The 44,978-nt window shown below is 62.2% G+C and carries 46 protein-coding genes and 3 pseudogenes (1 of these 49 only partly in view); 22 read left to right on the top strand and 27 right to left on the bottom strand.

Annotation, left to right across the window (positions count from 1 at the left end):
• Positions 1–466: 466 nt before the first annotated feature.
• From GJV37_RS29000 to GJV37_RS28990, 3 genes are all read left to right on the top strand, one after another.
• The gene (locus tag GJV37_RS29000) at positions 467–2,071 is read left to right on the top strand and encodes an ATP-dependent nuclease (RefSeq protein WP_193453240.1); all 1,605 of its coding nucleotides are present in this window, start codon (positions 467–469) and stop codon (positions 2,069–2,071) included.
• Positions 2,064–3,131: a UvrD-helicase domain-containing protein gene (locus GJV37_RS28995; RefSeq protein ID WP_193453239.1), complete on the top strand. Its 1,068-nt coding sequence runs from the start codon at positions 2,064–2,066 to the stop codon at positions 3,129–3,131. Before GJV37_RS29000 ends, GJV37_RS28995 begins: the two co-directional genes overlap by 8 nt.
• A gap of 115 nt (positions 3,132–3,246) precedes the next feature.
• On the top strand, positions 3,247–4,050 hold the full coding sequence (locus tag GJV37_RS28990; protein WP_193453238.1) for a hypothetical protein: 804 nt from the start codon (positions 3,247–3,249) through the stop codon (positions 4,048–4,050).
• A gap of 81 nt (positions 4,051–4,131) precedes the next feature.
• Here the strand turns inward: GJV37_RS28990 and GJV37_RS28985 are convergent, their stop codons facing one another.
• The 4 genes from GJV37_RS28985 to GJV37_RS28970 form a co-directional block, all read right to left on the bottom strand.
• The gene (locus GJV37_RS28985) at positions 4,132–4,569 is read right to left on the bottom strand and encodes an NAD(P)H-dependent oxidoreductase (protein WP_193453237.1); all 438 of its coding nucleotides are present in this window, start codon (positions 4,567–4,569) and stop codon (positions 4,132–4,134) included.
• A gap of 446 nt (positions 4,570–5,015) precedes the next feature.
• Entirely contained in the window at positions 5,016–5,813 is a 798-nt protein-coding gene (locus GJV37_RS28980) for a carboxymuconolactone decarboxylase family protein (RefSeq protein ID WP_193453236.1), read from the bottom strand.
• 38 nt (positions 5,814–5,851) lie between these two features.
• Entirely contained in the window at positions 5,852–6,838 is a 987-nt protein-coding gene (locus GJV37_RS28975; RefSeq protein WP_223121874.1) for an aldo/keto reductase, read from the bottom strand.
• A 235-nt stretch (positions 6,839–7,073) separates the two neighbouring features.
• A complete protein-coding gene (locus GJV37_RS28970) occupies positions 7,074–8,060 on the bottom strand; it encodes an aldo/keto reductase (RefSeq protein ID WP_193453234.1) in 987 nt (328 codons plus the stop codon).
• A gap of 268 nt (positions 8,061–8,328) precedes the next feature.
• Here GJV37_RS28970 and GJV37_RS28965 point away from each other — a divergent pair, with 268 nt between their 5' ends.
• The 3 genes and pseudogenes from GJV37_RS28965 to GJV37_RS28955 all read left to right on the top strand — a co-directional run bounded on the left by GJV37_RS28965 (position 8,329) and on the right by GJV37_RS28955 (position 10,570).
• The gene (locus tag GJV37_RS28965; RefSeq protein ID WP_193453233.1) at positions 8,329–9,237 is read left to right on the top strand and encodes a LysR family transcriptional regulator; all 909 of its coding nucleotides are present in this window, start codon (positions 8,329–8,331) and stop codon (positions 9,235–9,237) included.
• Positions 9,238–9,330: 93 nt separating this feature from the next.
• On the top strand, positions 9,331–9,789 hold the full coding sequence (locus GJV37_RS28960; protein ID WP_223121872.1) for a putative quinol monooxygenase: 459 nt from the start codon (positions 9,331–9,333) through the stop codon (positions 9,787–9,789).
• 160 nt (positions 9,790–9,949) lie between these two features.
• A pseudogene (locus tag GJV37_RS28955) lies at positions 9,950–10,570 on the top strand (tyrosine-type recombinase/integrase).
• 79 nt (positions 10,571–10,649) lie between these two features.
• Here GJV37_RS28955 and GJV37_RS28950 read toward each other — a convergent pair.
• The 4 genes from GJV37_RS28950 to GJV37_RS28935 all read right to left on the bottom strand — a co-directional run bounded on the left by GJV37_RS28950 (position 10,650) and on the right by GJV37_RS28935 (position 17,141).
• Entirely contained in the window at positions 10,650–11,174 is a 525-nt protein-coding gene (locus tag GJV37_RS28950) for a GNAT family N-acetyltransferase (protein WP_193453232.1), read from the bottom strand.
• A 159-nt stretch (positions 11,175–11,333) separates the two neighbouring features.
• Positions 11,334–12,836 carry an efflux transporter outer membrane subunit gene (locus tag GJV37_RS28945; RefSeq protein WP_246228456.1) on the bottom strand — a complete coding sequence of 501 codons (1,503 nt, stop codon included), beginning with the start codon at positions 12,834–12,836 and terminating at the stop codon, positions 11,334–11,336.
• A complete protein-coding gene (locus GJV37_RS28940; RefSeq protein ID WP_193453231.1) occupies positions 12,833–15,970 on the bottom strand; it encodes a multidrug efflux RND transporter permease subunit in 3,138 nt (1,045 codons plus the stop codon). The genes GJV37_RS28945 and GJV37_RS28940 overlap by 4 nt, the downstream gene beginning before the upstream one ends.
• A gap of 16 nt (positions 15,971–15,986) precedes the next feature.
• On the bottom strand, positions 15,987–17,141 hold the full coding sequence (locus GJV37_RS28935; protein WP_193453230.1) for an efflux RND transporter periplasmic adaptor subunit: 1,155 nt from the start codon (positions 17,139–17,141) through the stop codon (positions 15,987–15,989).
• A gap of 161 nt (positions 17,142–17,302) precedes the next feature.
• Between GJV37_RS28935 and GJV37_RS28930 the strand changes: the two genes are divergently transcribed.
• The 4 genes from GJV37_RS28930 to GJV37_RS28915 all read left to right on the top strand — a co-directional run bounded on the left by GJV37_RS28930 (position 17,303) and on the right by GJV37_RS28915 (position 20,578).
• Positions 17,303–18,037 (top strand): response regulator, encoded by a 735-nt coding sequence (locus GJV37_RS28930; RefSeq protein WP_193453229.1) that lies wholly within the window; start codon positions 17,303–17,305, stop codon positions 18,035–18,037.
• Positions 18,034–19,110 (top strand): ATP-binding protein, encoded by a 1,077-nt coding sequence (locus tag GJV37_RS28925; RefSeq protein ID WP_193453228.1) that lies wholly within the window; start codon positions 18,034–18,036, stop codon positions 19,108–19,110. The genes GJV37_RS28930 and GJV37_RS28925 overlap by 4 nt, the downstream gene beginning before the upstream one ends.
• 486 nt (positions 19,111–19,596) lie before the next feature.
• The gene (locus tag GJV37_RS28920; protein WP_193453227.1) at positions 19,597–20,064 is read left to right on the top strand and encodes a helix-turn-helix domain-containing protein; all 468 of its coding nucleotides are present in this window, start codon (positions 19,597–19,599) and stop codon (positions 20,062–20,064) included.
• A gap of 151 nt (positions 20,065–20,215) precedes the next feature.
• Positions 20,216–20,578, top strand: coding sequence for a histone-like nucleoid-structuring protein, MvaT/MvaU family (locus tag GJV37_RS28915; protein ID WP_193453226.1), 363 nt, complete (start codon positions 20,216–20,218; stop codon positions 20,576–20,578).
• An 86-nt stretch (positions 20,579–20,664) separates the two neighbouring features.
• Here GJV37_RS28915 and GJV37_RS28910 read toward each other — a convergent pair whose 3' ends face one another.
• The 4 genes and pseudogenes from GJV37_RS28910 to GJV37_RS28895 all read right to left on the bottom strand — a co-directional run bounded on the left by GJV37_RS28910 (position 20,665) and on the right by GJV37_RS28895 (position 24,268).
• The gene (locus GJV37_RS28910) at positions 20,665–21,114 is read right to left on the bottom strand and encodes a hypothetical protein (protein WP_193453225.1); all 450 of its coding nucleotides are present in this window, start codon (positions 21,112–21,114) and stop codon (positions 20,665–20,667) included.
• Positions 21,115–21,234: 120 nt separating this feature from the next.
• Positions 21,235–23,028: a hypothetical protein gene (locus GJV37_RS28905; RefSeq protein ID WP_193453224.1), complete on the bottom strand. Its 1,794-nt coding sequence runs from the start codon at positions 23,026–23,028 to the stop codon at positions 21,235–21,237.
• Positions 23,029–23,095: 67 nt separating this feature from the next.
• A pseudogene (locus GJV37_RS28900) lies at positions 23,096–23,956 on the bottom strand (YifB family Mg chelatase-like AAA ATPase); the annotation flags it as partial.
• A gap of 39 nt (positions 23,957–23,995) precedes the next feature.
• Positions 23,996–24,268 carry an accessory factor UbiK family protein gene (locus GJV37_RS28895; RefSeq protein WP_024762093.1) on the bottom strand — a complete coding sequence of 91 codons (273 nt, stop codon included), beginning with the start codon at positions 24,266–24,268 and terminating at the stop codon, positions 23,996–23,998.
• A gap of 403 nt (positions 24,269–24,671) precedes the next feature.
• Between GJV37_RS28895 and glnK the strand changes: the two genes are divergently transcribed.
• The 4 genes from glnK to sutA all read left to right on the top strand — a co-directional run bounded on the left by glnK (position 24,672) and on the right by sutA (position 27,329).
• Positions 24,672–25,010, top strand: a complete 339-nt coding sequence (glnK, locus tag GJV37_RS28890; protein WP_003457590.1) for a P-II family nitrogen regulator — start codon at positions 24,672–24,674, stop codon at positions 25,008–25,010.
• 41 nt (positions 25,011–25,051) lie between these two features.
• Complete coding sequence (locus tag GJV37_RS28885; RefSeq protein WP_037011554.1) at positions 25,052–26,386, top strand: ammonium transporter; 1,335 nt, start codon at positions 25,052–25,054, stop codon at positions 26,384–26,386.
• Between the two features lie 106 nt (positions 26,387–26,492).
• Positions 26,493–26,918, top strand: a complete 426-nt coding sequence (locus GJV37_RS28880; RefSeq protein WP_024762094.1) for a secondary thiamine-phosphate synthase enzyme YjbQ — start codon at positions 26,493–26,495, stop codon at positions 26,916–26,918.
• A 78-nt stretch (positions 26,919–26,996) separates the two neighbouring features.
• Entirely contained in the window at positions 26,997–27,329 is a 333-nt protein-coding gene (gene sutA, locus GJV37_RS28875) for a transcriptional regulator SutA (protein WP_037011556.1), read from the top strand.
• Positions 27,330–27,506: 177 nt separating this feature from the next.
• Here the strand turns inward: sutA and GJV37_RS28870 are convergent, their stop codons facing one another.
• From GJV37_RS28870 to lptM, 6 genes and pseudogenes are all read right to left on the bottom strand, one after another.
• The gene (locus tag GJV37_RS28870) at positions 27,507–28,199 is read right to left on the bottom strand and encodes an HAD family hydrolase (RefSeq protein ID WP_024762096.1); all 693 of its coding nucleotides are present in this window, start codon (positions 28,197–28,199) and stop codon (positions 27,507–27,509) included.
• The gene (gene xerC, locus GJV37_RS28865) at positions 28,196–29,101 is read right to left on the bottom strand and encodes a tyrosine recombinase XerC (RefSeq protein ID WP_065085335.1); all 906 of its coding nucleotides are present in this window, start codon (positions 29,099–29,101) and stop codon (positions 28,196–28,198) included. Before xerC ends, GJV37_RS28870 begins: the two co-directional genes overlap by 4 nt.
• A gap of 53 nt (positions 29,102–29,154) precedes the next feature.
• Entirely contained in the window at positions 29,155–29,856 is a 702-nt protein-coding gene (locus GJV37_RS28860) for a DUF484 family protein (protein ID WP_024762098.1), read from the bottom strand.
• Positions 29,857–30,011: 155 nt separating this feature from the next.
• Positions 30,012–30,842 (bottom strand): diaminopimelate epimerase, encoded by an 831-nt coding sequence (gene dapF, locus GJV37_RS28855; RefSeq protein WP_024762099.1) that lies wholly within the window; start codon positions 30,840–30,842, stop codon positions 30,012–30,014.
• A gap of 13 nt (positions 30,843–30,855) precedes the next feature.
• Positions 30,856–31,083 (bottom strand): annotated as a pseudogene (locus GJV37_RS28850) (diaminopimelate decarboxylase); the annotation flags it as partial.
• Positions 31,084–31,174: 91 nt separating this feature from the next.
• Positions 31,175–31,315, bottom strand: a complete 141-nt coding sequence (lptM, locus tag GJV37_RS28845) for an LPS translocon maturation chaperone LptM (RefSeq protein ID WP_017520757.1) — start codon at positions 31,313–31,315, stop codon at positions 31,175–31,177.
• Between the two features lie 153 nt (positions 31,316–31,468).
• Between lptM and GJV37_RS28840 the strand changes: the two genes are divergently transcribed.
• From GJV37_RS28840 to rnk, 4 genes are all read left to right on the top strand, one after another.
• Positions 31,469–32,530 (top strand): AraC family transcriptional regulator, encoded by a 1,062-nt coding sequence (locus GJV37_RS28840; protein WP_170859040.1) that lies wholly within the window; start codon positions 31,469–31,471, stop codon positions 32,528–32,530.
• Positions 32,527–32,862 carry an iron donor protein CyaY gene (gene cyaY, locus GJV37_RS28835; protein ID WP_193453223.1) on the top strand — a complete coding sequence of 112 codons (336 nt, stop codon included), beginning with the start codon at positions 32,527–32,529 and terminating at the stop codon, positions 32,860–32,862. Before GJV37_RS28840 ends, cyaY begins: the two co-directional genes overlap by 4 nt.
• Entirely contained in the window at positions 32,840–33,046 is a 207-nt protein-coding gene (locus tag GJV37_RS28830; protein WP_081753917.1) for a DUF1289 domain-containing protein, read from the top strand. The genes cyaY and GJV37_RS28830 overlap by 23 nt, the downstream gene beginning before the upstream one ends.
• Before the next feature lie 183 nt (positions 33,047–33,229).
• Positions 33,230–33,634: a nucleoside diphosphate kinase regulator gene (gene rnk, locus GJV37_RS28825; protein WP_024762103.1), complete on the top strand. Its 405-nt coding sequence runs from the start codon at positions 33,230–33,232 to the stop codon at positions 33,632–33,634.
• A 44-nt stretch (positions 33,635–33,678) separates the two neighbouring features.
• Here the strand turns inward: rnk and GJV37_RS28820 are convergent, their stop codons facing one another.
• From GJV37_RS28820 to GJV37_RS28810, 3 genes are all read right to left on the bottom strand, one after another.
• Positions 33,679–36,528, bottom strand: a complete 2,850-nt coding sequence (locus tag GJV37_RS28820; RefSeq protein ID WP_065085334.1) for a class I adenylate cyclase — start codon at positions 36,526–36,528, stop codon at positions 33,679–33,681.
• Between the two features lie 92 nt (positions 36,529–36,620).
• Positions 36,621–36,854: a TIGR02647 family protein gene (locus GJV37_RS28815; RefSeq protein ID WP_017520761.1), complete on the bottom strand. Its 234-nt coding sequence runs from the start codon at positions 36,852–36,854 to the stop codon at positions 36,621–36,623.
• An 81-nt stretch (positions 36,855–36,935) separates the two neighbouring features.
• The gene (locus GJV37_RS28810; protein ID WP_024762105.1) at positions 36,936–37,217 is read right to left on the bottom strand and encodes a hypothetical protein; all 282 of its coding nucleotides are present in this window, start codon (positions 37,215–37,217) and stop codon (positions 36,936–36,938) included.
• 89 nt (positions 37,218–37,306) lie between these two features.
• On the opposite strand from GJV37_RS28810, the gene GJV37_RS28805 reads away from it, so the two are divergent.
• Both GJV37_RS28805 and ppk2 read left to right on the top strand, forming a co-directional pair.
• Positions 37,307–38,272 carry a magnesium transporter CorA family protein gene (locus tag GJV37_RS28805; RefSeq protein ID WP_024762106.1) on the top strand — a complete coding sequence of 322 codons (966 nt, stop codon included), beginning with the start codon at positions 37,307–37,309 and terminating at the stop codon, positions 38,270–38,272.
• Between the two features lie 210 nt (positions 38,273–38,482).
• Positions 38,483–39,439, top strand: a complete 957-nt coding sequence (gene ppk2 / locus GJV37_RS28800) for a polyphosphate kinase 2 (protein ID WP_065085371.1) — start codon at positions 38,483–38,485, stop codon at positions 39,437–39,439.
• A 4-nt stretch (positions 39,440–39,443) separates the two neighbouring features.
• Here the strand turns inward: ppk2 and GJV37_RS28795 are convergent, their stop codons facing one another.
• The 3 genes from GJV37_RS28795 to GJV37_RS28785 form a co-directional block, all read right to left on the bottom strand.
• The gene (locus GJV37_RS28795) at positions 39,444–40,211 is read right to left on the bottom strand and encodes a hypothetical protein (protein ID WP_038803554.1); all 768 of its coding nucleotides are present in this window, start codon (positions 40,209–40,211) and stop codon (positions 39,444–39,446) included.
• 225 nt (positions 40,212–40,436) lie between these two features.
• Positions 40,437–40,934, bottom strand: a complete 498-nt coding sequence (locus GJV37_RS28790; RefSeq protein WP_193453222.1) for an outer membrane beta-barrel protein — start codon at positions 40,932–40,934, stop codon at positions 40,437–40,439.
• A gap of 189 nt (positions 40,935–41,123) precedes the next feature.
• Positions 41,124–41,813: a Crp/Fnr family transcriptional regulator gene (locus tag GJV37_RS28785; RefSeq protein WP_193453221.1), complete on the bottom strand. Its 690-nt coding sequence runs from the start codon at positions 41,811–41,813 to the stop codon at positions 41,124–41,126.
• Positions 41,814–41,887: 74 nt separating this feature from the next.
• On the opposite strand from GJV37_RS28785, the gene GJV37_RS28780 reads away from it, so the two are divergent.
• Positions 41,888–42,412 (top strand): Mpo1 family 2-hydroxy fatty acid dioxygenase, encoded by a 525-nt coding sequence (locus GJV37_RS28780; RefSeq protein WP_193453220.1) that lies wholly within the window; start codon positions 41,888–41,890, stop codon positions 42,410–42,412.
• Between the two features lie 6 nt (positions 42,413–42,418).
• On the opposite strand, the gene GJV37_RS28775 is transcribed toward GJV37_RS28780, so the two are convergent.
• On the bottom strand, positions 42,419–43,207 hold the full coding sequence (locus GJV37_RS28775) for an MmyB family transcriptional regulator (RefSeq protein WP_024762112.1): 789 nt from the start codon (positions 43,205–43,207) through the stop codon (positions 42,419–42,421).
• Positions 43,208–43,335: 128 nt separating this feature from the next.
• Between GJV37_RS28775 and GJV37_RS28770 the strand changes: the two genes are divergently transcribed.
• A complete protein-coding gene (locus GJV37_RS28770; protein ID WP_024762113.1) occupies positions 43,336–43,737 on the top strand; it encodes a hypothetical protein in 402 nt (133 codons plus the stop codon).
• A gap of 147 nt (positions 43,738–43,884) precedes the next feature.
• Here GJV37_RS28770 and GJV37_RS28765 read toward each other — a convergent pair whose 3' ends face one another.
• On the bottom strand, positions 43,885–44,475 hold the full coding sequence (locus GJV37_RS28765) for a 2-hydroxychromene-2-carboxylate isomerase (RefSeq protein ID WP_084358800.1): 591 nt from the start codon (positions 44,473–44,475) through the stop codon (positions 43,885–43,887).
• A 34-nt stretch (positions 44,476–44,509) separates the two neighbouring features.
• Positions 44,510–44,978, bottom strand: partial view of an SDR family oxidoreductase gene (locus GJV37_RS28760; RefSeq protein ID WP_024762115.1) — the 3' portion only. 260 nt of this gene lie beyond the right edge of the window; 469 of the gene's 729 nt are visible here — the last part of the coding sequence; the start codon falls outside the window, past its right edge; its stop codon occupies positions 44,510–44,512.

Here is a 44,978-nt window from a genome sequence, read left to right as displayed (position 1 = left end):
CAATGACCTGCCTGACGGCTTCGGCCTTGAATTCCGGGGTGAATCTCTGGGTGCTCATAGACTTCCTCCTATGCTCAAAGCGTAGGCCGGGGATGTCTATCGTACCGGGGGTAGTCCAATGCTCAATGGCAACAAGAGGCGAGAGCGGAGACTCCGCTAGGGCTACTTAGCTGGGTGGAGTTCAGATTGCTCAGCTACGTATGGTGTCTGCGCTTCGTGCTGAGCTCTTTGTAGAGCAAAAGGAGTAGGCCGGTCATCGCCAGAAAAATAGCAGGCTTGAAGCTCGCGAACACCTCAGCGCGGCTCTGTAGGCGATACAGATGCTCGATCAAATCTATGCCAATGTTTCCGAAACAGAACGAGCCCTATCTTGAGCGTAGGGCTGCGCGGCTGGGCATCAATTGCTGCTCGTACCGTACACTCTGATTTCCCAGAATTCTGACCAATCGACAAAGGACTGCCGATCATGATCACCAAAGTCCACATTCGTGGGTACCGGATATACAAGGAATTCACGTTCTGCCCCAACCCTAAGAAGAACATCCTTGTCGGGGACAACGATGCCGGAAAGTCCACGTTGATGGAGGCGATCTCCCTAGCGTTGACTGGGCGTATAGCCGGCCGGGGGGTGATGGAGGAGCTGAATCCTTACTGGTTTAACACTGAGCTAGTCAGTGAGTTTGTCGCTGCTCGGAATGAGGGCCAGAAGCCCTCGTTTCCTGAGATTCTGATCGAGCTGTACTTGCGTGATGACGACGACCTTCAGGTGCTCTGTGGTGCGGTGAACACCGCAGTGCCGACTAACGCCTGTCCAGGCGTGTTTCTGCGGATATTCGCAAACGACGAGTATCAGGACATGCTGGATGAATGGCTGAAGGATCCTAGCGAGCTGTTGCCTGTTGAGTACTACGCGTACGAGTGGCGCTCCTTTGCCGATCGTGAGCTGGTAAAACGCCCGAGAGCGCTATCTGTTGCGACAATTGACTCTCGGACGGTCAAGTCCACGACGGGCATTGACTACCATCTGCGGCAGATATTGAGTGATCACCTTGAGGCTCCTGAGAAGGCGGCAATCTCGCTGGACTACAGGAGGATCAAGGCCTCAATGACTGAGGGGGCCCTTGCCGACGTTAATGCTCGAATCTCGAAGCTGGGAGCTGCGTTGCAAGCCGAACCCATGGCCCTAGCTATGGACCAGACATCTCGAACATCTTGGGAGAGTGCAGTTACCCCGCATGTCGACCGAGTGCCATTTGCAATGGCAGGCCTTGGGCAACAGGCGGCTATCAAGATCTCCCTGGCAATGAAACGTCACGCTGCCAAGGTGAAGGTTGTCATGATCGAGGAGCCCGAGAATCACCTTTCGCATACCAGTTTGAGGATATTGCTCGATCGTATCGAGGCACTAGCTTCGGAGGAGCAGCAACTGTTCATCTCGACCCACAGCACTTATGTCCTGAACCGCCTCGGCTTGGATGCCTTGCATCTACTGACGCGAAATCACGTGTCAAAAATTACTGACCTGTCTCCCGACACGGTCCGTTACTTCCAGCGCCTGCCTGGGTACGACACCCTACGTCTAGTCCTAGCTGGAAAGGTTGTGCTGGTTGAGGGGCCTTCGGACGAGATCATCTTCGAGCGAGTGTTTTTCGACAAATTTGGGCTAACACCCATGGATGCCGGGATCGACGTCATAAGTATGCGTGGGCTGGCCCTGGCGCGCTGTCTGGAGCTCTGCCACGTAATCGATAAACCAGTAGCGGTGATGCGTGATAACGATGGTGTCGAGCCTGCTGAGTTGAGGGATAGCGTCGAGAAGTGGCTCGACGGAAAAAGACGAGAGTTGTTCATCGGTGCGGTCGACGACGGCCATACCTTGGAGCCTCAGTTATTGACGGCAAATGGAGAGGCCCATCTCAGGGATATTCTTAACATCGCACCTCGGGCAAATTTGCTTACCTGGATGACGCGCGAGAAGACCGAAGGAGCCCTGCAGATTGCCGAGTCGAAAAAGCCGCTTACACCGCCGGCTTACATGAGCGATGCTGCGGAGTTCATTCTGCATGCCTAATGTTCTGACCCTAGCGGTAGCCGGCGGCCGCAAAACTCAAGGCTTAGTTAACCACTGCGGGGCATTGCCCTCCGAGCGGCGCGTTGCCCTGCTGACCTTTACCCAAACGAACCAGCAAGAGGTGAGGTCCCGCCTGGCTGCTCAAGCAGGTCACGCCACCGGGGTGGAGGTTTTGGGGTGGTACACATTTCTGCTGAGGCATTTCGCACAGCCGTTCCTGCGGTTTTTATTTCCTGGCGAACGGGTCAGAGGCTTCGAATTTGAAGGGCGCCCTGACAGATACGCGAAGGGAAAAAGCAGGTTCATGACGTCCGACAACCGGATATATGGCTGCGAGCTAGGCAGGCTTTCCTTTGAGTTGATGGCGACCACGCCCGCTTTATTACGTCGCCTGGAGTGCGTATACGACGAGATACTGGTGGACGAGGTTCAGGATCTAGCAAGCTGGGATTGGGAAATCCTGGAGTTGCTGCTGAAATCCAAACTTCAGGTGCGGTTGGTTGGGGATGTTCGTCAAGCCGTCTTGTCAACGAACCCGCGCGGTCGGAAGAACAAGCGATTCGACTATGCCGACTCCTTGGAGTGGTTCCGCGATCGGGAGGCTGAGGGGTGCTTGAGCATCAGCTACTCGACAGTCAGCTATCGGTGCAGGCAAGAAATCGCGACCTTTTCAGATAGCATCTTTGACGCAGACTGGGGTTTCCCTGGCACTACTTCCGAGAATACGGATGAGACAGGGCACGACGGAGTCTTTCTGCTACGTACTGAGCACATCCCTGAGTATTTTGCTCGTTATGCCCCCCAGTGTTTGCGGAATAACGTTTCCTCAGCGAAGCATCTGGATCTCCCATTCCTGAATTTCAAAGGAGTGAAAGGTGCCACCTTTGAACGAGTTCTGATTGCCCCTACCAAAAACATTGAAAACTTCATCAAGGGCGGAGTGCGTTTGGAGTCGATGGCAGCAGCTGCTTTTTACGTCGCCGTCACCCGAGCCAGGCAAAGTCTAGCCATTGTCATCGATCAGTCGGGTAAGTCCGACTTGGAGTACTGGACCCCCTGATTTGATGGTACACCCGGAAGAGCTGGTGAAACGGGGCTACTCGGCCATGACCAAGAATCGATTTTCTCTCTAAGTTTTAACTGCATACTCACATGAAGAGTCTCGAGCAACTATTATGTCTGAAGAACGCCGCCTATTAAATGAATGGCTGGGGGATGTTAACTCCAGAATCCAAACAGTCATGCTTCAGTGCTTCAATAATATCAATATTGGAGGGTGGCAGGAGAATCATATAACCACCCAGGTAATTGAAGCGATCTCTACAGCAGGAACTGATTTGAGTTGGTCTAACTGCCCACAACGTGCTCAATGGCAGGCGTTCAAGCTTTCTGGTAATTACGAGACCGAACATGGCGATATCGCTATTCTTGTAAAGGTCTGGCTGACATCAAGCAGGTACGTCGAAGGTGTTGCCTTCTACGAAGCAAAAAAGCAGTATTTCAAAAATGGAAAAGTTACTGGCTTTAGAGCTTTAAAGGTAGATCAGCTTTCTAAGATCAATCGAAATACTTCTGCTAGCCAAGTTATTCTCTATGATTCGGGTGGCGGCCAAAATCCGTGCGTGACGGCTATTCCGACATCTTTCGCTCACGCTTTTGCTGACGCGGGAATGGAAGGTATTAGTGGAAATATGCTGCACCATTACGGACGCCCATGGGTTATGGCCTTAGGGAATAACTTCAGAGGCTTTGAGCTGGATTACTCTAATCGTGCTGTGGAGACCATTAAGCAACTCGCGCAGCAGAACAAACTTCCATTTGTAATAAATGCTGAGACTGCAGTTCTTCCCACTATTGATCTTGGGCTTGGTGAGTTGCCATCATTCTTAACAGAGTATTCACAGATCGCAGGTGATGCGCCAACCTTGGATCCAGGTACGGCTCCAAAGCCTTCTAGCGGCGGTGGCCCGCGCTTCTGAGGGGATAGCACCAAGGGCTCAAGCGGTACGCTGAGCAACATGGCCGGACATGCATCCGGCCTACACCGAAACTGTATTGCCTTACTGATATTTTTCGGCAATGCAGTTTTCGAAGTTCTGGTCGTAATCACCTGTAACAGGCATTTTTAACATTTGCCGTTGCTTAATGTTAGAAAGCACATCTCTCCACTGGTCGAGAATTTCCTTGCGGCTAGCATCGTCTATGTAAGGCACGTGGTACACGAAGAACGGATCAAGTACATCGAAACCGGTGTAGCCCAACGTACCTTTCAGCAAGGGGCGGAGTAGTTCACGTAAGTCGCCATGAATTCCATCGTTTGAGAACATTTTCTCACGGCCACCCACAGTGGCGCACACCAAGGCGCGCTTGCCCTGCATTCCGCCTAACTCGAAGATTCGCCGGCCGCCATAGAACATCCCCGAAACAAACACTCTGTCTATCCAGCCCTTGAGAATTGCCGGGACTGAGTACCAATAGATTGGGAAACACAGAATCATCAGATCGCATCGCTGTCACGAGATCACCAGGAATCCTCACCGCAGGCGTCGTTGCCAGCACCGATTGAGCAACGACGTGATTTGCCTCTCGGCGTAACTTTCATATCGCCTTAAAAAATGCGAAAAAAAACTGGAAGAATGAAGCGGAGAAATGAGCTGAATGGCCCGTTCTAGAAGGGTTCTCGTTGCTGGAAATATGCGAATCCTGGCCGCATTTTGGGCCTTGGTGCGCAGTCGCACTGACTTGACCACTCGATTGCATTCTTCCTGACCAAGCATTTGCATTCGTGCTGACCACTGATTGCATGCCGTTCAACCAGTCATACCGCAGTAGCGTCCGGCTGCAATCGACCCATAGCTGCCCTTCGCAGACGACAACCCCAGGCCAGAAGTGAACGGAGCGAAGACTCCACTCATCTTCTTGGCCTGGTACGACGTGGGGGCAGCTACTGCACTGCCATATGCAGCTCCAGTGCATCACTTGCACGCCGCGAAGCGTCGGCGCTGACGTGTTCGCCCAGCACTTGGCCCAGCTGGCGAAGTTGCTGTGGCGTAACCCCCGTGTTCATCGCGATGCGTATATGAGCCTGCAGTTGCGGCGTCACGCCTTCTAGCGCAGAAAGCATCGCGACGGTGGCAATTTCCCGGCTTTGCCAATCCAGATTGTCGCGTTCGAAGATGTCGCCAAAGAGGTGAGCGCGCAGGTATTCATTGGCGACCGGAGCAAAGTCGAATAACGCACCCTCGACAGGTCCACCGGACAATCTGGTTTGGTTTGCAGTGCCTACCGCCAACAACTCATCCCCTTTGGGAATCGATTTGCTGGGTTCGCGCCCCGCTTGGTCCACGATTCCTTGTTGCTTGCGAGCCTGTACCACCTTCATCAACTCGCCCAGGGCATTCAGGCTGCGGGGGAAACCCGCGTAGGCGTACAACTGCACCAGTACCTCGCGTGCTTCGCTGATGGTCAGTCCGGCATCCAGTCCCCGATTAATCGCACGGTTCAGACCTGGGATATCGCCCGCTGCCGCGAGGGCTGCGATGGGAATGATGCTTTCCTGGCGATTGTCGAGCGTCTCGCCAGGGAGGATTGGTTGGTCGTGCTCAGCCATGTAGTGGTTCTCCTGTACTGCTAATGTCGGTGTCGTGATGCCCAGCGCGGCAGCCAGGCCCAGAGCAATCCCAAGAATGCGGACAGTCCCGCGCAGATTAGTCAGCCCGCTCAGCGTCGTATTACTGCTCATCGGTGACCTTCTCCATCCGTTCCAGATTCTTTACACGCCTAGCTGCGATCAAACTGGCTTTCGGTGAACGGGTCGGCGCGGCCGCCGTGCAGGGCGATCCGAGCCAGGCCCGCATCGATCTCCTGCAACTCGTCGGCGGTCAGTTGGACACTTGTTGCCCCGACGTTTTCGATCAGGTGCGGATATTGCGTGGTGCCAGGGATCGGTACGATCCACGGTCGCTGCGCCATGACCCAGGCGAGGGCGAACTGAGCGGAGGTAGTGTTCTTGCGCCGAGCCCAGTCCCGTGCGAAATGTAGAAGCGGCATGTTGGCTGCCAGGGCGTCGGGCTGGAAACGCGGCAGGTTATGCCGGCGATCAGTCTTGTCGAAACGCTGGCTTGGGTTGACTGCACCGGCAAGGAAGCTCCGAGCAGTTGGGCAGTAGGGAACAAAGCCAATTCCCAGCTCCTCCAGCGTCGGGAATATCCGAATTTCCGGCTCCCGCCACCACATGGCGTATTCGCTCTGAACGGCAGTGACAGGGAGCACTGCGTGGGCTCGGCGAATGGTAATGGCACTGGCCTCTGAAAGGCCCCAGTGCGTAACCTTGCCCGCCTGGATCAGCTCCTTCACCGTACCCGCTACGTCCTCGATCGGCACGCTGGGATCGGGGCGATGCTGGTATAGAAGATCGATTCGGTCCGTCTTCAGGCGTTTCAACGAACCGTCTACGGCACGGCGGATATGCTCAGGGCGGCTATTGAGCGCTGTGGGTCGGCCTTCCTCGACGCCGAAGCCGAACTTGGTAGCGATCACCACCTGGTCACGGATGGGGCCCAAGGCTTCGCCGACGAACTCTTCACTCAGGTAGGGGCCGTAGACCTCAGCGGTATCGAAGAACGTGACCCCCTGTTCAAAAGCGGCGCGGATGAGCGAAACCATCGCTTTGCGGTCGCGCGGACCTCCGCCGTAGTAGCCCACCATCGGCAGGCATCCAAGCCCCATGCTGGAGACTTCCAGCGAGCCGAGTCTACGCGTGCCCATGATTTGCTCCTCAACGGGAACTCCAACTGATGGTGCGCTGCCGCCCCCGGAACTTATCGTTTGTGCTAAGGCATTTTCAGGCCTCCAGAGCGCGCTTGCCGCCAGCAGCAAGCTGGTTCCAGTAACGATGAAATGGCGACGATCCATGGACACCGAATCGTCAGAGGAGAAAGTGCCGGAAATGTGTTCACTCATAAGCTGAAAGGTCCCGGTGGCATGTGGGATGGAAAAAGGGCTACCAGGCGTAGGCCTGAGGCGCCTCTCCGCCGGGGCCCGGCCAGATTTCTTCCAGGCAACGCACGGTGTCTTCTGACAGCGTGATCGTCGTAGCACGCAGCGCGTCCTGAAGTTGCTCCACGGTGCGGGGGCCGATCAGCGGGGCGGTGACGACGGGGTTGCGCAGCAGCCAGGCCAGCGCGATATCCGCGGGAGCCTCGCCCAGGTCCTCACAGAGGCTTTCGAACGCTTCCAACTGCACCCGATGTTGTTCGATGAGGCTCGCGAGCGCGGGTCTTGCGCGCCGGCCGCTGGCGGCCTTTTTCAGAACACCGCCCAGCAGGCCGCCGGCAAGAGGGCTCCACGGAATGAGGCCGAGCCCGAAATGTCTGCAGGCGGGAATCACCTCCAGCTCCACCGTCCGGGCTGCCAGGTTGTAGAGGCTTTGCTCTGCCACCAGCCCAAGGAAGTTGCGGGCACTGGCCATCGACTGCGCGGTGGCAATATCCCAGCCAGCAAAATTGCTGCTGCCGATATAGAGGACCTTGCCCTGCTGGACGAGAATCTCCATGGCTTGCCAGATCTCTTCCCAGGGCGTGTGACGGTCGATGTGGTGCATCTGGTAGACATCGATGTGGTCTGTCTTCAGCCGACGCAGGCTGTCCTCGCATGCTTTGCGGATGTGGTAGGCCGACAACCGCCGATCGTTCGGCCCCGGTCCCATGGGCTGATAGAGCTTGGTGGCCAGGACGATGCGATCACGTCGGCCTCCCTGTTCAAGCCAGCGGCCGATGATCTCTTCGGAAAGGCCAGAGCCTTGCGGGATGTTCGGTGATTGTTCCGTCCCGTAGACGTCGGCCGTATCGATGAAGTTGATGCCTGCCTCGACCGCTTCGTCGAGAATGCGATGGCTCGTCGTCTCGTCGGAGACGTCGCCGAAATTCATGGTGCCCAGGCACAGGCGGCTGACCTTGAGACCTGTTCGGCCGAGATGCGTGTAGTCCATGCACTTGCTCCGTGACGTGATGGCGCCTGTCGGACGGATTGCTCCGGTCGGCGCAGGTGACCAACGATAGCGGGCGTCGGGGGACTGAATTAGCGGGTTGCTCTTGCACGGACTTGTGAGAAATTCTCATGAGCAGACGTTGAGATGAGGCGGTTTAATGGTTCACCGACTCACGGGCTTTGCCCGGCTGGACCCGGATCAGAAGATCGTCAGAGCGAATATCCTGATTGGAGCGCCAAGCTAGATACCCTCGATTTGGAAGGCCTTTATGCAAACCCATCGTGCTGATGTTGCCGATCTGATCTACTTCCGGGCTATTGCCCGCCATCGCAGCTTCAGCCGCGCGGCTATCGAGATTGGCGTCAGCGCATCGGCACTGAGTCATGCGTTGAAGGGGTTGGAAAGCAGGCTTGGGGTCCGACTGCTCAACCGGACGACCAAAAGCGTTACGCTGACAACGGCAGGGGAGGCGCTCATCGAAGCAATCGGTCAGCCGCTCGAAGCTATCGATGAGGCGTTGGAAACGCTGAACCGGTTTCGCGACACCCCTAGCGGACGGATTCGAATCAATGCGGCTGTCGAGGCGGCCAATCTGCTCCTTGCGCCGATCCTGCCCGGCTTCATGGACCGCTATCCCGACGTCGAACTCGATATCGTGGCCAGCAATCGCCTGGTTGACGTGACCGACGCGGGTTTTGATGCTGGCATTCGGTATGGAGGCACGGTGCCTGAAGATATGGTGGCACGGCGGCTGTCGGCCGACATCCGCTGGGTTATTGCGGCGTCTCCTGATTACCTGGAGCGCAATGGCTCCCCTGAACACCCGGACGATCTGCTCAACCATCGCTGCATTAGCAACCGTCTGGGCGACGACCGGGTTTATCGATGGGAGTTGGAACGCGATGGTGAGGCGCTGCAGATCGCCGTGCCGACCTCCGTGACGGTCGATCACGCGGAGACCGGGTTGGTCGCCGTGCTGGGCGGAGCAGGCTTGATGTATTTCCCGGAGCCTTTGGTTGCGCCCTATGTGAACGCTGGGCGGCTTCGTCTGGTGCTGACTGAATGGGCCCCGCTAGAAGAGGGATTCCACATCTATTATTCAAGTCGCCGGCAACTGCCGACGGGGCTGAAACTTCTGATCGAATACATTCGGGAAATCAAGCCGCTTGGCTATTAAATGCGCGTCTGCGCGAGCCATCCTCCGTTGTAGACGGAAGATTCAAGCATGACCCGTTGTCCTTGTTGGGAAAAACGAGGCTGGAAGCAGATTATGTCGAGTCTATTCTTCGAGCGCCGCAGCGCAGCCATCTTTCTACTCCTCGTTTTGGTCGCGCTGCTACCGTTGGGTGATCTTTATGCGCAGGAGCCAAAAATGCTCGTCAGGATCTCTGAAATCGAGATATTCAATCAGCACCTGGAAGAATATCAGCGCATCTTGAACGAAGAGGCCGAAGCCTCTATGCGCCTAGAGCCCGGGGTTCTTTGCATTTTTCCGACCGCACAAAAGGACAATCCGACGCTCATCAGGATTCTGGAAGTTTATGCGAGCCACGATGCTTACGATGCGCATATAAAATCGCCCCATTTCCAGAAGTATAAGAGCTTGACGTTGGCGATGGTGAAGTCGTTACGTCTGGTGGACATGGAAGCTTTGAATGCAGAAACGATGCCGCTGATCTTCAAGAAAATGAGCGAACGACCGTCCGCGCCGAACACTGTTCAGCCTTGACGAGTTAATTGCGTTGCGCTTGATCGGCGCCTCAGGCGAGGGGCCGCCGAGTGGTCTGCGGGCTCGTAATTGCCTGAAGAATAGACGTCCGCTTATGGCCGGTTAGCGCCCCTTGCCCCAGCTAACCATCCTTGTCCTCCCCTACGCGGAGGACAAATCCATGAACACCATTGCCACCTGCAGCCATCAACCCTGGAACAAAGGAAAATTAGTCGGACAGAAAGCCCCACTCCGTCTGAGAGACATCTGGGCGATCCGGGTGAGGCTGCAAATCGCTGAGAAAGTCCGAGATCTGGCGCTCTTCGATTTAGCCATCGACAGCAAGCTACGAGCTTGCGATTTAACCAAGCTCCGTGTTCGCGACGTTGCTCATGGGGAGCACGTGTCATCGCGAGCCATAGTGATGCAGCAGAAAACACAGCGACCAGTTCAGTTTGAGATCACGGAGCAAACACGGACGGCTCTCGAAACCTGGATACACCAGGCACAACTCCGCAACGAGGACTGCCTTTTCCCGAGCCGGCTGCACACCTCAGACCATCTATCCACTCGTCAATACGCTCGTATCGTCAAAGCATGGGTGAATGCCATTGGCCTTGATCCAGCCATGTATGGCACTCACACAATGAGGCGCACGAAAGCATCACTGATTTATCGCAGGACGAAGAACCTAAGAGCAGTTTAACTGCTGCTCGGCCATACAAAGCTTGAGAGCACCGTTCGATATCTCGGCATCGAGGTGGATGACGCTTTGGAGATGGCGGAGCAGACAGAGGTTTGACTGAGCGATGCATAGCGCCGGCTTGCGCCAGGCCGTCGCTAACCGGCCAAAAGCAGCCGTTTAAGGATTGGGTGAGAAGTTACTTGCGACCCATAACCTTCATAAATCTGAACATCTCATTGTCCTCCCCTTCTTGATGGACCTGAACAGAAGCCTGGTTTGGATCCGCATGAAATTTGTTGTAGAACTCAACAATCTTGAAGCCACAACTATTTACATAAAAGTGAATATTTCGCTTCTCAAAATATGGGGTGACGGTTTCCCAGACCTTGGTGTTTGGATACTCGTTCTCGATTGCTTTCCATGCTTGTAGCCCCAGCCCGCGGCTCTGCTGGCTGGTAGAAATGAAGAGGAAGGACAGTGAGTTTAGATTGCTTATTTCATCAATTACCAAAACTGCGCCACCGACTCGCTGATCGTTTGCCATGATCCAGTACGTAGCCGCTCCAGCAACAGCGATGGACTGCTCTATGTCCTCATCAGAAGGAATGGGCTCCTCAAGCGGCTCACCTAAGTCAGCTTCTGCAGCCACTCGGAACGAGTCCTGGAGAGCAGCTTTAAACTCGCTGAGAGTGTCTACGTTAGCTCTCAGGAGTTTGACCATTATGGAATCCTCGAACGTTCTGCTAGTGGTTTAGCAAGATCCACAGATAGTGAGATCGTGCGGCTAAATATATTGGACATGAATACGCCGAAGAAGGTGATCCCGAGGCCTGTGCCCAACTCGTACGCAGTGGATTCCAGCGAGCCCGCCGCACCGCCCTTACTGGCTTTCACCGAAGCCATGACCGTAATGGACGACGCCTCCAGACCGATATTGAGGGGCCTGAGCCGCTCTGACAGCGACAATATCCGGGAGATCGCGCTCATGCAGGCCGCCGCCGAGGGACTTGTAAAGCGCCACCAGGTTGGAAGTTTCTTCACGCCGTAACTCTAGCAGCGTCTGCCGTGCGGCCTGCAACTGGCGCTGTGCGTCGAGCAGCTCCAGACGGCCATCGACGCCTGCGCGGTAACGCAGGTCGGACAGTTGTACGCGCCTTTCTGCGGCGCTCACCGCGCGCAGTTGCGCCTTGATCTGGCGGTCGAAGGTAGCGGTTCCCGCCAGGGCGTCGGCCACCTCGCGGAATGCCGTCTGGATGGCGCGTTCGTACTGCGCGACTGCCTCGGATTTGCGTACCTCGGCCAGGCGCAGCTCGGCGCGCAGGCGCCCGCCCTGAAACAGCGGCTGGGAAATCTGTGGTGCGAAACGCCAGACCTGCCCGGCCGGGTCGAACAAACTACCGAGCGAGGTGCTGGCATATCCGAACGAGGCGGTCAGGGAAATCTGCGGAAAGAACGCCGCCCGCGCCGCGCCGATATCGGCATTGGCGGCGACCAGCAGCTGCTCGGCCTGGCGCAGGTCTGGCCGGCTCAGCAACAGGTCGGCCGGTAGCCCTGCCGGCAGCTGCGCGATCACCGCCTGGCGCTGCAATGGCAACGCGGCGGGCAGATCGCTCGGCAGTTCGCTGCCTACCAGCAACTGCAGGGCGTTATCCGCCTGTGCCACGGCACGCCGGCGTGCTTCGAGATCAGCTTCGGCCAGGGCCACCTGCGCTTCGGCCTGGGCCACGTCCAGACTGCTGCTCTGCTCGGCCTGCTTGAGCAGGCGCGCCAGTTCCAGCGACTGCCGCCAGTCGGCCAGGGTGCGCTCGGTCAGTTGCAGTTGCTCGTCGGCCAGACGCTGGGCGAAGTACGCCTCGGCTACCGCGCCGACCAGGGCGATCTGCGCCGCATCACGCCCGTGTTCGCTGGCCAGGTATCGGTTAAATGCCGCATCGGACAGCGCCCGCACACGGCCGAACAGGTCCAGCTCGAAGGCGCTAAGGGCCACATTCACGCCGCTCTGCTGGCTGACCTGGCTGGCTTGGCCGTTTCCATCACCACTCACGCTGCGTTCTCGCGTGCGCGTCGCCTCCAGCCCCACGGCCGGCAGGCGCGCGGCGCGCTGGATGTTCGCCTGCGCCTGCGCCGCCTCGACGCTGAGGGTGGCCAGGCGCAGGTCGCGGTTATTGGCCAGCGACAGGGCGATCAGCCGTTGCAGGCGCGGATCGCCGAACATCGCGCGCCAGCCCAAGGCACTAGGCGGCAGCATCGAGGCCGGTGTGGTAGCGGCCGTGGCAAAGCGCGCCGGCAAGGGTGCGGCCGGGCGCTCCAGGGTCGGCGTCAGCGAGCAGGCACCGAGGCAGGCGAGCAGCGGCAGGATCAGGAACAGGAACAGGCGCATCATGGATTCTCCCGGGGCAGCGCGGCACTGCCACGCTGCGCACGCCAGGCGCTGAAGCGCTCCTGCGTGCCGATGACGAAGACGAAAAAGGCCGGCACGAAGAACACCGCCAGCAAGGTACCGCTGAGCATGCCGCCGAACACCCCGGTGCCGATGGCGTGCTGAGTTTCGGCGCTGGCACCGGACGCCAGCATCAGCGGCACCACACCGAGGGTGAAGGCCAACGAGGTCATCAGGATCGGCCGCAGGCGCAGGCGCGCAGCGGTCACGGCGGCGTCGATCAGCGTGCGCCCCTCGGCATGCAACTGGCGGGCGAACTCGACGATGAGAATGGCGTTCTTTGCCGACAGGCCGATGATGGTGATCATCCCCACCTTGAAGAACACATCGTTGGGCATGCCGCGCAACATCACCGCGGCTACCGCGCCGAGCAGGCCCAGCGGCACCACCAGCATTACCGATAGCGGGATCGACCAGCTCTCGTACAGCGCCGCCAGCACCAGAAACACCACCAGCGCCGACAGCAGCATCAGTAGCGGTGCCTGCGCCGCCGACTGGCGTTCCTGCAAGGACGCACCCGTCCAGGCTGCGGCATAGCCCTTTGGCAACTTCGCCACCAGGCGTTCCATTTCGGCCATCGCTGCACCACTGGATACGCCGGGAGCCGCTCCTCCGGAAATACGTACCGCCGGGAGGCCCTGGAAACGCAGCATCTGCTGCGGTGATTCGCTCCACACCGGCGTCACCACCTCGCGCAGCGGCACCATGCCGCCGCTGACGTTGCGAACGCGCAGGCCGAGCACGTCGTCCAGTTGCATGCGCGCGGGGGCGTCGGCCTGCAGGATGATCTGCTGCATGCGTCCAGCATTGGGGAAATCGTTGACGTACAGCGAGCCCATGGCCGCCGACAGCGTGCTGCTCACGGCCGCGAAGGAAAGGCCCATGGCCTCGGCCTTCTCCCGGTCGATCTCCAGACGGATGCTCTCGCCGGACGGCAAGCCATCGGGGTAGACATCGCTGACCACCGCGCTCTGCGCGGCCAGTTCCAGCAGTTGTGCCTGCGCGGCCAGCAATGCAGCTTCGCCACGGTTGGCACGATCCTGCAGGATCATGGTGAAACCGGAGGACGTGCCCAACTCGTCGATCGCCGGAGGCATCAGGCTCATCACCGTGCCTTCGACGTTGTCGGCCATGGCCTGCTGCGCCAGCGCGGCTTCTTCGGCGGCCGTTGCGCCATCACGCTGATCCCAGTCCTTGAGCATGGTGAAGGCCATGGCCGCGTTGGGGCCGGAGCCGGCGAAGCTGAAACCCAGCACCACCAGGTTGGCGTCCAGCCCCGGGCGCGAGGCGACGTGCGCCTCGTAGGCCTTGACCACGTCCAGCGTGCGCTCGCTGGTAGCGCCGGTGGGCAACTGGATGGAAGTCATGAAGTAGCCCTGATCCTCCTCGGGCAGGAACGAAGACGGCAATTGCGTGGCAGCGGCTGCCAGTACCGCACAAAGCACGGCGAAGACCGCCATCATTCGTCCGCAGCGCCCTGCCAGGCGTGCCACCCGCGCGCCGTAGCTCGCGGTGAGACGTTCGAAGCCGCGGTTGAAGGCGCCGAAGAAGCCACGTTTTTCATGATGGTCGGTGCTCACCGGGCGCAGCAGCGTGGCGCAGAGTGCAGGCGTCAGGCTCAGGGCGAGGAAAGCCGAGAACAGGATCGACACCGCCATTGACAGGGTGAACTGCTGGTAGATCACCCCCACCGAGCCGCTGCCAAAGGCCATGGGGATGAACACGGCGGTGAGCACCAGAGTGATGCCGATCACTGCGCCGGTGATTTCCTGCATCGCCCGTGAGGTGGCTTCTTTCGGCGACAGCCCCTGGGTTGCCATCAGCCGTTCGACGTTCTCCACCACCACGATGGCATCGTCGACGATGATGCCGATGGCCAGCACCATGCCGAACATGGTCAGCGAGTTGATCGAGAACCCCGCCAGCAGCATCACAGCGAAGGTGCCGAGCAGTGCGATGGGCGCGACGATGGCCGGGATCAGTGTGTAGCGCAGGTTCTGCAGGAACAGGAACATCACCAGGAACACCAGCACCATGGCCTCGAACAGGGTGTAGATCACCTTCTCGATGGACACCTTGACGAAGGGCGCGGTGTCGAACGGCACCGAGTAGGCCATGCCGGCCGGCATGCTCGGCGACAGTTCGGCCAGGCGCTCGCGCACGGCTGAAGCGGTGCGCACGGCGTTGGCCCCAGGCGACAACTGGATCGCGGCACTGGTCGCCGCCACGCCGTTCTCGCGGTTGGAGAAGGCGTAGGACTCAGCGCCCAGCTCGATCCGCGCCACGTCGCCGAGCACCACCTTGGCGCCATCGGCGCCAGCGCGCAGGACGATGGCGGCGAACTGTTCCGGCGTGCTCAGCTGTCCTTGCACGGTCAGCGGTACGGTCAGGCGTTGACCGGGCAATGCTGGCTCGTCGCCGATCCGGCCGGGGGCGATTTGCGCGTTCTGCTGCTCGATGGCCTGTGCCAGTTCGTTCATGGTCAGGCCGTAGGCCGTGAGCTTGTTCGGATTGACCCAGACCCGCATGGCCTGCTCGGCGCCGAACAGTTGCACACGCCCCACGCCGTCGATACGACGCAGCTCCTGGACGATATTGCGGGCCAGGTAGTCGTTCAGGGCAACCTCATCGAACTGGCCGTTGGGTGAAGTCAGGCCGACCATCATCAGAAAGCTCGAGGCCGCGGATTCCACCTGCAGGCCGTTCTGCCTTACGGCTTGGGGCAGGCGCGGTTCGACGGCCTTGACGCGGTTCTGCACATCCACCTGAGCCAGCTCCGTATCAGTGCCCGGCTTGAAGGTGGCAGTGATCTGCGCGGAGCCCGAGGTATCCACCGAGGACTCGAAGTACAACAGGTTCTTCACCCCCGACAGCTCGCGCTCGACCAGGCTCACCACCGAGTCATTGAGCGTCTGCGGGGTGGCCCCCGGATAGCTTGCGTAGAGGGTCACCGACGGCGGCGCCACCGACGGATATCGGGCGATGGGCAATTGCGGGAGGGCGATGACGCCGCCCAGCACGATGAACAGGGCAATCACCCAGGCAAACACTGGGCGGTTGATGAAGAACTGCGGCATGACAGCTTCTCCGGACTCAGCGCGCGACAGCGCTGAGCTGTTCGTGGTTGGTGGCGGGCTGCCAGGGGCGTGTGGCGACCTGGGCGTCGGGACTCAGGCGTTCGATCCCCTCGACCACCACCTGCTGTCCAGCGTTGACTCCGGACACCACGCGGTAGTGACGCTCGACCAGTTCACCGAGCTCGATGGGCACCGGGCGCACCCGACCCTGAGCATCCACCACCCACACGCTGGCCTGGCCCGCGCTGCGGGTCACCGCCTGCTGCGGCACGCTGACAGCGGCGGGGTAATGCGCTCGCGGAATCCGCGCCTGCACGTAGAGACCGGGCAGCAGGCGGCGTTGCGGGTTGTCCACCAGTATCCGCAGCAGAACGTCGCCGGTGCCGGCATCCACCTCAACGCCAGAAAACAGGATGCGCCCGCGCATGCCCAGCGGTTTGCCGTCGCTGCCCAGGATGTCCACGCTCAGTTCCGGCGACGCCGCGCCAGCCCGCTGACGCAGCGCGTCCAGCACTGAAGCGGGCTGGCGCACGTCGACGTACACCTGGTCGATTTGCTGAATGCGCGCCATGGGCGTGGCGTCGCTCGGCGACACCAGTGCGCCTTCGCTGACGAGCGCCTGGTCGATCCGCCCGGCAATCGGCGCCTCGACGCTGGCGAACTGCAGGTCCAGCTTGCGCCGAGCCAGCGTTGCCCGGGCCTGGGCAACATCGGCGGCGGCCTGCTCGCGCAGCGCCACGGCATCGTCATACACTTGGCGGCTGACCGCCTCGGCCTGCACCAATGGGGTTAGCCGCTCGACCTGCACGCGCGCCCTAACCAGGACCGCCTCGGCACGCTGCAGCGCAGCGGCGGCGCTGTCGACTTCGGCCTTGAACGGCGCCGGGTTGATCTGGAACAGCACGGCACCAGCCTCGATCTCGCCACCCTGCTCGAACAGGCGACGCTGCACGATGCCGCCGATCTGCGCGCGAATCTCGGCGCTGCGCACGGCGGCCACGCGAGCGGGTAGAACTTCGCTGATGACCAGTTCGTGCGCTTGCAGTGTCAGTACCGACACCGGAACAGGCGCCGGAGCTTCTGCTTCCTGTGGCGCCACATCACAACCTGCCAGTGCCAGTACGGCAAGTCCTGCGAACACGACGCCCAGAGGCGGCTGTTTACTGCCCATAACCCACTCCTCGTTTCACGCTACGCCCGGGTGACCTGATGTCGACCGGGTGCTGATCGAGGCTGAAGTTTGAGGTGTGGCTATTGCGAATGATTCGAGGCTTTGTGGAGAAAGCATGGAGGGCGCTATAAAATTCAGCGCTACCGTCTGCGAGGCTATCCATGTCCGATCTCAATGCGCGCACCAGCCCTACCTCTCACGCCTCGGCACTGGTGCTGATCGCCGAGGACGAGGCCGAGATCGCCGACATCCTCATCGCTTACCTGCAACGCAGCGGGCTGCGCACCCAGCACGCCTGTGACGGCCAGAAGGCATTGGCCCTGCACCAGGCGCTCAAGCCGGATCTGTTGCTGCTCGACGTGCAGATGCCTTTGCTCGATGGCTGGAAGGTGCTGAGCGAAATCCGCTCCCGCAGCGACACCCCGGTGATCATGCTCACCGCGCTCGACCAGGACATCGACAAGCTAATGGGTCTGCGCCTGGGCGCCGACGATTACGTGGTCAAACCCTTCAACCCGGCTGAGGTGGTAGCACGTGTTCAGGCGGTGCTGCGGCGCACGCGGGCGAGTCCGCCTGCCGCCACGCAGGTGCTGCGCGTCGGCCCGTTTCAGATCGACCTAGACAGCCACGAAGCCAGTGTGCAGCGTGATAGTCAGCAGCATACGCTGGACCTGACCCTGACCGAGTTCAAGCTGCTGGCCTGCCTGATGCGCGCGCCTAAACGGGCGTTCAGCCGCGCCGAACTGCTGGAGAGCTGCCTGCCCGAGGGCGACACCCAGGAGCGCACCGTGGACAGCCACGTCAGCAAACTGCGCAAGAAGCTCGAAGCCCTGGATATCCAGGGCGTGCCGGCCAGTGTCTGGGGAGTGGGCTATCGCTTCGGCGTCGAGCCATGAAACCGACACCGGGCCTGCGCCGGCAATTCATTCAGTCCCTGGCGGTAATGGCGCTGGGCATCATCTTCATCGCCGTGTTCGGCTCCTACGTTTTCTACGCCATCGCTACGGCTTACATGCCGGGCAGCATCTCGGAAACCTGGATGCCCTCGCAGGTAGAGATGCTCTGGATTGGCAGCACCATTGCAGCCGCACTGGGCATGTCGGTGTTTGTCGCCATCCGCCTGTCGCGACGCCTGATCACCCCGCTGAACTCGGTGGCGCACAGCCTGCGCGAAGTGGCTCAGGGCAACCTCGCCGCCCGTGCACCGCTTGACGAACAGGCCATGGGCGAGACAGCGCAACTTGTGCGCGACTTCAACGCCATGGCCGAGCGCCTGCAGAGCATGACCCGCGAACGCGAATTCTGGAACGCCGCCATCGCCCACGAACTGCGCACACCGGTGACCATTCTGCGCGGGCGCCTGCAGGGCCTGGCCGAAGGGGTGTTCGACCCCAGCAGTGAGCTATTCGAGGGACTGCTGCGCCAGGTGGAGGGACTCAACCGTTTGATCGAAGACCTGCGCGTCCTGAGCCTCAAGGACAGCGGCCATCTGGAAATTCAACGGACCAGCGTGCGCCTCGCCGATGAATTGAGCACTGTATTGCAGGCCTTCGCCGCCCCCCTGACCGCCAAGGGCTTTCACCTGCATAACCAACTGGACGCCAACTTGCGGGTGGAGTGCGATGCGCTGCGCATCCGCCAGGCCCTCATGGCGCTGCTAGAAAACGCCCTGCGCCATGCCGATCCAGGCAACCTGCGTGTACGCCTGCAACAGGTCGGCGGCAACTGCCAGTTGAGCGTGGAAGACGTCGGCCCGGGCATCGACAACGCACTGGCCGCAGACATCTTCGAAGCCTTTCGCCGTGGCGACCCGTCGCGCTCGCGCAAGAGCGGTGGCAGCGGCCTAGGGCTAGCGGTGGTCAAAGCCATCGCAGAGGCTCATGGTGGTCATGCGATATGCCAGGCCTCTGGAGCGGGGAGCTTGTTCATTATTTCTTGGCCGGTAAGCAAGCCGGTTGCTCAGACATAGCCTCTTAACCCAATGCCCGCTTTTGGCCGTTCTCTGCCGGTCGCCTCTTCGGCGTGTACAGGTCAGGTCGGATGCAAACGGTGGTCAGTACGAATGCAATTGACTGGTCAGCGGCAATGCAATTGGGTGGTCAAGTGCGATGCAATTACGCACTTGGAAAGCAGCCTTTTCATGCTGCCGGCTAGTTGCCTTTCTGCTCACCTCATTCGCAAATTATGGATTTTTACATAATTCTCCATAATTCCACTTTCTTAGTGGTTTTATGCAATATTTCTGCAGGATCTTTGGTTATCTTGCATAGAAACCTCAATGTCAGGTGGCTATAGCGATTCTGCAAGCTCGGCAACGTAAGGAGGGATTTGCTGACTGGATAGGTGGCAGTGCACGGAGTCGCTCGCGTGTTGTGCGATCTATTGTTCTCGCATAGAAAGGGCTTATCAGGCTGCTTTGGCTGCAGCCGGCGTGACACGTTTTCGAGTGACGATCATGGCCTCACCTACTGGTACTTTTCTGACCCTACCGACTGAGAAAGAAGCTTTGGCGGCTGGGCAACTGCTTCGGCTTTTGAGTCGTTACCTGCGCGTGCAGGCAGAGACTCAACAGTTCACTTTCATCGGTGATTCCGAACAGCAGGTGCTACTCGAGGTGCCCACTTTTGCGCTTCGGCTGCTGGGGGAAGTGCTCAGTCACATCGCAGTAGGCAACTGTGTGAAGGTCGTCCGGGTTCGCGCAGAGTTGACGACTCAACAGGCGGCCGAGCTCCTCGATGTGTCGCGACCGACGTTGGTTAAATTGCTGGATGAAGGGGTCATACCCCACACCAAGGCCGGAGCACACCGAAGGGTCAGGCTTGCGGATCTTTTGGCCTACAAGAATCAGCGAGATAATGCCCGTTTGGCGGCACTTGATGACCTGGCAGGCCAAGCCCAGCGACTTAAGATGGGTTACGACTAATCACCACCGTTGTAGCTGCCTGTCTCCTTCTTCATCGCTCCCTGGTCTTGAGAAAGCCCAGTAGAAGCAATTCAGCGAAAGAGTGAAGATGGGTTCAGTGCAGTGGCCTGCGTTAAGATTGGTGCCACTAACGCTCTGTTTGGAGAGAGAAATGTCGCGACTTGCAGAATTTCGCGCTGCTGAGAAGGCCTTGGCAGAACAGCTGGCACACCTTGAATCCCTCAAGAATGACGCCGGTCTTAAGAAAGAGATCCAGTTTGAGACTGAGCTGAACGCTCTATTGTCCGAGTACGGTAAAACCTTGCGGGATGTCGTCGCTATTCTCGACCCGGAGTCTGGTCGTGGTCCGCGCATTCAAGCCGGCAAAGGTTCACGGCGTGCTCGTGTATTGAAAGTCTATAGAAACCCTCACACCGGTGAAGTGGTAGAAACCAAAGGTGGTAACCACGCGGTGCTCAAGGCCTGGAAGGCCGAGCATGGCGCCGAGGCTGTGGAATCCTGGCTTCAGCGGTAAGCCATGTCGCTGAAAGCCCCTCTCTGAGGGGCTTTTTATTGGCCGAGGTCTTCAACTGGTACCGCAGTGCAGTGCAGTGCCGGGGCTCAAAAGGCCGTGGGGAAGGGGATCACTTCAGCAGCGGGTGATTCTTCAAGGACTTTGCTAGTAGCGGCACGTGGGGCCTTTTGCGACACGAGCCTTTCAAGAAGGGCTGTCACCTTGGCAGTGTGGGTTTCCAGCAGTGTCTGTTTGACAGCCCCCTTGGGGCACTCAACTCTCGTCACATGCACCTCAGAGTGCACCCCATAACGCCGCTGCATGATGGGTTCTGCGTAGCTTGCTAGCTCTTCTGCTAGATGCTTGCTCAGCAGCATCACCCCTTTACCGTTACGCCAATCACATGCCCTCAATGCGGGGCTCAGCGCCACCTCGTAATGTTCGAAGGCATAGTGCAAATCCCAGCAAGGGCACCGTTCGGGCCGAAGCTCCAGCGAGTAGTAGGTAATTCGCTCCACAGGGTGTATGGGGACGTAAAGAGTGAAGGAGTTGTCCATTGGTGTTCACCATTCCATGGCTAGATGATGTGCTGCCCATTCGCGATTTGGAGGCGGTGATATGGGGCTCGGTGAATTCGAGGGGTCGCACTGTTATGGTGCGCTCTCGTGGCTCGCTGACTATGGCGCCAGCCAGGCCTTCAACTCGCGGTAAAGCTTCTGATGCCAGCCGGTCAGCCCCTCGGGATGTTTGCATTTTTCGAGCAGCAATTGCTCCTGCTTGAGCTCCCAAAAAATCTCGGATGACGGGGCATGTGCCCACTTCTTAGCAGTAAGGTCCGGCCAACCATTGTTGAAAGCTGTCAATCTCAGGAACTTGGCTAAGTCGTTTTTGACCAGCTGCTTGCCGCTTCGATGGCGAAGGAACAAGGTACAGTGCGACTCGCTACCTTTAGACTCCATCTCAAGGATGTAAAAATAAAAACCATGATTTAGCGGGGTCGATATTTCGATGCAAGCCAATTGGCGAGGCAAGAGGATTACTTTGCCTAGGGTGTCTTTTGATTCAACGAGATGCCACGTCCTGCGGCCATCATTCATTGGGGGGAACGCGGTGGCAGAGAATCGCTCGTCAGCTGCTGGGTAATTCTCGTCCAGCGTCCTGGATGATAGTTGCCAGCGCTCATGACTCCCCGCCTTTTCAATATCGGGAAGCTCTTTAAAGAACTGAGAAAGCTTATCGGTGATTGAGGACTTTGGTGGTTCCTTTATGGTCGAGTCGACTCCTAAAGTTCCTTCAGCGCTCTTTTCATGGCTGCCAGCCTCGATTCCGAGTTTGTGAACGGGTATTCCTATGCCCGGCTTGACCGTTCTATATTCAGATTCGGTATCGCTCCAAACGACTTCCACATCTATTTCTTTACTGTCAGAGAATGGATCTTCAAATTCTTCTTCCTGAACTCTCTCCAACCTGGCGTCTGCAGGGCTGTCGTGAATCCCGTCATCAATCTCATCGGCACCAGTAGGATAGAAGTTAGGTGTGTCTCCTGCGACGGGATTTGCACCGCCAGGCGCCAAACGTTGCGGCTTATGAATTTCCAGCTTGTCATATTCCAATGGAAATGAGCATTTGTGGATTTTCATAACAAAGAGGGAATTCATCGCGCCACCGTCTACCAAGGCCATCGGGACGGCTGCGACTCTGAGGTTAGTTTTCTCGGAAAACGGAAATCGCGCCTCTAAACACAAGCCGGCGTTTTGATGAAGGTTGGTATTCGTCGTCTTTATCTCGACGAGCCTTTGGCGAACTCTCTGCATTTCTATACGATAATTAGAGCTGGCACATGCTCTGGCGATTAGTTTTGCTTCAAATTTAGTGAGGCGGCTATTTTCATAGATGGTTACCTTGCTCCCGTCGAATGAGTAGCCACTTATAAGTCCGTCAAGTTGTCCACTCAAAACGGCGCCTGCCAACTTGGTGGTAGGTGCGTAGTAAAAGCGAAATATCTCTGAGCAAGGGATCACCATCCATTTGAATTTTCTATTTCCATGAATGGGAATAATTGCATAAATCGCAGTTGAGAGATTTAAATGAGTTTTTGGCGACATAAAGTCAAGATTGACAATGCCCTGGTGCGTCCATTGTCCATCAATCTTTATATCTTTCTTATAGGGGTGCAGGGCTGCATCTGCGGGTGAGATCTGAAAGCTTTCCTCTAATGGGGCTGGCGTGTGCACGAGGCGGCCTTTATCCCAAATCGAGCCGACGGTGAACAAGCTAATCCACTTTGGGCTAAGGGAGATTATGTGCGGCTTCTTTTGGGTTGCGGCCGGGGCGTAATAGTTTACGGCATCGTGGTTCAGCTCAGTGAAAACATAGGAGAGCTGCATTTTTTCATTTTGAGAGCCGACCTGAGTGATTCCATCGAACCGCATTAAGCCTTCGTACCTGCTCAAGGTCTCGCACAGAGCCATCAGCTAAATTCCATTTCTCATTTAGCTGTGGAGTATTCCAGCCTAGCGATGGCTTTCGCAATTACTGTTGGGTCTTACATCCCCCGCCGACCAGCGCCGGCGCGGAGGCGGTGTGGTGCGGTTGTCGGAAGGGGCGCTGTGGCCAGTGAGTCAGCGGCCCGCGACCTGCCACGGAATGGATCGCCGCAACCTGCAATGCCTCGTCTTCGTTCAGCGGCGGCATCAGACCGGGCAGGCGGCTGGCGAGCAGGGTCTTGCCGGTGCCGGGCGGACCGCTGAACAGCAGGTTGTGCGCCCCGGCAGCGGCGACCAATAGCGCGCGCTTGGCGGCGGCCTGGCCCTGGACTTCCGACAGGTCCGGATAGGGCGGCGTCACCCGCATCAGGCCGTTCGCCTCATAAGGACGCAGTTGCTCCTGGCCGCTGAAGTGTGCGACCAGTTCCAGCAGGTGGCCGACGGCATAGACGGTCAGGCCGCTGGCGAGGCTGGCCTCTTCGGCGTTCTCCTTCGGCACCACCAGGGCGCGGCCGGCGGCGCGGGCAGCCAGGGCGGCGGGTAGTACTCCGGGGACCGGGCGCAAAGTGCCGGACAGCGCCAGTTCGCCCAGGCATTCCAGTTCATCCAGCCCGGCAGCGTCGGCCAATTGGCCGCTGGCGGCGAGGATGCCCAGGGCGATGGCCAGGTCGAAGCGCCCGCCATCCTTCGGCAGGTCGGCCGGGGCGAGGTTCAGGGTGATGCGTCGGTTGGGGAAATCGAAGCCGGCGTTGAGCAGGGCGCTGCGCACGCGGTCCTTGCTCTCTTTCACGGCGCCTTCGGGCAGGCCGACCAGGGTCAGGGAAGGCAGGCCGTTGGCCAGGTGTGCCTCGACGATGACGCCGGGCGCTTCCACGCCGACCTGGGCGCGGCTATGGACGATGGCGAGGGACATGGATCACTCCTGGATCGCATGCCGCCCGCCAGGAGGGGATTACTCGGCGGGTTCGGCGGCGGGCGGCGAGAGCTTGGCTTCCATTTCCGCGACCTTGGCTTCCAGCGCCTCGAGGCGCGCGCGGGTACGGGCGAGGACGACCATCTGGCTGTCGAATTCGTCGCGGCTGACCAGGTCGAGCTTGCTGAAGGCGCTCTGCATCAGAACCTTGAACTGGGCTTCCAGCTCGGCCTTCGGCAGGGGCGATTCGCCACCGAACAGACGTCCGGCTTGTTGGCTGATGGCATCGAGGAAGGCTTTGGGCGGCAGCATGGTTCATGGGTTCCGGATTGAATCAGAGCGCAGTCTATCACGCAGCCGCCGCCGGCTGCGGCGTGCGGGGTTGCACGCTTTTTGAGCAGTGTGCACGCCCGCCGTGCGCGCTTTCGGTGCGCCCGGGCGGCGCTGGCGAATCGCCAGAAACTCCTTTTTTAAGCCAAGTGCCTGATGGCGCGGGCATTTCCACGAACTGGCAAGCTTCATGCTTTGGGGCATACATGGCGTGCACCGATGCAGTTCCGGTGCGGCAGGCGAGGCAGGGGATCGCTTCGATCAACGCAGTCGGAGTGCTGAGGTAGGGCGGCCGGCGCATTACAAAAGCCAGACACTGCGCTTAGACTTGTCTCCGGGTTCGTTCTTCCTGGGGCGGGTCCACCAAAACACGGGAGAGAGTTACATGAAGCTAGTCACAGCCATCATCAAGCCGTTCAAGCTGGACGACGTTCGTGAGTCGCTGTCCGAGATCGGCGTGCAGGGCATCACTGTGACCGAAGTCAAAGGCTTCGGCCGGCAGAAGGGCCACACCGAGCTGTACCGTGGCGCGGAATACGTTGTCGATTTCCTGCCGAAGGTGAAGATCGATGTCGCCATTGCCGATGACCAGCTGGATCGTGTTATCGAAGCCATCACCAAGGCCGCCAACACCGGGAAGATCGGTGACGGCAAGATCTTTGTCGTAAATCTGGAACAGGCCATTCGTATCCGTACCGGCGAAACCGGCACCGACGCGATCTAAGCCAAGCCCACACCGAACCCCACGCCCCAGGAGAAACAACAATGACTCTGCGCAAATACGCAGGGCTAGGCGCCCTATTGCCCCTCGCAATGCCCGGTCTGGCCTTGGCCGACGAGGCTGCGGCCCCCGTCCTGAACAGCGGTGACACCGCCTGGATGCTGATTTCCAGTGCCCTGGTGCTGCTGATGACCATCCCCGGCCTGGCCCTGTTCTACGGCGGCATGGTGCGCGCCAAGAACGTCCTGTCGATCATGATGCAGTGCTTCGCGATCACCGCGCTGATCAGCATCCTCTGGGTCGTCTACGGCTACAGCCTGGCCTTCGATACCGTCGGTATGGAGAAGGGCGTGGTCAACTTCGCCTCCTTCGTCGGCGGCCTGGACAAGGCCTTCCTCAGTGGCCTGACCAGCACCGGCCTGACCTCTGCCGCGGCGCTGTTCCCGGAAAGCATCTTCGTGATGTTCCAGATGACCTTCGCGATCATCACTCCGGCCCTGATCGTCGGCGCCTTCGCCGAGCGCATGAAGTTCTCGGCCATGCTGATCTTCACCGCGCTGTGGTTCACCCTGGTCTACGCACCGATCGCCCACATGGTCTGGAGTGGTGACGGCGGCCTGCTGTGGGACTGGGGCGTGCTGGACTTCGCCGGTGGCACCGTGGTGCACATCAACGCCGGTATCGCCGGCCTGGTGGCGTGCATCGTGCTGGGCAAGCGCAAGGGCTACCCGACCGCTGCCATGGCACCGCACAACCTGGGCTACACCCTGATCGGCGCCGCGCTGCTGTGGGTGGGCTGGTTCGGCTTCAATGCCGGTTCCGCCGCTGCTGCCAACGGCACTGCCGGCATGGCCATGCTGGTCACCCAGATCGCCACCGCCGCCGCCGCCCTGGGCTGGATGTTTGCCGAGTGGATCACCCACGGTAAGCCGAGCGCCCTGGGCATCGCTTCGGGTGTGGTTGCCGGCCTGGTGGCCATCACCCCGGCCGCCGGTACCTGCGGCCCGATGGGCGCCATCGTGATCGGCCTGGCGGCCGGCGTGATCTGCTTCTTCGCCGCTACCAGCCTCAAGCGCGCCGTCGGCTATGACGACTCCCTGGACGCCTTCGGCGTGCATGCGGTCGGCGGTATCGTCGGCGCCCTGCTCACCGGCGTGTTCGCAGCGCCGGCCCTGGGCGGCTTCGGCACCGTGACCGACATCGGCGCGCAGCTGTTCACCCAGTTCAAGGGCGTGGCCTTCACCATCGTCTACACCGGTATCGTCAGCTTCGTGATCCTCAAGGTCCTGGACCTGGTCATGGGCCTGCGCGTCACCGAGGAAGAGGAAACCGTGGGTCTGGACCTCTCCCTGCACAACGAACGCGGCTACAACCTGTAAGGGTTCGCGCAAGTTCGACGAAGGGCGCCCTCGGGCGCCCTTTGCTTTTTCGATCAGCACGCTAGAATGCGCGCGCATCACCGTTAGCGACGGAGAAGTGCCCGCCATGTGGCAGCAGAAGTCCATCACCCTGCGCCCTCGCCCGCGAGGTTTCCACCTGGTCACCGACGAGATCCTGGCCGCGTTGCCGGAGCTGTCGAAGTGCCGGGTAGGCCTGCTGCACCTGCTGTTGCAGCACACCTCCGCCTCGCTGACGGTCAACGAGAATGCCGATCCCTCGGTGCGTCGCGATTTCGAGCGGTTCTTCAATCGCCTGGTGCCCCAGGGTGAAGGCGGCTACGAGCATGACTACGAGGGGCCGGATGACCTTCCGGCGCATTTCAAGTCGAGCCTGCTGGGCTGTCAGCTGACGCTGCCGATACAGCAGGGAGGCTTGGCAATGGGCACCTGGCAGGGTATCTATCTGGGCGAGCACCGTGACCACGGCGGCCCGCGCAGGATAGTGGCGACCTGGCAGGGCGAGCTTGTATGAATTTTTTCCGGCGGCGTTCGTCAAAGCGCGCAGCTGGGCTATAACTAACGTGCTTTGCAGCACCACAGAGGTTGAACGATGAGCGACGAAGAACTGGAACAGGACGAGCTGGACGGCGCTGACGAGGATGATGGCGAAGAGCTCGCCGCAGCCGACGACGGCGACGCCGAAGCAGACAGCGGCGATGGGGATGAAGCCCCTTCTTCCAAGGGCGGTGGCAAGAAAGCCAAGGCCGCTGCGGAAGAAGAGGAACTGCCCTCGGTCGAAGCCAAGCAGAAGGATCGTGATGCACTGGCTCGCGCGATGGAGGAATTCCTCACTCGCGGCGGCAAGGTGCAGGAGATCGAGCCCAACGTCGTGGCCGACCCGCCCAAGAAGCCGGATAGCAAATACGGCAGCCGCCCTATCTGATATCTGACGCAATACGAAAAGCCCCGTCGCTCCGTCTGGAGCGGCGGGGCTTTTTCATGTCCGATTAATGCGGCGTGCCGTGCTGTAGGAGCGAGCTTGCTCGCGAATCACTTGGAACCAGCGGCAGCCGGGAGCCCTGGTTAGCAAGCAAGCTCGCTCCTGCGAAGAGCAGGAGTATCAGAGCTTCGCCAGGACGCCCGGCAGCTCTGCCAGGTTGTGGATGATCGCGCTGGGCGCTTCTTCGCCGTCCCATTGCTTGCGTGCGGGGTTGAACCAGATCGCCTTCATGCCCGCGCGGCGCGCGCCGGCGATGTCATCGCTGGGGTGGTCGCCGATGTGCACGGCGTGTTCGGCGGCGACGCCGCCGCGCTTGAGCGCTTCCTGGAAGGGATGCGGATCGGGCTTGCCGACGCCCAGTTCTTCCGCGCACAGGGCGAACTGGAAGTAGTCCGCCAGGCCCAGCCGGCGCACGTCGGCGTTGCCGTTGGTGAGCACGCCGAGGATGAAGCGGTTGGCCAGTTGCTCCAGGGTCGGATGCACCTCGGGGAACAGCGCCACCTGGTGCCGCGCCTGGAGGAAGGTCTGGAAGCCGGCCTCGGCCAGCTCCGTCGCCTCGGGCTGTGGATAACCCGCGTCGAGCAGCGCGTGGAACAGGATGCGCCGGCGCAGCTCACTCAGGCGGTGCTTGAGCATCGGGTCCTGCTCCATCAGCCGCGAACGGATTGCCCACAGGTGCTCGATGGGCACCGGGCCGAGCTGTGCAGCGTGCACCGCGAGCCAGTCACGCAGGGTGGCTTCGGCGCTGTTCATCACCGGGGCGACGTCCCACAGCGTGTCGTCGAGATCGAAGGTGACCAGACGGATACTCATTCTTCTGCTCCGGGTTTACGGCGTGCCCGCGGGTGCGCCTGGTCGTAGACCGCGGCGAGGTGTTGGAAGTCCAGGTGGGTATAGATCTGCGTGGTGGCGATGTCGGCGTGGCCGAGCAGCTCCTGTACCGCGCGCAGGTCCTGGGAGGATTCGAGCATATGGCTGGCGAACGAATGCCGCAGCATGTGCGGGTGCAGGTGCTGGCCCAGCTCGCGCACGCCGGCCTCGCGCACCCGCAGCTGGATGGCGCGCGGCGTCAGGCGCTTGCCGCTGCGGCCGATGAAGACGGCGTTGTCCTGCGGCGACACGCTGGCCCGCAGTGGCAGCCAGGCTTCGATGGCCTGCCGCGCGGCGCGGCCGACCGGGAGTTCGCGAACCTTGTTACCCTTGCCGTGGACGCGTACCAGGCCGTCTTTCAGGTCCAGCCATTCCAGGTCGAGGCCGACCAGCTCGGAGAGGCGCAGGCCGGAGGAATAGAACAGCTCCAGCAACGCCTGGTCGCGACGGGCGATGAAGTCGTCCTCGACGCCGCCGTCGAGCAGTTGCGCAGTGCGGTCGGTATCCAGCGTGCGCGGCAGCTTGCGGGCGCCCTTCGGAGCGGCGAGGCCGTCGGCGGGATCGTGGCGGCAGCGGCCTTCGCGGATCAGGTACTGGTACAGCCCGCGCGTGGCCGACAGCAGGCGCGCCAGGCTGCGGCTGGCAAGGCCCTGCTGGTGCAGGCGGGCGACGAACAGGCGCAGGTCGCGCACCTGCAGCGCCGACCATTCGTTGATCGAGGATTTCTCGCACAGCGCGGCGAGCCGCGCCAGGTCGCGGCGGTAGCCGTCGAGCGTGTGCACGGACACCTGGCGCTCGCTGCGCAGGTGTTCCAGATAGGATTCCAGATCGGCTTCGAGCGACACGCGGAAAGCTCCCAGTGATACAGCCAGGCTGGCAGCTTACCGCGTTGCGAGGGTCAGCGTACCGAGCGCAGTGGCGTGGAGAAGCGCGGCAGGGTGCGCGCGAGGACTTCGGCGACATAGCCGAGGAACAGGGTGCCCAGCGAGCTCTTGTAGTGCTGTGGGTCGGGGCTGCCGATGGCCAGTACGCCGTGCAGCCCTTGGAAGGTCAGTGGCACCACGGCGGCGGAGCCGACCTGCTCGCGTTCGCTTTCGCAGAACAGGAAGGCCAGCTCGTGGGGGCGCAGCACGCCGCAGACGGTCTTGCCGCCGGACAGCAGGCCACCGATGGCCTGGTGCGCTTCGGCGCTGCTCACCGAGCGGCCCACCGGCAGATTGTTGTCGCTGAACAGGATCAGGCTGACGTAGGGCACGAGGAATTCGTGGCGCAGGCTGTCTTCCACCGTGCTGACGATTTCCTCGAGGCTGGTGGCGTCGAGCAGATCGAGCACCAGGCGGCGGGTCTTGTCGAACAGGCGATCGTTGTCGCGGGCTACGTCCATCAGTTGCGACAGCCGATGGCGCATCTCGATGTTGCGCTCACGCAGCAGGCGCACCTGGCGTTCCACCAGCGACACGGCATCGCCCGGCTGGTGCGGAATGCGCATCTCCGGGATCAGCTCGTCATGGTCGACGAAGAATTCAGGGTGCCGGCGAAGATAGTCGGCGACCTGTTCGGCTTCGAGCGTAACGGTGGGGTCCTGGGGGATATCGGTCATAAGCGTCCCGGTTCAGCGCCTGTCCAATGTCTGCCTGCGCTTTGCTCATACGGCGTTGGAAACAGGCTCAAAATGCTCATTTACTCTTCGTAAACTGCGCTTTCTCGCCTGTTTCCGCCTTGTCTGAGCTGCGCTCGGCAAGACCTTGAACAGGCTTATAGACGTACCTGGCCTTCGAACACCCGCACGGCGGGCCCGGTCATCATAACGGGCTGACCCGGTCCTGCCCACTCGATGGACAACCGTCCGCCGGGAAGGTCGATCTGTACCGGCGATTGCAGCCAGCCCTGGCGAATGCCGGCGACGGCGGCGGCGCAGGCGCCGGTGCCGCAGGCCAGTGTCTCGCCGGCGCCGCGTTCCCAGACACGCAAGCGTGCCTGGTGCGGATTGACGATCTGCAGGAAGCCGATGTTGGCCTTCTGCGGGAAGCTTTCGTGGACTTCGAGTTTCGGGCCCAGGGTGCGTACCGGTGCGCTGTCGACGTCATCCACGCGCAGCACGCCGTGCGGGTTGCCCATGGAGATGGCGGCCAGCTCGTAGCGCTGCCCGTCCACTTCCAGGGGATAGCTCAGCGCCTCGCTCTCGGCCTTGAACGGCACCTGCTCGGGCACCAGGCGCGGCGGGCCCATGTCGACGGTGACCTGGCCATCGTTGGCGATGGTCAGCTCGATCATGCCGCCCTTGGTTTCCACGCGGATGGTCTTCTTCGCGGTCAGGCGCTTGTCGACCACAAAGCGCGCGAAGCAGCGCGCGCCGTTGCCGCACTGTTCGACCTCGGTACCGTCGCAGTTGAAGATGCGGTAGCGGAAGTCCGCGTCCGGTGTGCTCGGCGGCTCGACGATCAGCAGTTGATCGAAACCGACTCCGAAATTGCGGTCGCCCCACTGTTTGACGTGGCGTGGCTGCACATGGGCGTGCTGGCTGACCAGGTCCAGGACCATGAAGTCATTGCCCAGCCCGTGCATCTTGGTAAAGCGCAGAAGCATCGTCGTCTCGGCCTCAGTCCGGCAGCAGGCTTTCGCCGGCGAACAGCTCTTGTCTCTTGCGGCAACGCACCCCGTGCGCAGCCGAGCTATCCACCAGCACCTCGGCGGCGCGGCCCCGGGTGTTGTCGTTGGAAATCATGACGAAACCATAGGCGCCGGCCGGATGAACGGCCAGCAGGTCACCTTCTTTCCGGGCGGGGGCGCGAAGCCGGGCGGGGAAGTCGCCGGTTTCGCCCGGCGGCGTGCCAAAGCGCTCGGCAATCGCCGACGCTGGCACGTCTGCCGCGAGCAGTCGCCCGCCGCGGACGTCGAAGGCGTCCATGGGAACGCCCTCAGAGACCGTAGCGGTCCTTGCTGTGTTCGTTCTTGGCCTTTTCGTCGTCCGGCAGGTACAGCGGGCCTTTCTGCCCGCAGCCAGCAATGGCGGCGGTCAGCAGGGCGATCGCGACGAAGGGAAGCAGCAGTCGCTTCATGGCGGAATCCTTTAAATAAAGCGTCGATTGGGCCGGAGTATACCGGCCCCCCGCCGGCTTGCCTATGCGAGCCGGCTCCCGCCTGGCGGGGCTTTCGGCTCGCGCCCGGCGGGCCGCTGGCCCTATGATGGTGGGCAAAAAATGGAAAGCTCGATGGACTATCGCGATCCTCTGCCCAGTTCGGTGTCGGTGGCCTACCTGCAGGGCCTTGTGGAGCATCTGCAGCGCCACGGCGTGGAGCCGACGCAGTTGCTGGAGACGGTGCATCTGGAGCCCTCGATCCTCGCCCAGCGTGACCAGCGTATCGCCGCCAGTGCTTACCTCGAACTGGTTGGCGCCGGCGTGCGCCTGAGTGGCGACGACAACCTCGGCCTGCATCTGGGCGAGGCGGTGCGCCCCGGCTACTACGGCGTACTCGGCTACCTGATCATGAGCTGCGCGACCCTTTCCGCCGCCCTGCATCGCCAGGCGCGCTATGCCGCGCTGGTGGGCAACCTGGGCCGCGTCGAGCTGGCCGACGAGCCGCCGCGCGACGGCTGCGAGCCGTTGGTCAAGCACTGCTGGGAGGCGCTGCTGCCGCAACAGCAGCGGCAGATGAGCGAGGAGACGCTGGCCGGCTGGGTCAGCTTCGGCCATTGGGTCAGTGGCGTGGACGAGGCGCCGTTCGAAGTCCGCTTCAGGCACAGCGCCCCGGCGGACGTCAGCGAGCACGCCCGTATCTTCCGCTGCCCGGTACTCTTCGATCAGCCGGACAATGCCCTGGTCTTTCCCAAACGCCTGCTGGCGCTGCCGCTCGGCCAGGCTGACGCCCAGGTGCAGCGCACCCTGGATGCCTACGCCGAACGCCTGCTGGTGGAGATCAACAAGGGCGACAGCGTGCTCGACCGTGCGCGCCGGGAGCTGGCGCGCCAGTTGCCGGAGCAGGGCGCCGACCTGGAGCACCTGTCGCTGACGCTCGCCCTGAGCCCCCGCACCCTGCAACGCCGCCTGCGCGATACCGGCCTGTCGTTCAGCCAACTGGTGGACGAAACCCGCCAGCAGCTGGTGCTCCACTATTTGCGCGACCCGGCACTGGATACCGCCGATATCGCCTATCTGCTGGGCTTCAGCGAAGCCAGTTCGCTCGCCCGCGCATTCCGGCGCTGGACGGGGCAGAGTCTGGGCGAATACCGGCGTAAACTGGTGCCTTTGACTGATCCCGAGGACGATGCATGAGCACTTTGAGCGAAGCCCGCTTCCATGACCTGGTGGACGCCGTACAGGTAACGGTGGAGGACGCCTTCGACGACAGCGATCTGGACCTGGACCTGGAGAACTCCAGCGGCGTGCTGACCGTGCGCTTCGAGAACGGCACCCAGCTGATCCTCAGCCGCCAGCCGGCGCTGCGCCAGCTGTGGGTGGCGGCGCGCTCCGGCGGCTTCCACTTCGACTACGACGAATCCGGCTTGCTGTGGATTTGCGACAGCACCCGCGAACCGCTGGGCGCGCTGCTCAATCGCACCACGCTGGAACAGGCTGGCGAGGATGTCGACTTCCCCGGCATCTGAGGGGCAGGCGAGCGTCGCTTCGCCCTGCTGCCGGCGCTGCTGCCTGGACGACGCGGATGTCTGCGTCGGCTGCGGCCGCACCCTGGGCGAGATACTGGAGTGGAACGAGGCGGACGGCGAGCGTCGCCGGGCGATTCTGGCGGACTGCGAAAAGCGCCGAAACAACCACTCGCCGAAGTGGTGACTGGTCGGTGTTGCTTATTTTCTGTGCTGTGTTAGTGTCCGGGAAAACCCCGCCTTGGGCGGGGTTTTTCTTTTTTCGGAATTCATTGCGCGTTCGTTTCCCGAACGTCTTTACTGCCAGAACACCCAGGGCCCCGAGCGCGCGAGCGTCCGGGGCTCTCCTGTAAGGAGACTGCCAACCATCATGACCACGACTCCCATCACCGTCACCCGACTCGACCTGCAACGTCTGGAGCGCATGCTCGACAGCCTGGATGAGTACGGCCCCGCTGCCGAGGCGTTGGAGGCCGAGCTGGCCCGTGCCACGGTCGTCGGCCACGACGAGATACCGCCGGGCGTGGTCACGATGAACTCCACCGTGCGCTGCCGCGAGGAAAGCAGTGGCAAGGAGTACCACCTGACGCTGGTCTACCCGGCCAATGTCGGCGGGGAAGGCAAGGTGTCGATCCTGGCGCCGGTCGGCACCGCGCTGCTCGGCCTGACCACCGGCCAGAGCATCGACTGGCCGGCGCCCAGCGGCAAGACGCTGAAGCTGACCCTGCTGGAAGTCGAATACCAGCCCGAAGCGGCCGGCGACTTCGATCGCTGAGTTCCCTTCCGGGACTTTCCCTCCCCGGGCGTCCGGTCCGGCCTTCAGGCCTCGGCCAGCGCCCGGTTCAGCGCCTGTTCCAGGCTCTGCTTGTAGCGCAGGAAGTGCACCGTCTGCAGCTCGCCGCCCTCGCGCATGGCCGAGAGGTCCAGGTCGGTGATGTAGCAGGGGTAGCGCTCCTGTCCCCGGCGCCGGTCCAGGATGTGCCTGGCCACGGCCTGGAACAGCTCGTTACCGAACTCCAGTTCCGAGAACTCGCGGTGGTTGCAGAACAGCGTGGTGCGCGCGCGCTGGCCTTCTCCGGGTTCGACGATCGCCTGCACGTTGTAGAACGGCAGCGCTTCCAGCGGCTGCGGCGTATTGCGCCGCTCGATGCGTTGCGCGCGCTGGTGACCGTTGGTCACCACTTCGTAGAAGAGGATGTCCGCACCCACCGGTCCCTGGCTTTCCAGTAGCGAGATCACGGCGTTGCGGCGGTACTGCACCGACTGCAGGAAGCGCTGCAGCGGCAGCAGCAGGCCTTCCTCGGTGTCGTACTCCTGGCGCCGCCGCCAGAGGGCGTTGCGCTCATCGAGGATGGTGATTTCCGCGCTGCCTTCGTCCAGGCGGTAGAACACCTGCACGGTATTGGCCCGGCCCAGCGGCAGGATCATGGCGAGGTCGTCGCCTTCCAGCGCGTGCCGGTCCAGCTGCAGGAAGCCGCTGTCGTCCTGGGTGTCGCCCAGGTGCTCGACGAGCGCCGGCAGCCCTTCGATCACCCGGTGGCTGACGCTGCCGGGCACCAGGTGCAGCAGGTGGAAATGCTGGCGCACCTGCAGCAGGTAGCGCCCGCCCTTGCCGCTGGCGAGCTGCGCATGGGCATCGCGGAACAGGTCTTCCACGCGCTGGGCGATGGCCGCGGCGCGGTTGCGGCAGAAGCAGCGCACCAGCAGACGCGGCGGCGGGGCGTCGGTGGGCAGCGTGTTGAGGAACTCGCGCAGGCAGTCGAGCAGCGCGTGGGGTCCCGAGTAGCGGCTGACCAGCAGTTCGTTCCAGCTGTTGAGGGTGATTTGGTCGAGGGTCAGCACCAGGTTGTCGCGCACCCCGGAGTAGCCGAGCGAGTCGGTGCGCTCGGTGGTCATGTGCACGTTCATCTGGCTGTGCTGGCGCAGCGGGTCGATGCCGACGTTCACCAGCAGCAACACCTGCGACGGCACCGCACTGCGCAGCAGGGCGCTTTCCGGCACCTCGTCGAGCGGCAGCGGGACGGCCTGCTGCAGGCTGCCCAGCAGGTTCTGCAGTTCGAACTCGCTCAGGTCGCTGGCGCCCGGCTGCAGGGACAGCCGCGTTGTCGCATCGACCACGCCGTTGCGGTGGCTCCAGGCGAGCAGGTCCATGAGGTCACGGGCGCGACGTAGCGGGGCGAAGTCGGCCATCTCCTGCAGCGACAGGTTGCCGCCATACAGCGCCCAGAACGGAGGTTTGCCGGCGTCGCCACCCGGCAGCTGGGCGAGGGTGAGGATGTCTTCGGCCATGTCCGGGGCGATACCCGGGTTGATGAATTCGACCTTGCCGGCCTTGCGCTCGAAGGCGGCGTACAGGCGTCGTCCGAGGATGCCCATGTCCCGCGGGTTGATGCCGCTGGCGGCCTGCTGCAGGCGGGCGAACTGAGAAAGGAAGCGGTAGCTATGGGTCAGCTCGTTGACCAGCGCGCGGCGTTCCAGCAGCACCTGGCGCACTTTCCACTGGCTGCGGCTGTCCAGTTGGGCGAAGGCGCGGTTGTCCCACTTCCACTCCGCCGAGACGCGCTCCATCACCTTGCGCTGCCAGCTCTTGTGGCCCTGGCGCGGCGGCCGGCCGAGCTTCTTGCCGACCTTCAGGTAGAGGCAGCGGCGGATCAGTTCCAGGCGCTCGGTTTCCCCGCGCGCCTTGAGGTATTCCTCCAGGCGCCGGTAGAGCATCACGTAGGGGTCGAGATCCTCCACGTCCAGGCGGCCGGCGTAGATCGCCTGCTTGTAGCGCAGGCTCAGGCAGGAAACCTGCGGGTGTTCGCTGGCGTAGACCTCGGTGAGCAGCAGCTTGAGCACCGATTTGTAGGGCGACTCGATGCCCTTGAACAACTGCCACATGCCGGCGCCGATGAACTCGCCGGGCGGGATGCGCGCCAGGTGCCCGAGATCGAGGACGTCCTCGGCGCGGATGAAGCGTTTGCTCAGCAGTGTCTGGCAGTACTCTGCGTAGCGATTCTCCTCATAGACCGGTACCAGCCACCACAGCGGCGTGCGGCCGCCAAGCCAGATGGCGGTGCGGTAGAACTCGTCGAGCAGCAGGTAGTGCTGGCTGGTGCCGCAGTCGTCGGAGGTCAGCCGCGCCTCGCGGGCGCCCTGGGTGTAGTGCTGCGGGTCGACGAGGAAGCAGTGCACCTCGGCGCCCAGGGTCGCGGCCCATTGTTCGAGCAGCTCGCATTTGCGGCGCAGTTCCGCCAGCTCCCGCTCGGAGAGGTCGGGGGCGTGGCAGACCCACAGGTCCAGGTCGCTCTGTTCGGCCTGGGCGACGGTGCCCAGGCTGCCCATCAGGAACAGCCCGTGGATCGGCAGTGGCGGGTTGCCGCGACGGGGCTTGTAGCTGAAGGAGCGGGTCAGGCGCTGGGCTTCGGCGAGGACGTCGTCCTCCGGGACGAAGTTCGACAGCCCTGCGGGGGTGCTGGCCGATACGTAGCCGGGCAGCAGCGGGTGGTTCACGTCCAGCAGCAGCGGCAGCAGCTTGAGAACAAGCTGCTGCCGCGTGGAAAGCGCTTCACTGGCCCGTTGCAGGCGCGCGGAGTTGACCTTCAGGAAGCGCTGACGCAGCTGCGTCAGCACCTTTCGGTCGATGCCGTCGTCGATGTCCGGGCGAATTTCGGGAGTGAGCGTCATGGCGTACTGCTGCCTGGCCAGCGGCGCCGCATCAGGGAATGCGGCGCTCGGAAGTGTGCCAGTTTATCGCCCGCTCGCAGGGGAACTTGAGGTCAGCCGCGCAGGATGCCGAGCAGGACCTGAGCGTGTTCGGCGGCGTCGAGGCCCAGGCTGGTCAGATAGCCTCCGTCCTGCTGGTCGATCAGGCCTTTGGCATGGAGTCGGCCGGCGGCCGCCACGGCCTCGGCGGAAGCGTCGTGATGCACTTTCAACCCGGCCTGGCTGTTCTCCAGGTCGTAGAGCGCCAGCAGATCAAGTTCCTCAACCATTTCTTTGGTGAAAGCCATTCTTCTAACTCCCGATGGTCAATGAGGCTCCAGTGTAGTCTCAAGTCCGACCGGTTCGGCAAGCGGTCTTATGCCGCTGCCTCATTCGGCAACAGTGCCGTCGGGCAGGGTCGGCAGTGCGCGCAAGGCCTGTTCGTACCATTCGCCGTTGAACGGGCGGTCTTCGGCCAGCATCGACTCGATCTCGTGGGCGAGCACGAGGGCCATCAGGTGCAGTGCATCCTCGCGCTCGTAGCCGACCAGCGTCAGCTTGTTGAACACCGCGCGGGCGGCTGCCGGGCTCTCGCTTTCAATCTGGTTCTCGATCGCCTGGATCAGGGTGTCTTCGGCGAAGGACTCTTCGGCATCGTCCTGGTCAGTCATCACATTGCTCTCCGCTGGACTTGTGAAGCCGCCTGAAGTTGGCCAACCTGCGGGACAACTTCAGGTGCGTAAAAGGATTGTCGGGCGACATGATCACCTATTACACCCTCGTCGGCGACCGCCTGGTTCGCCACAACGGCAGCGAGTGCCATGGCATGCCCAAGGACACGCTCTGGATCGACCTGTTCCGGCCCACGGCGGAAGAGGAAAAACTGCTGGAGTCGATCATCGAGGTGGATGTGCCGACCCAGGAGGAGATGGCCGAGATCGAGGACTCCTCGCGCTTCTACGAGAGCAAGGGCGCGCTGTACATGACCACCACCGTGGTCGGTGGCATCCGCGAGCACAAGCCGAGCACCTCGGAGGTCACCTGCGTACTGACGCCGCACTGGCTGGTGACGGTGCGCTACACCGACCTGCTGGCCTTCCGTACCTTCGAGTCGCGCACCCAGCGCGGCGGCTGCGAGGGGCGCAGCGACCAGTTGTTCGTGACCCTGATGGACAGCGTGGTGGACCGCATCGCCGACGTGCTGGAGAACGTCCAGAAGCAGCTCGACAGCCTGGGCACCAGCATCTTCCGCGAGGGCCCGGCCAACGAGAAGGCCGACCTGCAGGAAGTGGTCAAGCAACTCGGGCGCAAGAACTCGCTGCTGTCCAAGCTCAACGAGAGCCTGCTGAGCATCAGCCGGCCGCTGAGCTATTTCCGCCAGGGCAGCAACGGCTGGATCAGCGACGAAGTGAAGCTGGGCATGAAGTCGGTGGAGCGCGACGTCCGCTCGCTCAGCGAGTACCAGACGAAGATGGCCGGGGAAATCACCTTCCTGCTCGATGCCACCCTGGGCCTGATCAACATCGAGCAGAACAGCATCATCAAGGTGTTCTCCATCGCCGCGGTACTGTTCCTGCCGCCGACCCTGGTGGGTACGGTGTACGGCATGAACTTCGCGCACATGCCCGAGCTTGCGTGGCTGGCCGGCTACCCCATGGCGCTGGTGGCGATGGTGATCTCGGCGATCATTCCCTACTACTGGTTCAAGTACAAAGGCTGGCTGTAGCCGGTTGCTGGGTGGATTGAGGCGAGCTCGCTCGATGAGATTGATGCCGGTCAAGAAGGCTCGCCCCGCTGGGGCAGAGAGTGGGAAGTCCCCTGACCACTCAATGTCTCACCGGAGGAGACCATGTCCGAGACCGTCACCCGCAGAACCGCCGCGGTACGCCGTGCCAACAAGACTGCCAGCCGGGCGCCGGCCGCCGCCAAGCCACCGATGACCGATGGCGCGGAGGAAATCCGTGCCCAGAGCCATGGCCCGGTTGCGCTGAAAGTGGCCATGGCGCCCCGCGGCAGCAACGAGGACTCCACGTCCGCCGAGCTGCCGGCCCTCTACCCTTACCGCAAGCGGCTGCAGCGCAGGGAATACGAACATCTCAAGGAGCAGTTGCAGGTCGAGCTGCTGAAGGTGCAAAGCTGGGTGAAGGAGACCGGCCAGCGCGTCGTCGTGCTGTTCGAGGGCCGTGACGCCGCGGGCAAGGGCGGCACGATCAAACGCTTCATGGAGCACCTCAACCCGCGTGGCGCGCGGGTCATCGCCCTGGAGAAACCCAGCGACGCCGAGCGCGGCCAGTGGTACTTCCAGCGCTACATCCAGCACCTGCCCACGGCCGGGGAGATCGTCTTCTTCGACCGCTCCTGGTACAACCGCGCCGGCGTCGAGCGGGTGATGGGCTTCTGCTCGCCGCGCCAGTACCTGGAGTTCATGCAGCAGACACCGGAGCTGGAGCGCATGCTGGTGCGCAACGGCATCCTGGTCTTCAAGTACTGGTTCTCGGTGAGCCGCGAGGAGCAACTGCGCCGTTTCGTCTCGCGCCGCGACGACCCGCTCAAGCACTGGAAGCTGTCACCCATCGACATCCAGTCGCTGGACAAGTGGGATGACTACACCCAGGCCAAGGAAGCGATGTTCTTCCACACCGACACCGCCGATGCGCCCTGGGTGGTGATCAAGTCCGACGACAAGAAGCGTGCGCGCCTCAACTGCCTGCGGCACTTCCTGCACACGCTGGATTACCCCGGCAAGGACGAGAAGATCGCCCACGCGCCTGACCCGCTGCTGGTCGGCCGGGCCGCCGACCTGGACCGTGACGAGATGCAGGCGCCGCCTGTGGTGGAGAGTGCTGCCGCGGTACCCGAGGCGGAGCCGGAACCCGAGGCGATCCCGGCCTGAGGCGCTACTGCTGGCTGATCAGCATGAGCTGGCCGGAAACGGCGCGGGCGTTGCGGTCGACGATGATCGGGGCCCAGGGACGGCCGGAAGCGCTGACGCCGCTGTTGCTCTTGCTGTTCATGTCCAGCAGCGCCTTGCTCAGGTATTCCCAGCGGGTGCGCAGTTTCTTGGTCGCATCGCTATCGGGCAACTGATCGATGCGCTGGGTCAGCAGCGGCACCAGCACGCTCTCGTCCTGGCCGAGGTATTCCTGCGGCTGCTCGCGGGCCAGCTCCAGGCCGCTGATGTACGCGCGGCCCAGGTACTGGGTGGCCAGGTACTCGACGCGCACCGGCAGTTCCCACAGCGGAATCTGATTGGCGTCGGCGCTAGCCGGCACGAAGCGCTCGACCTGGTTGAGCAGCTCGCGCAGGGCACGGCTCAGGTCCTGGTTGTAGCGCCAGGGCAGGTCTTCTTCCTTGGGGCCATAGGAAACGCCATTGCGAATCTGCGTTACGAATTCCGCATGGGCCTTCTTGAGGGCGTCGTCGGCCTTGGGGTAGCCCTTGACCGCCTTGTCCAGGGTGGCCAGGTCCTTCTCCAGCTGGGCGGCGTGGGTTTCCTGGAAGCCTTCGCCGCGCAGCAGCAACAGGCTGTTGATCGAGCGGCAGGTGTAGACCTGCAGGGTCTGCAATTGCAGTTCCTCGCTGGGCAGGTTGGCCTGGGCGGCGAGGGAGAGGAGTCCGAAACAGCACAGCAGGAAACCGCGATAGACATCGAGCTTTCGGAACATGGCGGAGGCGTCCTTCTTGTTATTGTGAGCTGCCTGAGTCGCCCGGGCGCGTGTTCTCTGGCGCCAGAAATGCAGCTATCCCTAGGCTAGCTGCGAACCTTGCCGCTGCAACCGTCCGAAAGAGTGATTTGTGCAGCTGAACCGGTGCCGGCGGAAGGTTCGGGAGGGGGAGGGCTGCTCTGGGGAGAGCCGAACCTCCGCCGGGCTTTGCGGGGCAGACGGGCGTCAGAAGCGCCAGTAGGCCGAAAGGGTGGTCTGGTCGAGGTCGATGTCGCCGACGTCCAGGTACTCCTGCTCCAGGCGCACGCCCAGGCCGCCGATCACATCCATTTCACCGCCGAAACCGTAGAGCGCGTCCACGTCGTCGGATTTGCCGGCGGCATCGTCATCAGCGTGCCAGGCATGCACGCCGGCGATGCCGTACAGGCGGATGCGCTGGCCGATGGGGACGCCCAGGTGGACGTTGGCTTGCAGCGACTCGCCGTCGAAGTGCTTCTTGCCGTCGCTCATGTCACCGAAGTCGACCACCGCGCCTTCCAGGGACAGGTAATTGTTGAAGCGGTAGCCGGCGTACAGCTTGTGGCTGTTGTCGTGGTCATCGAAGGACCGCTCGTCGATCTCGAGGCGGGTCACGCCGCCACCGACGTAGAGGCCGCTGTCGTCGGCCATCGCCAGGGCCGGAGCGGTCAGGGCGAGGGCGCAGAGGAGTTTCGAAAGGCGCATAGGATTCCCTTGCGGCCGGCGCGTGGCGCTGGCCGCCTTGCTGTCATGCTGAAGGTTCGGGTGCCGGCTCGGCGCTGACGGATGGGGGCCAGCGCGGCGGCGGGTGCATTAGAGCGAGGGGACGACGGGCTCGACCATCGTAGGTTGTCGAGACTCACCTGGCTTTTTTTCTAGACGGGCCGGCAGAGGTCAGGCGTGGGCCGCCTGGCGCAGGCGTTCGCGGTCGAGGATCTCGATGCCGCCGTAGCTCAGGCGCACGATGCCCTGGGCTTCCAGGTCCTTGAGGATCTGGTTGGTGGTCTGCCGTGACAGCGAGAGCATGGCCGCCAACTGCTCCTGGGGCAGGTGCAGCTCGCGCTTGGCAGTGGCCGACTCGCCGTAGCCCTCGGCGATCATCAGCAGGCGCCGGGCCAGGCGCGGCGCGGCGGGCAGCAGCGACAGCTCTTCCAGTACGGCGAAGGTGATGCGCAGCTTGTGGCTCATCAGCAGGGCGAAGTCGCGCCAGTATTCCGGGTGCTGCGCCAGCAGCGCCTGCAGCGGCGCCAGGGGCACCTGCAACAGCACGGTGGCACCTTCGGCGTAGGCGTCGTGGGTGCGCGGCTGGCCGTCGAACAGGCAGATCTCGCCGAACCAGTTGGGCGCTTCCACCAGGGCCAGCAGCGCTTCCTTGCCGCTCTCGCCGACCACGCTGACGCGCATCGCCCCATCCACCACGCAATACAGGCCGCACGGCGCGTCGCCACGGGCGAACAGGCGCTGGCCGGCGGGCAGGCGGCGCACCAGGGCAGCGTCGCACAGGGCCAGGCGCAAGCCTTCCGGAAGGGTCTGGAACCAGCGGCCTTCCGGCAGGCGGGAGAGGTAGGGCTTGGCGTCGGTCATGGGTAATGTCGGCTAGCTGACAGAGTGGCGAGGCGCACATCGCCATGATGCCAGTACCTTGCGGGAGAACAACAATGAAAACGCTCGTCGACCACCTTGCCCAATATGCCGCCTACCATCGTGACCGGCGGAACATCGTCAGCCATTTCATCGGCATCCCGATGATCGTGCTGTCCATCGCTACCCTGCTGTCGCGCCCGGGCTTCGAGCTGGCCGGGCTGCCGGTCTCGCCGGCCACGCTGCTGGCGCTGGCCTCCGTGGTCTTCTACCTGCGCCTGGACTTGCGCTTCGGCCTGCTGATGACCGCGCTGCTGGCGCTGTCGCTATGGGTCGGCGCCGCATTCGCAGCCGGTACCACGGCGTCCTGGCTTGCCTGGGGTATCGGCCTGTTCGTGGTGGGCTGGATCATCCAGTTCGTCGGCCACTGGTACGAGGGGCGCAAGCCGGCGTTCGTCGATGACCTCACCGGGCTGATCGTCGGCCCGCTGTTCGTCGCTGCCGAAGCGGCCTTCCTGCTTGGCCTGCGCGACGAAGTGCGCCACGCCGTGGAAGAGCGCGCCGGCCCCACCTGCATCCGCGAGAAGAAGGCGACCGCCTGATTCAGCTCATTCTGTGCCGCTGAGCTGGCGCAGGATCCTGGCGCTGTCGGGGTCGGCCGGGAAGAAGGTTTCCAGCGCCAGCTCCGACAGCGTTACGTCCACCGGCGTGCCGAACACCGTGATGGTGCCGATCAGGCTGCAGACGCCCAGCTCCGTCTGCAATTGCACCGGGATCAGCACCATGTCGCCGCTGGCTGTCTCGTCGTAGGGCGGCGCCGGATAGGCGGCCACCTCGTCGCGCAACGCCGCCAATGCCGGGTCGCCGCTGGCCTCGTAGTCGCGCTGCAAGCGCTCCACTACATGCGCCTTCCACGGCCCGAGATTGAGGATGCGCGGCGCCAGGCCCTTGGGGTGCAGGCTCATGCGCAGCACGTTGATCGGCGGCTGCAGCAGCTCCGGGGCGACGCCGAGCAGGAAGATATCCACCGTGCGGTTGGACGCCAGCAGATTCCAGTGGCGGTCCACCACCATCGCCGGGTTCGGCTCGTGGGCCTTGAGCAACTGGTCGATGGCCTGTTTCGCCACGGTCAGCGCCGGATCGTCCAGGCCTTTCTCCGAATACACCGGGGCGTAGCCCGCCGCGCTGAGCAGGCGGTTGCGCTCGCGCAGCGGAATGTCCAGTTGCTCCGCCAGGTGCAGGAGCATCTCGCGGCTGGGCAGGGCGCGTCCGGTTTCGACGAAGCTCAGGTGGCGCGTGGAGATATCCGCGTCGCAGGCGAGATCGAGCTGGCTGAGTCGGCGGCGCTGGCGCCATTGGCGGAGCAGGGCGCCGACAGGTTGGGCTGGGCTGTTCATGGGAGGCAACGATAGACCTCCCGCTTCGATGCGGCCATTACCTGGCAGGTAATCGACGGGCTTACGCCAGGGGCGGATTCTTCAGCCACACGCTGCCAACCGGTGGCGACACTTGAAGGAGCTTTGCCATGACTTTGCTGCAACCGTCCCCGCTGCTTCGCCTCACCCTGAAAGTCGACGCCCTGGCCGGTGGCGCCATGGGCCTGCTGATGGCCTTGGCTGCACAACCGCTGGGCGAGCTGCTGGGCCTGCCCTTCGTTCTGTTGCTGGTGGCCGGCATCGTCCTGTTGCCGCTGGCGCTGGTGCTCTACTGGATGTCCAATCAGCCGGCGCTGTCGCGCACCGGAGTCTGGGCCGTGATCGCGCTGAACGCGCTGTGGGTGGTGGAGAGCGCTGCCCTGCTGGTGACCGGCTATGTGCAGCCGACCGCCCTGGGCTATGCCTTCGTCATCGGCCAGGCGCTGGTGGTCCTGCTGTTCGCCGAACTGGAGTTCTTCGGCCTGCGTCGCTCGGCTGTCCTGGCGCTGTGATGTTCGCGAGCTAGAACTAGGCGTCCCCCTCGCTCCTACAGGGCTGCATCGGTGGGCTTTTCGTAGGAGCGAGCTTGCTCGCGAACCGCTTCCTGCCGGCGGATAACCTGTTCCAGGTTATGCGCCCTACGGTACTCGAGAACCGCTTTACGCCAGCGCTTCGCGAACGAAATCCAGACGATCCTGGCCGAAGAACATCTCGTTGCCGACGAAGAAGGTCGGCGCTCCGAACATGCCGCGCTTGATCGCCGCTTCGGTGTTGGCCTTCAGCGCATCCTTCACTTCCTGCTCGGCGGTCAGCGCCAGCAGCGCCTGCGGGTCGAAGCCCGCCTCGGCCAGCAACCGGCCGAGCACCGCCGGGTCGCCCAGGTTCAGCGCATCCACCCACATACCCTTGAACACGCAGGCCAGCAGCGCCTCGAAACGCTCCGGCTGGCGTAGCTGGATGCCGGTGGCGGCACGCATCAGGGTGAGGGTGTTGATCGGGAAGTGCGGGTTCATCTTCATCGGCACGCCATAGCGGCGGGCGAAGCGGGTCATGTCGATCAGCGTGTAGCGACCCTTGGCCGGCACGGCGATGGGCGAGGCGTTGCCGGTGGCCTGGAACACGCCGCCCAGCAGGACCGGGCGGTAGACCAGCTCGGCGCCGGATTCGGCGCAGATGCCCGGCAGTTGGGTATACGCCAGGTAGGACGTCGGGCTGCCGAAGTCGAAGTAGAACTCGACGGATTTGCTCATGAGTGGCTCTCTTCTTGTTGTCGTTATGAGGGGATTACCAGCGCTCGATCCAGGGGCGGAGATCGAGTTCGAAGGTCCAGGCATCGCGCGGTTGCGAATGCAAATACCAGTAGCTGTCGGCGATGTGCTCGGGGTCGAGGATGCCGTCCTGGTCCTTCTGCGCGTACTTCTGCGGGAAGTTCTCGCGGATGAATTCGGTGTCGATGGCGCCGTCCACCACCACGTGGCCGACGTGCAGGCCCATCGGCCCCAGTTCGCGGGCCATGCTCTGGGCCAGGGCGCGGATGCCGTGCTTGGCGCCGGCGAAGGCGGCGAAGCCCGAGGCGCCGCGCAGGCCGGCCGTGGCGCCGGTGAACAGGATGGTGCCGCGCTGGCGCTTGACCATGCGCTTGGCCACTTCGCGGCCGGTGAGGAAGCCGGAGAAGCAGGCCATCTCCCAGATCTTGAAGTACTTGCGCGCGGTCTCTTCGAGGATGCTGCAGGGTACGTTGGCGCCGATATTG

The organism is Pseudomonas nitroreducens (assembly GCF_010994165.1).
GTDB lineage: Bacteria > Pseudomonadota > Gammaproteobacteria > Pseudomonadales > Pseudomonadaceae > Pseudomonas > Pseudomonas nitroreducens.
This window is presented reverse-complemented; position numbering and strand designations above follow the sequence as displayed.

Bases quoted from the DNA above. Each gene is read 5' to 3' on its own strand.
- sutA (WP_037011556.1), top strand. From the start codon at position 26,997: ATGAGCGACGAAGAACTGGAACAGGACGAGCTGGACGGCGCTGACGAG.
- GJV37_RS28965 (WP_193453233.1), top strand. From the start codon at position 8,329: ATGCAAACCCATCGTGCTGATGTTGCCGATCTGATCTACTTCCGGGCT.
- GJV37_RS28840 (WP_170859040.1), top strand. From the start codon at position 31,469: ATGGACTATCGCGATCCTCTGCCCAGTTCGGTGTCGGTGGCCTACCTG.
- GJV37_RS28935 (WP_193453230.1), bottom strand. From the start codon at position 17,141: ATGGGCAGTAAACAGCCGCCTCTGGGCGTCGTGTTCGCAGGACTTGCC.
- GJV37_RS28980 (WP_193453236.1), bottom strand. From the start codon at position 5,813: ATGAGCAGTAATACGACGCTGAGCGGGCTGACTAATCTGCGCGGGACT.
- GJV37_RS28765 (WP_084358800.1), bottom strand. From the start codon at position 44,475: ATGAGCAAATCCGTCGAGTTCTACTTCGACTTCGGCAGCCCGACGTCC.
- GJV37_RS28830 (WP_081753917.1), top strand. From the start codon at position 32,840: ATGTCGACTTCCCCGGCATCTGAGGGGCAGGCGAGCGTCGCTTCGCCC.
- glnK (WP_003457590.1), top strand. From the start codon at position 24,672: ATGAAGCTAGTCACAGCCATCATCAAGCCGTTCAAGCTGGACGACGTT.
- GJV37_RS28790 (WP_193453222.1), bottom strand. From the start codon at position 40,934: ATGCGCCTTTCGAAACTCCTCTGCGCCCTCGCCCTGACCGCTCCGGCC.
- GJV37_RS28895 (WP_024762093.1), bottom strand. From the start codon at position 24,268: ATGCTGCCGCCCAAAGCCTTCCTCGATGCCATCAGCCAACAAGCCGGA.
- cyaY (WP_193453223.1), top strand. From the start codon at position 32,527: ATGAGCACTTTGAGCGAAGCCCGCTTCCATGACCTGGTGGACGCCGTA.
- GJV37_RS28785 (WP_193453221.1), bottom strand. From the start codon at position 41,813: ATGACCGACGCCAAGCCCTACCTCTCCCGCCTGCCGGAAGGCCGCTGG.
- GJV37_RS28925 (WP_193453228.1), top strand. From the start codon at position 18,034: ATGAAACCGACACCGGGCCTGCGCCGGCAATTCATTCAGTCCCTGGCG.
- GJV37_RS28930 (WP_193453229.1), top strand. From the start codon at position 17,303: ATGTCCGATCTCAATGCGCGCACCAGCCCTACCTCTCACGCCTCGGCA.
- GJV37_RS28940 (WP_193453231.1), bottom strand. From the start codon at position 15,970: ATGCCGCAGTTCTTCATCAACCGCCCAGTGTTTGCCTGGGTGATTGCC.
- GJV37_RS28860 (WP_024762098.1), bottom strand. From the start codon at position 29,856: ATGACCGATATCCCCCAGGACCCCACCGTTACGCTCGAAGCCGAACAG.
- GJV37_RS28780 (WP_193453220.1), top strand. From the start codon at position 41,888: ATGAAAACGCTCGTCGACCACCTTGCCCAATATGCCGCCTACCATCGT.
- GJV37_RS28910 (WP_193453225.1), bottom strand. From the start codon at position 21,114: ATGGACAACTCCTTCACTCTTTACGTCCCCATACACCCTGTGGAGCGA.
- GJV37_RS28920 (WP_193453227.1), top strand. From the start codon at position 19,597: ATGGCCTCACCTACTGGTACTTTTCTGACCCTACCGACTGAGAAAGAA.
- dapF (WP_024762099.1), bottom strand. From the start codon at position 30,842: ATGCTTCTGCGCTTTACCAAGATGCACGGGCTGGGCAATGACTTCATG.
- lptM (WP_017520757.1), bottom strand. From the start codon at position 31,315: ATGAAGCGACTGCTGCTTCCCTTCGTCGCGATCGCCCTGCTGACCGCC.
- GJV37_RS28990 (WP_193453238.1), top strand. From the start codon at position 3,247: ATGTCTGAAGAACGCCGCCTATTAAATGAATGGCTGGGGGATGTTAAC.
- GJV37_RS28805 (WP_024762106.1), top strand. From the start codon at position 37,307: ATGATCACCTATTACACCCTCGTCGGCGACCGCCTGGTTCGCCACAAC.
- GJV37_RS28795 (WP_038803554.1), bottom strand. From the start codon at position 40,211: ATGTTCCGAAAGCTCGATGTCTATCGCGGTTTCCTGCTGTGCTGTTTC.
- GJV37_RS28975 (WP_223121874.1), bottom strand. From the start codon at position 6,838: ATGGGCACGCGTAGACTCGGCTCGCTGGAAGTCTCCAGCATGGGGCTT.
- GJV37_RS28810 (WP_024762105.1), bottom strand. From the start codon at position 37,217: ATGACTGACCAGGACGATGCCGAAGAGTCCTTCGCCGAAGACACCCTG.
- GJV37_RS28960 (WP_223121872.1), top strand. From the start codon at position 9,331: ATGTCGAGTCTATTCTTCGAGCGCCGCAGCGCAGCCATCTTTCTACTC.
- GJV37_RS28905 (WP_193453224.1), bottom strand. From the start codon at position 23,028: ATGGCTCTGTGCGAGACCTTGAGCAGGTACGAAGGCTTAATGCGGTTC.
- GJV37_RS28880 (WP_024762094.1), top strand. From the start codon at position 26,493: ATGTGGCAGCAGAAGTCCATCACCCTGCGCCCTCGCCCGCGAGGTTTC.
- GJV37_RS28995 (WP_193453239.1), top strand. From the start codon at position 2,064: ATGCCTAATGTTCTGACCCTAGCGGTAGCCGGCGGCCGCAAAACTCAA.
- GJV37_RS28885 (WP_037011554.1), top strand. From the start codon at position 25,052: ATGACTCTGCGCAAATACGCAGGGCTAGGCGCCCTATTGCCCCTCGCA.
- ppk2 (WP_065085371.1), top strand. From the start codon at position 38,483: ATGACCGATGGCGCGGAGGAAATCCGTGCCCAGAGCCATGGCCCGGTT.
- GJV37_RS28820 (WP_065085334.1), bottom strand. From the start codon at position 36,528: ATGACGCTCACTCCCGAAATTCGCCCGGACATCGACGACGGCATCGAC.
- rnk (WP_024762103.1), top strand. From the start codon at position 33,230: ATGACCACGACTCCCATCACCGTCACCCGACTCGACCTGCAACGTCTG.
- GJV37_RS29000 (WP_193453240.1), top strand. From the start codon at position 467: ATGATCACCAAAGTCCACATTCGTGGGTACCGGATATACAAGGAATTC.
- GJV37_RS28775 (WP_024762112.1), bottom strand. From the start codon at position 43,207: ATGAACAGCCCAGCCCAACCTGTCGGCGCCCTGCTCCGCCAATGGCGC.
- GJV37_RS28985 (WP_193453237.1), bottom strand. From the start codon at position 4,569: ATGATTCTGTGTTTCCCAATCTATTGGTACTCAGTCCCGGCAATTCTC.
- GJV37_RS28970 (WP_193453234.1), bottom strand. From the start codon at position 8,060: ATGGACTACACGCATCTCGGCCGAACAGGTCTCAAGGTCAGCCGCCTG.
- GJV37_RS28870 (WP_024762096.1), bottom strand. From the start codon at position 28,199: ATGAGTATCCGTCTGGTCACCTTCGATCTCGACGACACGCTGTGGGAC.
- GJV37_RS28915 (WP_193453226.1), top strand. From the start codon at position 20,216: ATGTCGCGACTTGCAGAATTTCGCGCTGCTGAGAAGGCCTTGGCAGAA.
- GJV37_RS28945 (WP_246228456.1), bottom strand. From the start codon at position 12,836: ATGATGCGCCTGTTCCTGTTCCTGATCCTGCCGCTGCTCGCCTGCCTC.
- GJV37_RS28770 (WP_024762113.1), top strand. From the start codon at position 43,336: ATGACTTTGCTGCAACCGTCCCCGCTGCTTCGCCTCACCCTGAAAGTC.
- GJV37_RS28815 (WP_017520761.1), bottom strand. From the start codon at position 36,854: ATGGCTTTCACCAAAGAAATGGTTGAGGAACTTGATCTGCTGGCGCTC.
- GJV37_RS28950 (WP_193453232.1), bottom strand. From the start codon at position 11,174: ATGGTCAAACTCCTGAGAGCTAACGTAGACACTCTCAGCGAGTTTAAA.